Origin of the sequence: Mesorhizobium sp. B2-4-3 (genome assembly GCF_006442815.1) — a bacterium.
Classification (GTDB): domain Bacteria; phylum Pseudomonadota; class Alphaproteobacteria; order Rhizobiales; family Rhizobiaceae; genus Mesorhizobium.
The window spans coordinates 55,364-107,002 of record NZ_VFVL01000021.1 but is presented as its reverse complement, the minus strand read 5'-3'; the positions used below and the strand labels follow the sequence as shown (position 1 = coordinate 107,002).

The following is a 51,639-nucleotide window of genomic DNA, read 5'->3' as shown; positions in this document are numbered from 1 at the left end:
TGGCCGGGGAAGCGGTTGCCGCGACCGAGACCGAGGCGGGTGAATGGGCGCTCCACTTCTATGCCCACCCGCTCGGCTTCATCGACGGCCGACACAAGAAGCTGGTCCGCCGCAGTGCCGTTCAACCCCGACCAGACGGCACCGCAGCGGACTCCAACTCAGGGCGAAAACTGTAACCCATGTATCCGGTTCAAAGTGTTACCCATCTATCGGCTGGACACAGGCCAGAGGGGGGCGCTGTCCCGCCGGCATATCCAGCGTTTTCGAGTCAATCACGCTCACATTTGAAGTCACTGAAGATAGTGGGTCTTCGAAGCTGGCGTTCCTTCGCGCCCCCCTCTGGCCTGCCGGGCATCTCCCCCACAAGGGGTGAGATCAGCAGCTTCCACGTCGGCTCCTAATTGATGCTCGCCGTGTGCGCCGGCTCAGCCTGCTTGATGTCCGTGGGATAAGGCACGCGATAACCGTTCGCCGTCAGCCACTCGATCGCCGCTTTCGGCTCGTCGGTCTGGATGATGGTGGCGCCACGGTCGACCCAAAACCCCCAGGCTTCGCGCGGCAGGCTGGCGGCGACGGCGAGCTCGTCGCCGCGCCCGCCGGCGAGGAAACCGCCCGGTTTGTTGACGATGGCGTAGGTGTCGGCCCAGAGGTGCCAGTCGCCGCGGGCCGCCTCCGCCCGCATATGGTTGCTGAACAGCGGGCCGCCGGTCGACGTCAGCGTCTCGGCGCCGTTGCGCCAGTTGATCAATTCGACGGCGCGCGGCGCGAACGCCTTGTCGACCTCTCCGGCGAAAGCTGCATCGTGGACAGCGTCGTCGGCGAGGATCGGCATGAACTGGAAGCCGCCGCCGGCCTTGGCAAGCGCTGCGCTCGCGGCGTCGATGCGCTGCCGGTTCCAGAGGTTCTCCTTGACGATCACCTGGTCGGCCATGCCGAGATCGCGCGCCTCGGCGATCATGCCCGGGAGGTCGGTCACCTCCAGCTTGTTGTCGAGGTTGATCAGGATCCTGTCCCTGGTCGCAAGCAGCATCTCGCGCAGCGTCGACACCGTCTCGTTGGTGACGGCGCCCGTGCCCTCGACAACGAGCCGGCATTTCTTCAACTCGGCAAGCGTGTATTTCACCACCTCGCCCTTGCACGTGGTCGTGCGGTCGAGCCAGCTGTCATGCATGATGACGAACTCGCCGTCTCTCGCGCGCCGGACGTCGACCTCGACGATCTCGGCCCCGGTCGCGATCGAGCCCTCGACCGCAGCCAGCGAATTCTCGGCGTAGAGCGTCTTGCCGGCCTGCATGCTGCCGGCGCGATGCGCGGCGATCATCACATGGTCACGCCACCGATTGGCATGCTCGAAGCGGTCGAGGATTTGGCTGGCCCGGCTTTCACCGGCTAAGCTTTGCCCCGCGACGGTGGCAAGGGCGGCGGAAAAGGCAAGGCTCAGCCAGAGTGTTCGCATCGGGGAATCGCTCCGTTCCGGGTTGGGACCCGGTTAGGCGATGCCCATGACAGGCCGGTGAACGAAGCCGGCTAGTTGTTTGTTGTTTGGCGCAATTCCGGACGGAAGGGCTACGGCGAAGCCGCCGAGCCTAACCGCTTCACACTTTTCCTGGAATTGCTCGGATCAAATCCGCTTGGAAAGGCGGCGGAACCAGGCGAGCGCGGGCATCTCGCCGAATCGCCAGGTGAACCACGACGCGACAATGACGGCGATCAACATGGCGATCAAAGCCGCGAAGCCGATCCAGGGCGAGCCCGCGCCGAAGCCGGTCGCATGGTCGCCGCGCAGCATCAGGTCGCCGACGATGCCGAACCCGAGCTTGCGCTCGATCAGGCCGCCGGCATTGATCATGCGCGCCTGGACGAAGATGTGGACCATGTAGATCGAATAGGAGAGCGAGCCGAGCAGCAGCATCGGCCTGCTGCGCAGCAGGGCGCTGACCCATCCGCCCTCATGGGCAAAGAGATAAAGCGCCAGCGCGAAGACGACCGGCGCCGCAATACCAAGATCGTTGGTGCCAGCAATGGAGACGAACAGCGCGATCCCAGCGATCATCGCCAGCTCGGCCAGCGTCCAGGCGAGGCGCCCTGCCCCGCCGCTCAAGGCCTGTCGCGCCTCTGCAATGGAATCGTGCTGAAACCAGGCAAGCAACGCACCGAGTGAGAAGCCGTAAAGACAGCGGATGAAGCCGAAATCGAAGGACACGTCCATATGACGCGTCGAGACCGCAAGCAGGAAAAGGGGCGCCGTCACCGCGGCGGCAACGAACCATATCCAGGCGCGCTGCCCGGCGGTGAAGACGACGGCGGCAAACAGCAGATAGGTGAAGAACTCGGCCGATATGCTCCAACTCGGCGCGTTCCAGCTCAGATGATCCTCGACGCCCATGCCCTGCAGGAGGAAAAGGTTGGCGACAAGGCTTTTCAGGTCGAAACCTGCAGTGAAGGGCGCAGACCCCGTTCCGTGAAGCGCCGGCAGCACGAGCCGCAGCGCCTCGAAGCCGGCGAAAGCGGCAAGCATCAAGAGATGCAGCGGATAGATGCGGCCGAAACGCACGAGCGCGAACCGGGCAAGGTCGTCCTGGCCGGCGAGCCGGCCGCCATAGGCGCTGGCGATGACGAAGCCGGAGAGCACGAAGAAGAAGTCGACGAACAGATAGGAGCCGCCGACAAAAGCGCTCTGCGAAATCATCGAGGTCGTCGGGAAGTGGAACAGCGCCACCAGCAGCGCGCAGATGCCGCGCCAGGAATCCAGCACCAGGAAGCGCGCGCCGGCCGCCGTGCCGACACGGGTCGCCGCGGGCGCGGATGCAAGGTTGAGCAGAGCCGTCTCAGCCATAATGATACAGATCCTGTGTTGGCGTGGCACTCGCCGAGCGCCGCTTCCTTTGCGCAAGCTGTGACTGGCATGTTGCGTGCCGGTTCTGTAGTTGTGGCTGCCCCGATGAAAGCCGAGGATCCGTAATGGCGAATAACGAGATCGACCATGCCTTCACCGCCCGCGCCAAGACGGGCGCGTCGTTCGAGCCGACCTATGCCGGCGCGCTGTCTTTCATGCGGCGCAAGTACACAAAGGACGTGAAGGGCGCGGACGCCGTCGTGTGGGGCATTCCCTTCGACGCCGCGGTCACCAACCGGCCGGGCGCGCGCTTCGGGCCGCAGGCGATCCGCCGCGCCTCGGCGATTCTCGACAACGATCCGCAATATCCGTTCTCGCGCGACCTGTTCGAGCACCTCTCGGTGGTCGACTATGGCGATTGCCTGCTCGACAGCGGCAATCACCAGAAGACCCCTGGCACGATCGAGCGCGAGGCGGCCAAGATCCTGAAATCAGGCGCGTTCCTTTTGACGCTGGGCGGCGATCATTTCGTCACCTGGCCGCTGCTCAAGGCGCATGCGGCGATCCACGGGCCGTTGGCGCTCGTTCAATTCGACGCGCATCAGGATACCTGGCCGGATGACGGCAAGCGCATCGATCATGGCTCGTTCGTCGCCCGTGCGGTGAAGGAGGGCATCATCGACCCGGATCGCTCTATCCAGATCGGCATCCGCACCCACGCGCCCGACACGTTCGGCATCAAGATCCTCTACGGCCACGAGGTCGAGGAAATGCGCGCATCCGACATCGCCTATGCGATCGTCGAGCGCACCGGCGGCAGGAAGACCTATCTCACCTTCGACATCGACTGCCTCGATCCGGCCTTCGCGCCGGGCACCGGCACGCCGGTGGCGGGCGGCCCCTCCTCGGCGAAGATGCTGTCGACGCTGCGCCAGCTCGGCCAGATCGACATCGTCGGCGCCGACGTCGTCGAGGTTGCGCCGGCCTATGATCATGCCGATATAACAGCGATCGCCGGATCGATCATCGCCATGCACTATCTCGGCCTGTTGGCGGAGCGAAAGGCGCGGCTCGACGAACTGAGCAACGGCAATCATGCGGCAGTAAATCACGCTCACGGCATATAACATTGGAATCGCAAGGAATTTGGCAAGCGATGAAACCGAAAATCTTCATTGACGGCGAACACGGCACGACGGGCCTGCAGATCAGGGCGTTGCTGGCCGACCGCGGCGACCTGGAGATCATCTCCATCCCGACGGAACGCCGCAAGGAGGCCGCCGCCCGCGCCGAATTCCTCAACGCGGCCGATGTCGCGATCCTTTGCCTGCCGGATGCGGCGGCCAAGGAAAGCGTGTCGCTGATTACGAACGACACCACGAAGGTGATCGACGCGTCGACCGCGCATCGCGTGGCCGAGGGCTGGGAATATGGCTTCGCCGAAATGGACAAGGACCAGGCGAGGAAGATCGGCAGCGCGAAACGCATCGCCAATCCGGGCTGCTGGCCGCAAGGGCCGATCGCGACGCTGCGGCCGCTGGTTGCGGCCGGCCTGCTGCCTGCCGACTTCCCGATCACCGTCAACGGCATCTCCGGCTATTCCGGCGGCGGTCGGCCAATGATCGAGGACTATGTCGAAAAGGGCGAGGACGCGCCCGAGTTCCTGCCCTACGGGCTGACGCTGCAGCACAAGCATGTGCCGGAGCTGCGCACCTATGCGAAGCTGTCGCACGACCCGATCATGCAGCCGGCGGTCGGCAATTTCGCGCAAGGCATGATCACGGTGGTGCCGCTTCAACTCGGCGGTCTCGACCGCGTGCCGACAGGCGCCGAGCTTCACGCGGCGATTGCCGACCACTATGCGTCGATCGATGGCGGCGTGGTCGAGGTCGCGCCCTACACGCATATGGAGCGCGTGCCGGAAATCGATCCGGAGGTCTATAACGGCACCAACCGGATGAAGGTCTACGTCTTCGCCAATGACGAGCGGGCGCAGGCGCTGCTCATGGCCGTCTACGACAATCTCGGCAAGGGCGCGTCGGGTGCCGCGGTGCAGAATCTCGACCTGATGCTCGGCATCAAGCATTAGATCAGGATGACGTTTCGTTGAACCGCCATCCTGATCTAACTCTTTGTTGGAGCATGATCTTCTCCGAAAACCGGTTTCCACTTTTCGGATCATGCTCTAGGGCGACGATGCAGGCATTCCCTGGGCGCTGGAAGGTCAGCGCTCCCGAACTCATTGCAGAGACCTTTTCCAGCCGGATCTGGAAGGTGACGCGCGAGGATGGTTCGCCGGCAATCGTCAAGGACCTGAAACCCTTCGACGACGTCGCGGACGAGTTGCGCGGCGAGCATTACCTCGCCTGGCGACGCGGCGAAGGCGCGGTGCAGCTGATCGGCCGCGACGGCAATCGCATGCTGCTCGAATATGCCGGCGACAGATTGCTTTCCGAGCATCTTGCGGAGCACGGCGACGATGCCGCTACCGCGATTGCAGCCGACGTGATGGCGAAGTTGCTGTCGCCGTCCGAGCACACGTCTCCGCCCGACCTGCAGCCGCTGCGGGAACGGTATGTCAGCTTGTTTCGAGCGGCCAAGGTTGACCGGGCCGCCGGGCGAACCAGCCTCTATGTCCACGCCGCAGACATCGCCGAGCGGCTGCTTGCCTATCCGCACGCAGTCCGCCCGCTGCATGGCGACCTCCACCACGACAACATCCTGCTCGGGCCGCGCGGCTGGCTGGCGATCGACCCCAAGGGCGTGCTTGGCGATCCCGGCTTCGACGCAGCGAATATGTTCTACAACCCGCTCGACCGCGACGATCTCTGCCTCGATCCGCGCCGGATCGCGCATATGGCCGACATATTCGGAAGGACGCTCGGGCAGCCGCCGCGCGCCATCCTCGACCATGCGATCGCCTATGGCTGCCTGTCGGCCGCCTGGCATCGCGAGGACAAGAACGCGGTCGACGAGAACCGCGAGTTGGCCGTGGCCGAAGCCGTTCGAAAGGTTCGGTCGCAATTCTGATCGCCGAGGCAGCACCGGCTGCGGTAACCGCCGATTCACCATGATCGGCTATTGATGGAGTCGGCCCTCCTCAAAGGAATTCCCATGGTCAGCGCGATCTCGAGCTCCGTCCAAGCGGTGCAGTACTCCTCGTCAACATCGTCCGACGACGCTGCTCAGGAGGCAGCGCTCGAAAAGCAGATCCAGGCCCTGGAGGATCAGGCAAAGGCGGCTCAGGATGAAGCCGACGCAGCCAGGTTGCAGCAGCAGGCCGCGGCGCTCCAAGCCAAACTCGACGCGCTCAAGGCCGCCGACGCGAAAAAGGCCGATCAAGGCCAGTCGACGACGTCCGCCGCAGCTGCCCGCCAGGCCGAATTCGACAACGAGCCGAGGACCCAGTCGCACCTGTTCACGATGTGACCGTCAGCTTCTGACGACGGCCGGCAACGGGTAAGCCCCCTTGGTGCCGCGCCAATGCGCGGCGGCGAAGCCGAGCAACACAAGCGCGATCGCCTGATGCGTCAATGCCATGTGCAGCGGCACCTGCATCAGCAATGTGCCGATGCCGATCGAGGCCTGGACGACCACCAGCGCGAACAGAAGCGTAGCCCGGCGGGCATGGGTGGTGCCGGGCTGGCGCCGCCGTGTCGCGATCATGTGCCAGAGCGCCACGACAAAGACCGTATAGGCGCCCAGCCGGTGGACGAACTGCACCGTCTTCGGATTTTCAAAGAAGTTCAGCCAGGCGGGCTTCATGAGAAGCAGATCGGACGGGATCACCTTTCCATCCATCAGCGGCCATGTGTTGTAGGAAAGGCCGGCGTGCAGTCCGGCGACCAGCCCGCCAAGATAGATCTGGATCAGCGCCAAAAGCACGATGAAGCCGGCGAGCCGCTGTGTCGAACGGTCGGCGGCGGGCTCCGAATGTGGCGCCAGCCCGCGCGCGACCACCATTGTCGCCGTGAAGATCAGCGCGGCAAGCGTCAGGTGCGTCGCCAGCCGGTATTGACTGACCGAGACGCGATCGACCAGGCCGGAAGCCACCATCCACCAGCCGATGGCGCCTTGCAGCCCACCAAGCGCCAATATGCCGACGAGCTTCAGCCCAAGGCCGCGTTCGATGCGGCGCGTCGCCCAGAAGAACAGCAACGGCAACGCAAAGACGACGCCGACGCTGCGCGCCAGGATGCGATGCGCCCACTCCCACCAGAAGATCGACTTGAAGTCCTCGACGCTCATGCCCTTGTTGATCTCGGTATACTGCGGGATCTGCTGGTAGCGCTGGAACTCCTCCTGCCACTCGGCGTCGTTGAGCGGCGGGATGACGCCGTGAATCGGCTGCCACTCAGTGATCGACAGCCCCGAGCCGGTGAGCCGAGTGGAGCCGCCGACAAGCACCAGCGCGAACAGCACGAGCAGCACGACGTAAAGCCAGCCACGCACCAGTGCGCGGTTCTGGAGGTCGCGGCCTCGGGCGGCATAGGGGGCCGTGGCGGTGATGGCAGCCATGGGCGTTTTTCCGGTGGTTGAAAGGCTGAAGTGGTGGACCAAGGCCGCCCAACTGGCAAGACCGGACAGCGCGGCACGCCGTCGCGCCGGGCCGCGACGGTTGCGCGCTTTCTTCATTCGGCCTAAGCGGGGCGGGCCAACGGAACCGCGACATGCCCATTCGCCTGAAAAAGCTGATCGGAACCATATTGCTGGTGGCGCTGGTCATCATCTACGCGCTGATCGCGTCGGCCGTCGCGGTCACCAGGCTCGCCGAATACGGGCCGACGGCGCATCTCCTGTTCTTCCTGCTCAGCGGCTTTCTCTGGGTTCTGCCGGCCATGGCCATCATCAAATGGCTGATCATCGAGCCACGCCCGAAGGGCTGATCCTCGCCGGCGCCAGGCAAGCGCGAGGCAGGGCTAGACCGTAACGACCATCTTGCCCGCATTGGCGAGCGGCGTCGTGATGCCGGACAACATCGTGCGGATATGCGCAAGGCTCTGATAGCGGCCATTGACGGAGATGCGCGGCAGCGCGTGCAGGAAGCCGGCATGCTCGGCGCGCAGCACACCATGCCGCGTGGTCACCGCCGAGGCATAGCCTGCGTCGCGGGCAAAGCCCACCTCGCGGCAGCCGACGGCGCTGGCATAGCCATAGGGGTAAGCCAGATGACGCGGCTCCTCGCCAAGCCTTTCGGCGAGGATGCGGCGGACGTCGCCGATCTCATGGCGCGCATCGGCTTCGGACAGCCGCTTCAAGTTCCGATGATTGACGGTGTGCGCGCCGATGGTCACCAGCGGGTGCGCGGCCATGGTGCGAAGCTCATCCCAGCTCATCAGGGTGCCTGAGCGGCCCGAGCCGGTTTCGAACCCGTTCGAACGGGCGAGCTCGCGCAGCGCCGCGCCCTGCTCGTCCTCGGAGACTTCCGACGTCAGCCAGGCGTTCAGCCGCGCGACGGCCTGGATCTTTCGGCCTTGCGTCGAGCAGTCGATCGCCGTCGACTTGCCCCCGATGGTCAGCGTCAGGCGCGAGCTGGTGTCGACGATGTCCTCGATCACATCCCACCAGAGATCGATGGCGCCGTCGATCAAGCCGGGGGCGACATAGATGGCGATCGGCGCGGCGTGCCTTTCCAGGATCGGAAGCGCCTCGGTCATGTTGTCGCGATAGGCGTCGTCGGCGGTGATCGTGGCGAACTGGCCGCCTTTCCCGCCCGTCTTGATGCGTTCGATCGCTTCATCAAGGGAAACAAAGGCATAACCCTGCCCCTTCATGTCCGAGATCAACCTGTTGAGGAAGGTGGGAGCGATGTTCAGATGCCGATTGACGCTGTTCGGCTTCTCCGGCGTCGCGGTGACGCGGTGCAGCATCAGGATAGCGCCGATGCCGCCGACAAACGGCCGTGCCAGGGGCGCGAGGCCGGAGTAGCGGGCAAGGTTCAGCGCCAATTTCCGGATTGCATCGCCCCCGTCGATCATTCCTTCACCTTTTGCGCCTAGGCTTATTCAAGCACGACATTCGCCTATGCGAACCCCAGGTTGCAACCAATACGTCTTAAGGATTGAGGGATGGTTGACGCCACCGCGTCATTTGACGGCAATCGGGTCGCGGCCAACGAGGCTTCCGCGCGCCCGGTGCGAGCCGACCAGGACCGGTGGACTGCGACCGCAAGCGACGGCGCCGGCGTTGCCGACTACGTGCAATTCTGCGCCTCGGCGCTGTTTGCGCCGGCGCAAAGCGCATCCTGGGTGAGCAACTGGGCGGCCTCGACCGGCGCCGACATGGTTGTCGCGACGCTGTCCTGCGATGGCCGCCCGGCGCTGTCGCTGGCCCTGGAGGTCGTGGGACGCGGCCCGTTCAAGGTTGCCCGTTTCGCCGGCGGGCGCCACGCCAACGGCAATTTCGCCGCCGCTGACCCGCGTTTCCTGCCTGCCATCGATGGCCGGGCGATCCGCTCGATGCTCAAGGCAATCGCGCGGGCGCGGCCGGATATCGACCTGGTCTCGCTGGAAAGGCTGCTATCCGACCTCGACGGCGTCGCCAACCCGCTCGCCGCGCTGCCTGGCTTCCCAAGTCCGAATCTCGCGCTCGCGGTCGATCTCGACGGCGGATTCGACGCGCTCTTGTCGCGCGCGAGCGGCAAGCGCAAGCGCAAGAAGCACCGCTCGCAGACGCGCAAGTTCGAGGCTGTCGGCGCCTTCCGCCGCATCGAGGCGCAGACTCGCGAGGAGGTCGACAGGCTGCTCGATGCCTTCCTCGAGATGAAGGAAGTGCGTTTCGCCAAGATGGGCATCGCCAATGTCTTCGGCGACAGACAAGTGCGCGACTTCTTCCGGACGCTGTTTACCGACGCGCTGACGGAGGAAAAGCCGTCCTTCCTGCTGCACGGCCTGGACGTGGCGGGGAAACTGCGTGCGGTCACCGGCTCCAGCCGCTCCGGCAAGCGACTGATCTGCGAGTTTGGCGCCATCACCGAGGACGATCTCGCCTTCACCAGCCCCGGCGACTTCCTGTTCTTCGACAACATCCAGGAAGCTTGCGAGCTCGGCTTCAAGGTCTATGACTTCTCGGTCGGCGACGAGCCTTACAAACGGCTATGGTGCGATCTCGAGATCCAGCATTTCGAGGTGCTTGCGCCGCTGACATTGAAAGGCCGCGCATTGGCGACGACGATGCGGCAAGGCGCGCGCGCCAAGGCCTTCATCAAGAACAACCCGACGGTCTGGAAGCTGACCAAGATGCTGCGCCGCAAGGCTGCCGGTCAGGCAGCACCTGCCGCAGCCGAGGACGACAGCTAGGCTGGCAAGAGTCGCACAATCGCCGTCGCGTTCCGGGGCGATGCGGGCAAACGGGCCGAGACCCAGAGGACCCGACGGAACCTTCCGAGTGCCGAGAGGTTTTCGCACTCGGAAGGAGACATGGCTATGGCTAAGTGCGACCAGTGCGGCAACGACTATGACAAGGCATTCCTGGTGAGCCTGGGCGGGCAAACCTACACGTTTGACAGCTTCGAGTGCGCTGTCCAGAAGCTTGCGCCGACCTGCCCGCATTGCAGGGTACGGATCATGGGGCATGGCGTCGAGCAGGGCGATGTCATCTATTGCTGCGCGCATTGCGCCGGGCAGGAAGGGGCCAACGCCTTGACCGATCGCGCGCCTTGATATGCGCGGTCTCTTTGATCCTTCGCCCGAAGGGCCGTGCGGGAAGCCTTTTCCGGAGGGCAACGGAATCGTCGTGCTCAACGGCAAGATTCTTGGCAGCGCACTTAACTGCGACCCTGACTACGCCGCCTGAACGATCTCGACCAGTTCAACGTCGAACACCAGGTCCTTTCCGGCCAACGGATGATTGCCGTCGAGCTTGACGCTGGCGTCGTCCACGCCGATGACCGTCACTTGCATGGGACGGCCCTCGCGGCTGCGGGCCTGCAATCGGGCGCCAACATCGACGTTGATGTTTGCCGGCACGCTGGCGCGGTCGATGGTTACGACCGCTTCTGGGCGATGGGGGCCATAGGCGGCGTCGGCGGGAACGGTGACCGTGCTTTTCGTGCCGACCTCCATGCCCTCGACATGGGTTTCGAGACCAGGAATTACCTGTCCTTCACCCAGTGTAAACTGCAGCGGTTCACCGCCGGAAGAATCGAATTGGGTGCCGTCGACCAGACGCCCAGTGTAGTTGATGCGTACAGTGTCGCCGTTCTTGGCCTGTGTCATAACAGCCATCCTTTGGGAGTTTTTTGGGGGACCGGCCTAGGGTTCACGGTCCCGCTGTCGATCATCCACGCACGAAGTGCGTAGCGCGAAACATCACAACTAGGTGCTTTGCCGCCGATGTAAAGTGCGGGAGCCGCCGAGATTGTCATGCCCCGCATCGACTAAACCGTGCTCGATACGTCGCGGTCCCGGCCTCTGCTCCCTGTATCTCGGGGCGTTGGTAAGCGTGCAGAACAGCCCTATTGGCCCGCAACTTTATGCCGCCGAGCGACGTCCAGGTAACGGATTTCCCGGTTCATGGCCGACCGGCGTGACCAGTGTCAGGTCCGGATAGCCGTTCTCGATCAGCTTGACCGCGGCCTGCGTCACCTGTTCGTCGGCCTCCAGCATGGACAGGAAGACTTCGGTGCCGTCGCCGACGAGGCGGCCGATACCTTGCGCGTCGGCCGGGCCGCACTCGACCACGACGAGATCATAGGCCGTGGTCAGCGACTGCATGATGATCGGCAGCCGGTCGGCGGCGCGCATGGCGCGGACAGGGTCGGCGGTGCCGACCGGAATGACATGCGCATCCGAATAGAGATCGGGATGGATGACGTCGCTGAACTGCGCTTCGGAAGCGAGCAGATTGGTGATGCCGGGGAAGAGGCTTGTGTCCAGCATCGGCCGCGACGCCGCACCCGATGCGGTAAGATCGAGCAGCAGCACACGCAGGCCGGCATCCGATACTTCGCGCGCCACCAGCACGGCTGACGCGGCTGCCTCGTCGCCTTCCGGCGACACGAAGATCGCCCGCGCGGCGCCGGAAGCGATCAGCTTCTCCGCGGCCTTGTCGACATCGATCTCGCCCAGCCTGGATTGGCTTGGCTGCTCCGGGGCCGATTCGCCGGGCTCGGCCTGCTTGACAGCCGCAGCGCGAACCTCCGCCAGCTCGCGCTCGGCCGGCCTCGGAAGTTCCGATTCCGCAATCGAATGCCCCGTGGCAGCTTCCTCGTAAGGCGCAAAGGCCCGACCTGCGCCATGTGCTTCAGCGACCATCGGTTCCACCCTGGCCGCGGGCATCGCCACCTGCTCGATATCGGCGAAGCGGGCGCCGGCGGCCGGACGCATGGCGCGGCCCGAGAACAGCTCGCCAAGCAGCGTGCCGATCGCCATCAACAGCAGCGAAGCGGCGGCGGCGGCGCCGGTGATCGGCCCGATCTTCGGGAAATAGGGCTGGGACGGCACCTGGGCCTGCGCGATCAGGCTCGCCGCGACAGGCGAGTATCTACGATCCTTGCGCGATGCCACGGCATTGTAACTTGCCATATAGGATTCAAGCTGTTGGCGCTGAACATTCGCGTCGCGCTGCAAGGCATCCAACTGCACCTGCTGCTCGCCGGCCCGCGCCGAGGCGGCTTTCAGCGTGTTGACGTCCGCGATCAGCTGATCCTCGCGGGCCTTGGCCGTCTGGGCCTGGGCCGACAGGCCGCGGATGATCTTTTGCGCCTCATTGCGAATCTGGCCGTCGAGATCGGCCAGCTGCGACCTCAGCGCCCGGATGCGCGGATGGTTGTCGAGCAAGGTCGTGGAAAGATCGGCGATGTTGGCCCTGAGCTCTACCTGGCGCTCGCGCAGGCGCTGGATCAACTCGGAAGACAGGACTTCCGGCACGCTGTCCAGCGAACCGCCATTCTGCAGCGCCCGGCGCACGCTCTCGGCGCTCGCCTCGGCGGCGGCGCGGCTGGCGCGCACGCGCGACAATTCGCTCGACAGTTCAGAGAGCTGCTGAGTCGGAAGCACCGAATTGTTGCCGCCCATCAAGAGGTCGGACTGGGCGCGGAACGCCGCGACTTTGGCCTCGGCATCCCTCACGCGATTCTGCAAATCGGCGATTTCCGGCGCCAGGAAGTCGGTAGCGGCGGCGTTCGATTCGAGCTTGGCGTCGCCCTTCGAGGCGATATAGGCATTGGCGATGCCGTTCGCGATGTCGGCGGCGAGCTTGGGATCCTTCGAGGCGAACTCGATCGCGATCGCACGCGTCTTTTCAACGGCGTAGACATTGAGCTTGTCGTGCATGGCATTCAGCACGCGCTCGTCCGGCGGGATGTCGAAGGGATCGCTTTTCAAGCCGACGAGCACAAGCACGCGCCCGAGCGACGACATTTTCAGCGTTTCGTCGAACTCCGGCAACTTGTCCAGGTTGAGCTTGGTCGCCACCTGCTTGAGGATGTCGGGCGAGGAAATGATCTGGACCTGAGTCGCAACGCCCTGCTCGTCGAGAATCGGCTTGTCGTCATCGTTGGTGCCCGGTGGCCGGGTGTATTCCGATTCGCGCGAGCCGATCTCCAGCTTGGCTGTCGCCTTATAGTAGGGCGTCGCTAGCCAGGCGAAGGCGAAGGCCAGCCCGGTGACCAGAAGCGTCACAAAGACAATGCGCAGCCAGTTCCTCGCCAGGCTGGCGAAGAGCTGTCTCAGATCGACATCGACGTCTGCGGCCGCGGACTGAACGGACATGCATCCTGCTCCGAACTTTGAGTCGAGGATGGACCGTAAACAACTATGGTAACTCACCCGTTAAGATCAGAATGAGCGCTTATTAGAGAGCACTCAAAGAATATTGCGCGAAAGCAATAGAACAATTGAGCTTTTTGCCGATCTCCGGCCTCCCGAACCGCGCTCCTTTACCGCCCATTAACCCTAACAGGATGATAACGGTCGCACTCTCCTGGGGTTGTGCCGCGGCTTGCGGCAAGAGCGATGAAGGTTCCTGACCGGTCATGAAAAGCACTGCTTCCCTCTTTCGCGCTTTGCTTGCCCTGTCGCTGCTTACCGGCTGTTCAAGCTACCGCCCGACGCCCGCCGCCTTCCATGAAGTGCTCGATCAGCCCTACCGACTCGGCGCCGGCGACCGCGTCCGCGTCACGGTGTTCGAGCAGGATGGGTTGACCAACACCTACAGCGTCGACCAGTCCGGCTATCTCTCCTTCCCGCTGGTCGGCGCGGTGCCGGCGCGCGGCCACACCGCGCAGCAGTTGGAAAAGGCGATCGCCGACAAGCTGCGCCAAGGCTATTTGCGCGATCCCGACGTTTCGGTCGAAATCGACCGCTACCGGCCGATCTTCGTCATGGGCGAGGTGGGCGCTGCCGGCCAGTATTCCTATGTGCCGGGACTCACGGTGCAGAAGGCGGTCGCCATCGCCGGCGGCTTCACGCCGCGCGCCAATCAGGGGAGCGTCGACATCACCCGCGATATCAACGGCAAGGTGATGACCGGGCGGGTTCTGACATCCGATCCGCTCCTGCCCGGCGACACCGTCTACGTTCGCGAACGGCTGTTCTGAAAAACCCGTCGTGGCGGTGAACCTCAGGATCGTCCACTGTTTTCGCTCACCTGTCGGAGGGATATTCCGGCACGTGCGCGACCTGACCGAGGCGCAGGTCGCCGCCGGCCATGCGGTGGGAATCGTCTGCGACTCGACCACCGGCGGCGACTATGAGGAACGCTTGTTCGAAGCGATGAAAGGCAGCCTCGCGCTCGGTATCCATCGCACGCCGATGCAGCGCCATGTCGGGCCGGGCGACCTCGCCTCGGCCTGGCGCACCTATCGAATCATCCAGGAATTGCGGCCGGACGTGCTGCACGGGCACGGCGCCAAGGGTGGCGCCTATGCCCGGCTGTTCGGCTCACTGTTGCGGGTATCAAGGTTTCGCGTTGCCCGCCTCTATTCGCCGCATGGCGGCTCCCTCCACTATGACGAAACGACAGCGACGGGAAAGCTGTTCTTCGGCCTGGAGCGCGTCATGGCGCGCTTCACCGACTGCCTGCTGTTCGTTTCCGACTACGAGCGGAAAACCTATCGCCGCAAGGTCGGCGAGCCGCCGATACCCAACACGCTTGTCTATAACGGCCTGCGCGCCGCCGAATTCGAAGCGGTGGCGACGGCGGCGAATGCCGCCGATTTCCTGTACATCGGCATGATGCGCGACCTGAAGGGCCCCGATATCTTCATCGATGCGCTGGCCCTGGCCGGCAACGAGCTCGGACGCCCCTTAAGCGCCGTGATGGTCGGCGACGGCGACGACCTGCCGCGCTACCACGCGCAGGTCGAGCGGCTCGGCCTGGAGAGCCACGTCCGTTTCCTGCCGCCTATGCCGGCGAGGGACGCTTTCGCGCTGGCCGAGACGATCGTCGTGCCGTCCCGCGCGGAGGCGATGCCCTACATCGTGCTCGAGGCCTTGGCCGCCGGCATGCCGATGATTGCGACCGCAGTCGGCGGCATTCCGGAAATCTTCGGCGAAAACTCCCCTGCCCTGATCCGGCCCGATCCATCGCAACTCGCCGCCAAAATGGGGACGGCGCTCAGCGACTTCGACGGTTATCGAAAACTGATGCCGCAAGCCGATGAGCTGAAGGCCCGATTCGGCGCGGACGTCATGGCCGCCGATATCGAGAAGGCCTATTTCGCGGCACTGCACAAATAGGCCCGCAGGCTGCAACAACTCCAAAACCACCGGTTGTTTCAAGGCTTTCTTAGCTCTCTTTTGCTATGCAGTTGCGCGAAGCTCGCGGACAGTTCCCATGAATGAGATCGACCCCGCGCACCGCTTTTCCATGGATGCGGTGCGCAACCACGACGCTCCCGCCGGGGGCGAAGAGCCTGGCGGCATCAACGATGTGGCGCGCCAGGTCGCCTCACAATACCGGCGCGATACCATGTCGCCGATCATGGTCAGCGGCGTGCTGCGCATGGTCGAGTTCGCCATGCTGTTCCTGTCTGGGCTCTGCGTCTATTTCTACTATGTCGGCTTCTTCAGCTATCTGGCCTGGCAGTATCCGCTGGCGATCGCGGCGACGTCGTTCCTGGCCGTGGTGCTGCTCGACGTGACCGACTGCTACCAGATCGTGGCTTTGATGCGCCCGCTGGCCAATTTCGGCCGCGTGCTGCTGGTTTGGGCCGGCAGCTTCGCGCTGATGGCGCTCACCGCCTTCGCCATCAAGGCGTCGGAAGACTATTCGCGCCTGCTGTTCGGCACCTGGTTCGTGGTCGGCTTCGTGCTGATCTTCGGCCTGAGACTGGTGATGTCCAGCCTCATCCGGCGCTGGGCGCGCGACGGCCGCATGGAGCGCCGCGCGCTCATCGTCGGCGGCGGCAAGGCGGCCGAGCAGCTGATCCGCTCGGTCGAGAAGCAGCCCTACAACGACATCCGCATCTGCGGCATCTTCGACGATCGCAACGACAAGCGCTCGCCGCCGATCGTCGCCGGCTATCCGAAGCTCGGCACCATCTCCGAGCTCATCGAATTCGCCCGCATCGCGCGCATCGACATGCTGATCGTGTCGCTGCCGCTGACCGCCGAATCGCGCGTCTTGCAGCTTCTGAAGAAACTCTGGGTGCTGCCGGTCGACATCCGGCTCTCGGCGCATTCCAACGCGCTGCAGTTCCGGCCGCGTGCCTACTCCTATATCGGCTCGGTGCCGATGCTCGACATCTTCGACAAGCCGATCAACGACTGGGATTCGGTTGCCAAGCGCGCCTTCGACATCGTCTTCTCGCTTGTCGGCATCATCCTTTTTTCGCCGGTGATGCTCGCCACCGCGATTGCCATCAAGCTCGACAGCAAGGGCCCGGTGCTGTTCAAGCAGAAGCGGCACGGCTTCAACAACGAGATCATCGAAGTCTACAAGTTCCGCTCGATGTACACCGACCGCTCCGATCCGACCGCCAAGCAGACGGTGACCAAGAACGATCCGCGCGTCACCCGCGTCGGCCGCTTCATCCGCAAGACCTCGATCGACGAGCTGCCGCAGTTCTTCAACTCGATGTTCGGCTCGCTGTCGCTAGTCGGGCCGCGCCCGCATGCCATCGCCGCGCAGTCGCACAACCTTCTCTACAACGAGGTGGTCGATGGCTACTTCGCCCGCCACAAGGTCAAGCCCGGCGTCACCGGCTGGGCGCAGATCAACGGCTGGCGCGGCGAGATGGACACCAACGAAAAGATCCGCATGCGCACCGAATACGACCTCTATTACATCGAGAACTGGTCGATGCTGTTCGACCTGCGCATCCTGTTCCTGACGCCGATCCGCCTGCTCAACACGGAAAACGCCTATTGAGCGCCATCGCCCATCCGTTGCAGCCGCAGGCTGTCAACCAGTTGCAGCCGCAGGCTGTCAACGCCAAGCTGATCTCGCTGATCGCGTCGGCAGCGATCGGCGTCGGCATCCTGCTCTCCGGCTTCGTCATCAGCGAGCCGGCGCCCTATGAAATCTACATGGCCGGGCTGATCGCGGTCTGGGCGCTGTTCGGCCTCAGGATCTCGCGCGCGATCGTACCCCTGCTGGTGCTGCTGGTGGCAATGAACATCGGCGGCATGATCGCGATGACGCAGATGGCGGACCTCGCCAACACGCCGCTCTATCTCGCCGTCTCGCTGTTTTTGGCCTTCAGCGCGGTGTTCTTCGCCTCGGTGACCTCGGTCCAGCCCAGCCTCTACCGGCTTGTCTTCATCGCCTATGTCGTCTCGGCAGTGGCAACGTCGCTGCTCGGCATCGCCGGTTATTTCCATGCCTTTCCCGGCGCGGAGATGTTCACCAAATACGACCGCGCCGCCGGCGCCTTCCAGGATCCGAACGTGTTCGGGCCGTTCCTGGTGCTGCCCGGCACCTATCTGCTCTATCTGCTCCTGACCGGCCCGGTGTCACGCATGCCGCTTCTGGCGGTGCCGCTGCTCATCGTCACCGCCGGCATCTTCTTCTCCTTCTCGCGGGGCGCCTGGGGCATGTTCGCCGTGTCGGCGGTGCTGCTCACCGCCTGCCTCTTCCTGCAGAGCGCCAGCGGCAAGTTCCGGCTGCGGGTCGTGGTGATGACGATCGCGGCCGTGGCGCTGCTGGTCATCACCTTCCTGGTCATCCTGCAGTTGCCCGGCGTATCGGACATGTTCACGCAGCGCGCGCAGCTCGAGCAGAGCTACGACTCGGCGCGGCTTGGCCGCTTCGCCCGCTATTCGATCGGCTTCCAGCTGGCGATGGAGCATCCGTTCGGCATCGGCCCGCTGGTCTTCGGCACGATCTATGGCGAGGACACGCACGACATCTGGCTGAAGGCGCTGATGGATTACGGCTGGCTGGGCTTCGTCTCGTTCCTGACGCTGACGCTATGGACGATCGGGGCCGGCTTCCGCATCCTTCTGCGCGACCGGCCGTGGCAGCCCTATCTGCTTTGCGCCTATGTCGCCTATCTCGGCAATATCGGGCTCGGCACCTTCATCGACATCGACCACTGGCGCCATCTCTACCTGCTGTTGGGCTTGATCTGGGGCGCGATCGCGCTGGAATACCGGCATCAGCGGGAATTGCGGCTGGGAAGGCCGAATGCGCCTCGGCGCGAAATGGCTGCGATCTAGCAAGAACGCTTAATGGCCATTTTTTGGGGGCAAGGCCAGCTAGTAAAATGGTCGGAGTGGCCGGATTCGAACCGACGACCCCTTGACCCCCAGTCAAGTGCGCTACCGGGCTGCGCTACACTCCGGACCGGGTCGCGATGTATCGTGATAAGGCGGTGCGGGTCAACCGAATTCAGCGGCTATATCACGATGATACTGCCTAGTTCGTCCCATGCGCCGCCAGCATGCGGCGCGCGCTTTCCTCGTCGGTGATCAGGATGGTCGGCGCGATCAGGCTCATGGCGCCGAGCAGCGCCTCGGTCTTTTCCGCACCGCCGGAGGTGAGGATGCGGATCGGCGCCTTGCGCAGGCGGTCGACATCCACCGACATCACGTGGCTGTTGACGGGATGGTCGACCAGATCGCCATTGCGGTCATAGAAATGGAACAGAAGGTCGCCGACGGCGCCGCGCGCCAGCAGGGCCTCGCGGTCCGCTTCCTTGAGAAAGCCGCCGCGCGAGAAGGTGGTGGCGGAAGCGATGCCGCCGACGCTGAGCAGAACGGCATCGAGCGCATCGGCCATCTCGAAAATCTCCTGCAGGCCGCAGCGCTCGACCAGCGCGATCTTGGTCTCGACGCTGTCGACGACGGCCGGCGTCGGCATCAGATAGCCGTCGCCCTGGAAGATCTGGGCGAAGCGCCAGGCGAACTCGGCCGGGTTGACCCGGCGCGCGACGCCGACGCCGCCAAGCAGCGAGATCACGCTGAAATCGGCCAGCGATTTGGCGCTGATGAAGGGCAAGGTGTGGAACAGCGTCACGCCCCAGCCGACGCCGACCCGCATGCCGGATTTCATCGCGTCGGACAGGAACATGCCCGTCTTGGCGGCGATTGCCGGGATTGGATCGGCGTTGGGGTCTGTGAGCGGCGCGACCAGCGCCTGCTGCAGGCCGAAAGTCCTTTCCAATGCGCGCTCCAGCCGCACGATCTCCAAAAGCTCGCTCTCGATGGTGATCTTCACCTCGTTGCGCGCCCTCGCCTCCGCCAGCATGCGCACGATGGTGACGCGGCCGACGCCGAGCACGTCGGCGATCTCGTTTTGCGTCATCTGCTCGACGAAATACATCCAGGCGGCGCGGATCCTGAGGCGGTCGGTCCGGCTTTCGCTAACGACCTGCTCGGATGCCTCAGCTGCCACCCTGCCGCTTTCGGATTCGCCCTGCCGCCGCCTGCCCAATTTCCCCTCCAAGCCCGGCGATGACGCTGCCTCGCCGATTCTGCATGCTGGTTAAATATCGCCTATTGATCTACCAATCGAGACGAACAATCTAGAGAGGGCGACTGGCGCCCCAAGCCGTGACCGGCTTCAGCGTTTTGAGGCAATTGGCGATGCTGCGACAAATTTCCGAGGACGTCCGCGCCAACCTGAAGGACCGGCTTCGGGAGTTGCGCGACGCGATCCGCCAGAACCGCCACGACAGCGCCGGCGAAGCCTCGCACGATATCGCCGGCAATTTGCCGCCCTTCCCGGGCCGCAGCCTGCTTGGCCATGCCGCGAGCGCCGTCGACGAGGCGCTGACGATCGCCGAATCCTTCGTTCCGCATTCCCGGCCGCTCAAGGTCGACGGCACGACCGTCAAAAGCCTGCGGACCTATTTCCCGCAAGGCGACGAAGACCGGCAGATCGGCGGCGAACGTCAATTCAGGCGTGACATGTATTATCTGACCCGCGCCGTTCTCGCCGGCTACGGCATCGACAATCCGCGCGTTCACGAGGCGAGCTTTTCCGCCGTACACGCAGCGATGCGCAAGCGCCATGCGGATCTCCTGGCTGGCGCGACGGCGGAAACGGCCTCGACGGACCAAGTCGCGGCGGCCTGCGCGGCTCTCCTCGTCGAATGCCTCAACCACCGTCCTGTTCAGCCTGGTGAGATCGGCACAGGCCCGGCGACAGCCGGCGACCGGTCTCTCGACATCAGATGCCTTGCGCCGGTGGTGCTTGCCTGCGGACTGGCGACCAAGGCGGACGGCACGCCCGAGCCCGACATTCTCGAGATCGCGGTGTTGGCGGCCGAAGTGCGAGAGGATCGCATCCGGCAGGCCTGTGCCCAGACCAATGCCGTCCAGGAACTGACACCGGTTCTCGCCACGCTGCTCGCGCATCTGACGTAACCGCCGCGAATTATCCGCTACCGTTCGCCATGGCCGCGATGGTCTTCTTGGCGCGCTGGATCGAGGCCGGGCTCATGCTGAGCTCGGTCAGGCCCATCCCGATGAAGCCCGGGATCAGATCCGGCCGGCCGGCGGCCTCGCCGCACATGCCAACCATGATGCCGGCGGCGACACCCGCCTTGGCCGTCAGCTCGATCGCCGACATCACTGCCGGATTGGTGACGTCATTGAGCTTGGCGACCGTCGGATTGAGGCGGTCGGCGGCCATGATGTACTGGGTCAGGTCGTTGGTGCCGATCGAGAAGAATGCCACTTCCTTTGCCAGGGCCGGCGCGATCAGCACGGCGGCGGGCGTCTCGATCATCACGCCGAGATCGAAGCCCGCATGCGGCACGCCTTCGGCCTTCAGTTCGTCGGCGCATTGCGCAACCAGCGCACGGGTGCGCGTCACCTCGGCGATCTCCGAGACCATCGGCAGCATGACCTTGATGTTGCCGTGGACGGCGGCGCGCAACAGCGCCCGCAGCTGCTTCTTGAAGATGTCGGGGCGGTCCAGGCACATGCGGATGCCGCGCCAGCCGAGGAAGGGATTTTCCTCGTCGGGAAATTCGATGCCGGCGATCGGCTTGTCGCCGCCGATGTCGAGCGTGCGCACGATGACCGGATGCGGCGCAAAGGCCTTGGCCAGCGCGCTGTAGGTCTCGGCCTGCATGTCCTCCGACGGCAGATGCATGTGGCGCATGAAGAGCAGCTCGGTGCGGAACAGCCCGACGCCCATGGCGCCGGCGTCCTGCGCCGCCTCGATCTCCTCCAGCGAGCCGATATTGGCCGCGACCTCGATCACCGTGCCGTCGGCGCGGGTAGGCGTCACGCTCTTGAACACTGTTAGCCCGGCGCGCTCCTGCGCGGCAGCCTCGACACGCCGGGTAAAGCCGGCCCGCGCGGCCTCGTCCGGATCGACCACCACATGCCCGGCATTGCCGTCGATCGCCACCTCTTTGGCGGTACGCAACTCGTTGACCTTGTCGCCGAGACCGAGCACCGCCGGGATGCCGTGCGAGCGGGCGATGATGGCGATGTGCGAGGTGGCGCCGCCATGGCCGCAGACCACGCCGCCGATGCGCTTCAGCGGCGCGCGCGCCAGGTCCCAGGCGCCGATGTCGTCGGCAATCAGGATCGCGCCTTGCGGTATGGTTTCCAGGCTGACGTCGTCCTGGCCGAGCAGCACCAGGCAGATCTGCCGGCCGACGGCATGGACATCGTCGGCCCGGGCGTTGAGATAGTGGTCGTCTACCGCGCTGAAATCGGCGGCGATGGTGGCCGCCGCGCCGATGACGGCAGACACGGCGTCATCGCCTTCCCTGATGAGCTTTTCGGCCTCACCGGTCAGGCCGTCGTCGGCGGCGATGTCGCGTAAGGCCGCGACGATGCCGCGGTCGCCGGCGGAGAGGTTGTTCTCGGCGAGCGTGCGGTCCATGCGCGCCTGAACTGCCGCGACGGCGTCGCGAAACCGGTCGAGCTCGCCGTCGATCTCGTCGGCTCGCAAGCGCCTCCCGGGGCCTTCGATCTCTGCCGGGAAATGCGCGAAGGCCGGTCCGATGGCCACGCCTTCGCTAGCGGCGACGCCTTGGAGTTTGGGTGTTCCATCCGCCGGCGCGGCAGCCGACGGCGTCGCCTCCGGGGCAGGCGCGGCTGCTTCCGAGCCACCCTCGCCCGCCTCGCCCTCGTCGTCGAGGCCGGCGCGCGGGTTCTCCAGATAGCCTATCAGCGCCTCGATAGCCTCGATCGCGTCGGCGCCGTTGGCGCGCACGGTGACTTCCTGGTTTTCCTTGACCGCCAGCAGCATCAGCTTGACCGAGCTCTTGGCGCTGACCGCCTTGCCGTCCTTGACCAGCTCGACATCGGATTCGAAACCCTTGGCGAGCTTCACGAACCGCGTGGCGGGACGGGCGTGCAAACCTTCGTGCACTCTGACGATGGTCGAGCGTTCCATGGCAATACTCTAGGTTTGGGCGCCGTCGACAGACAGCGCGGATATTATCAGGCGGCGATGGTGATGACAGCGCCCGGTGTCAGGGCGGCCACGAGCGCTCCGGAGTCGACCTCGGATGCGCAAACCTCGCCCGGCCTTTCGGCCTCGGTTGCTCCGTTGAAGGAGATCACGACATGGCCCATCTCGCGCACCTTGCTCCAGGCCGTGGAGCCGACCGCCGTTATCACTGCCGAAACCGGTCCGAGCGTGATCGACGCGCCTTTCGCTGGCGCGTCGTCGCTCGGGCCTTCTTCCGTCTTGTGCAACACGGAAACTTCGGCCAGTTCGGGGGGCGAGCCATCCGCGAACAGGATGACCACGCCGCCTTCGGCGAGGTCCGCCACTTCGGGCCCGATAGCCGTGACCCGTGTCTTGAGAAGAACCGACATATGGCGAACCTCGATATTGTTGCTAACTTAGAACACGATCAGGGAGACGACCCATGCGATCAGCACGGAGACCGGACCCATGATCTGGCGGCTGATGAGCACCGCCGGCACGCCGATCTCGATCGTCTTCGGCTTGGCCTCACCGAGCGCCAGACCGACGGGAACGAAGTCGCAGCCCACCTGGGTATTGTAGGCAAACAGCGCCGGCAGAGCCATCGCGGGCGAGATGGTGCCGTTGGCGATCTGCGGGCCGATGATGGCGACGCCGATGACCTGTGCGATGACCGCGCCTGGGCCCAGGATGGGCGACAGGAACGGCAGGCCGCAGATGGCCGAAATCACCAGCAGGCCGACGATGTTGTTGGCCAAGGGCCCCATCGGCTGCGCCAGCACGTCGCCGATGCCGGTATAGAGGATCAGGCCGATCAGCATGGTCACGAAGGCCATGAAGGGCAGCACGTTGCGGATAACCTGATCGATGGTGCGGCGGCCGGCGTTGAAGAAGATGCCGACGACACGGCCCATGACGCGGCCGATCGAGCTGATCAGGCCGATAAGCCCGCCTTCGCTCGGCAGCGGCTCGGCCGCCCTGGCCGTAGTGTTGTTGCCTGAACTCATCGATGCTGCTCCCCCCGCAGTGGTGACCGCTTCGGATCCGTCCGCCATCGTGACATTGGCCGGCTTCACGCCCGAAACGTAGATGTCTTCCGTGATGAACTGGGCGAGCGGACCCGCCTGGCCGACCGGCGTCAGATTGACGGTCGGGATACGCTTGCGCGGATAGACGCCGCAGCGCGCGGTGCCGCCGCAGTCGACGACGACGACCGCCATCTCGCTTTCGATCGGCGGCGCCTTGAAACCGTCGACCGCCTCGGCGCCGGTCATGTCGGCGATGAGCTGAGCGACCGGATGAATGCCGCCACCGGTTACCGACACGACCTTGCTGCGCTGTTCGGTCGGCTCGATGACCAGCGGACCACCCCAACCGGTGGACCCCCTCGAGATCTTTACTGCCTTGTATGTCTTGGCCATGGTGTCCTCCCGCCCTTAGAGCTCGACGCCCTGGCGGCGTGCCATGATGGCCGTGATGCGCTCGGTCAGCATGCCCTTGAGCAGGATGACGACGAGGCCGACGATGGCGTACCAGATGGCCACCTTGACGTGGTAGCCGTTGGCGATGACGCCCCGCTTCTCGAGGTCGAGCAGCGCGACCAGCATGCCGCCCCAAACGAAATATTCGCCGGGGTTGATATGCGGGAACAGGCCAAGCGGCGGATGCACGTAGGACACGGCCGCGTCGTAGAAGGCGGGCTTGTGCTTTTCTTCCAGGAACGAGCCGAAGGTGTAAGCCATCGGGTTGGTGAGGAAGAACACCGACAAGACCGGCAGCACTGTATAACGGGTCAGGGCGATGCGGCCGGCGCCGCGCGCCAGGCCGTGAACGCGCTCTTCGCCGACCAGCTCGGTGACGGCGTAGAAGGCGGTCATCAGAACCACCAGCGTCGGGATGATGCCGGTGACAAAGCCGGCGAACACTTCGCCGCCCTTCTGGAAGATGCCGATGAAATACTTGCCGATCGCGGTCAGCCAGCCGAGCTGCTCTTCCTGCTGCACGTTCTTCAGCTGTTCCTTCAGCTGATCGGCGGTGACCGGCGCGTTGTCGGTCGTCGCCTGCGCCAGGACAACAAGATGATCGGTGGCATGCTCGACGCCGAGCTTGCCGTGCCAGGCAGCGTCCGAGACCATGGTGCCTGCGACATGCAGGTTGTGCACCACCAGGTCGGCATGCTGCGCCAATAACGAAATTACAGACATTTCTCCTCCTTATGACCCCCGCCGGTCATTCCCAGCCGGCTGCCGGCGTCGCTTAAGCCCTTGCTACGTTCAAACCGGACAGGCCCGGCTTCTTCCCCGGCTCCGACCGCGCGCGGTCGATCTGCTCGATCGCCCGTTTCACGGCCTCGGCCACACCGGGTTCCCCCTCCCCCATGATCGCAGGGTTGGACCGGAGTCGATCGAGGGGGACGCCCTCGAATTCTTCATGTCGCTTGAACTTGGTGAGCACCGAGCGGCCGCTCATGACCATCATGCGGCGCACGATGAGATCGGGCGTCACGACGACGAGCGCAATGGTGCCCTTGGCGAGCCGGCCGCGGAAATTGCCCGCGCCGACGAAGCCGTCCTTGAACTCTCCGGTGACGCCTTTGAAGACGTCCGAATAATGCCGCATCTGCAGCCAGACGCCGAGCGATTGCAGCGCCCAGACAACAAACAGCAGAAGCAGCGCCCACTGCCAGATCGCCATTTCGGTTTCCTCCCGACTCTCGTTCCTCCGACGCATATTGGACGGAGGTGAGATGACCCGAAAGTGAGAACATTTGTTTCCTCGAATGTCAACATGTATTATATTAGCCGTCATAACGCTCCACAGGCGGCTGGCCGATTTCGGCATCGGCAGCGCCTGTGCTAGCCTGTCGTCAAACGGGAATTGAGACATGGACCTGCCTTTCAGGCACGAACTGGCGCTGATGCCAGACCTGCGTCACCGGCTGCGGCAACTGCGCTGGTTCCGCGCCACCTTCCGCAGCAGCGCGAAGGTGGTGTCCGAAACGTTCGGCGTGCGCTTCGAGATCGACGAGGCCAAGTTGACGCGCGCTTTCCTCGACTGGATCGAAGTCATGGAAGCGCAGAAGCGATTCGCTGCCGTCGACCGCGCGGACTTCATCGTCTTCGCCGCCGGGCTTGTGCTGCGCGAGCTGATCCGGCAGGCGCCGGCGCGGGAGATTTCCGGCCTCACCGACATGATCGAGACCGAGGCCAATGCCGGCACGGCGGAAATCGTGCGCTTCTGGCCGGAAGGCTTCCTCTATACCAACTACTGCGTATCGGCGATCCTGGCCGTGCACGAGCAGGAGTTCGGCACGGCGCCCAGCATCGACAAATGCGCCGACGACCTGCGAACCTGGTGGTCTTATCGCGAGAACGCAACGGAAATGCCCGCCTATGCCGTGGCCTTCCTCGACCGCTTCCTCGGCGCCGAGCCCAACTGGATCACACCCGACCGCGCGCAGTCGCGCCAGGCCATGCAGCGCGCGCTTGGATCCACGCCGGTCAGCGAGGCGCTGCGCCAGCTTTGAAGTGTTGGGGACGCAGCTGCCCGCTATTGAACATCTGACTTTTTATCGATAGCGATGTGCGCATTGGCACAGCAGCCGGGAGAAGCGCGTGGTGCGACCTAGACTGATGATTTTCGATTGCGACGGCGTTCTCGTCGACAGCGAGCCGCTGGCCGCCAAAGCCTATGAGCGCGTCTACGAGAAACACGGCATGCCCGGCGTGCATGGCGGCATCATCGCCCAATGCATCGGCATGAAGCAGTCCGACATCATCGTCAAAATCAAGGAACTGACCGGCCATCAGTTCCCTTTAGCCGCCGACGGCGATATCTGGGCCGAGACCAAGCTGCTGTTTTCCGAGGAGCTGAAGCCGACGCCGGGGATCGTGCCTTTCCTCGAAGCGCTTGCCGGCGACCGCTGCGTCGCCTCATCGTCGTCGGTCGAACGCATCAACCACAGCCTGTCGGTGACCGGACTGTCGCGCTTCTTCGGCGAGGCGATCTTTTCCTCCTCGATGGTGAAGAACGGCAAGCCGGCGCCCGATATCTTCCTCCATGCCGCCGAGAAAATGGGCGCGAACCCCGCGGACTGCATCGTCGTCGAGGATTCGCCGTTCGGCGTCCAGGGCGCGGTCGCGGCCGGCATGACCGCGATCGGCTATACCGGCGGCGGGCATACCTATCCCGGGCACAGCGCCCGACTGAGGGCTGCCGGCGCCGATTTCGTCTGCGCCGACTGGCACGAGGTTGCCCGGCAGTTGGTCGAGCTCGGCGTGCCGGCCTGAGCTAGCGGAGGCTGGGGAAGCGACGACGGGTCCACTCACCGGGCGGCACCAATCCCCCCACGCGGAAGTTGAAGGACAGGACCCTCGTCGCATCGGCGTCGACCTCGCAGCGGAAGCTCAGATCGAACCATTGGGTTGTCGTGCTGAAGGCGGCTTGCGTGGGGTTGAGAACATTGCCCTGCTTCAGGGGAATGGTCGGCAGCCATTTCGGCGAATAGTCAGCACTTTGCAGTTCCTGATTCAGGACGTTGGCGCACAGATTGGCGACGCGCTGATCGCGCGGCACGTTCTCCATCGAGCTCGTGGCCAGCGCATTGCCGGTCGCACCCGGCGAGTAAAGCTTTCTGACACCCGGCAGGCCGGAATAGATCGGCGATCCAGCAACCTCGCTGTCGGCGGAGTTCGACCTTCCCGGGTTCACGCTTGGCGCTCTCAAGGCTCTTGCGGATTTGAACTTCATCGCCTTGGAGGGTTTAGGCTTTGCCTTTCCGGCTGAGGATCGAGCCGCGGGCTTGTCGCCGGACTCCGCAGTCAGTGGCTTTGGCGGCACGACCGCTTGCTGTTCGGTGGTTTGCGGCGGCGTCTCCTGTTTGTCGGGCTCCTGCTTATCGGCATCCTCAGTGGCCTGCTTCTCCTCGCTTTGCGCGGGTTTTTCGTCCGGCGCTGCGGTTGCCGGCTTCTCTTGAGGCTTGCTGGAATCCGCCTGCTGCTCGGACGTTGCAGGCGAAGCGGGCTGGCTGGGCACGGGCTTCGGCGCGACCGGCGGCTTCGCGGGCTCATTCTGGGCTGGCGACGGCGCGTTGGCTGGAGCGCTGCCTCCGTCGGCTGATTTCTCCGGGCCGGTATCCTTTTTGCCATATTCGAAAACGCGCTTCAGAACCTGATCGTCCGGCAGCTTCGGCTTCGGTGGTTCCGGAGGCGGTTTTTGTTCAGGTGGCTTTTCAGCCTTCTTTTCAGGCTTCGGCTCCGGCGGCTTGGGAGCGGGCTTCGGCTTGGGCTGCTCGGGCGGCGGCACGATCGCGACGTTGACCGGCTGTTCCTGCCGATCCGGCTGTTGGTCGGGTCTCGGCAAGCCAAAGAACAGGAACGCGGCGATCAAGGCATGCAGGAATAGCGATGCGGCCAAGGCCCACCGCCAATTCCGAAACCATTCCCGCATCTTGCCGTTCATTGCGCCCGATGTGGAACGAAATAGCGGCGGCTTCAAGCACTTGCCGGGATTCGCGCGAGCTGCCGCCCTGACAAGTCGGTGATCAAGGTGGATTCAGGCCTACAGGGATTTGCCTACACCAGCATGCCCATCGGGTTCTCGATCAAGCGCTTGAAGGCGCCGAGCAGTTCGGCGCCGAGCGCGCCGTCGACGGCACGGTGATCGGTCGACAAGGTCACCGACATCACCGTCGCTATTTTGATCTCGCCCTTCTTGACCACCGCACGCTCCTCGCCGGCGCCGACCGCAAGGATCGTCGCATGCGGCGGGTTGATGACCGCGGCAAAGTCCTTGATGCCGAACATGCCGAGATTGGACACAGCAGTGGTGCCGCCCTGATACTCTTCGGGCTTCAGCTTGCGGCTCCTGGCGCGGCTCGCCAGGTCCTTCATCTCGTTGGAGATGACCGACAGCGTCTTTTCATCCGCATGGCGGATGATCGGCGTGATCAGGCCGCCGGGGATCGACACGGCGACGCCGACATCGGCGTGCTTGTGCTTGACCATGGCGCTCTCGGTCCAGGAGGCGTTGGCGTCCGGCACCGCCATCAGCGCCATGGCCATCGCCTTGATCACCATGTCGTTGACCGAGAGCTTGTAGGCGGGAACCTCGCCCTTGTCGGTCCTCTTCATCGGTGCTGCCGCATTCAACTGCGTGCGCAGCGCCAGCAGCGCATCGAGCTCGCAATCCAGCGTCAGATAGAAATGCGGGATGGTGGACTTCGCCTCGACCAGGCGGCGCGCGATCGTCTTGCGCATATTGTCATGCGGGACGAGCTCGTAGGAGCCTTCGGCGAACAGCTTCAGCACCTGGTCGTCCGACATCGGCTTGGCTGCGGGTGCCGGAGCGGATGGGGCTTCGACCGGAATCTCGGCGGCCGGCTGAGCAGGGGTGACTGCGCCTTTCGCTGCGACTGCGGCCTCAACGTCGGCGCGCACGACACGGCCGCGCGGACCGCTGCCTGTTATAGCCGATAGGTCTAGATTTGCCTCGCGTGCCAAGCGACGAGCAAGCGGCGTCGCGCGCGCGGCCGAAGGCGATTGGCTAATCTCCCCCCCTGTGGGGGAGATGGCCGGCAGGCCAGAGGGGGGCGCGACAGAATGAGAGGTCGGAGGGACAGCGCCCCTCTCTGTCGGCTTCGCCGACATCTCCCCCACGAGGGGGGAGATTGGCGCGTAGACTTCGTCATCAGCATAAATCCACGCCACCGGCTCGCCGACGAGAATGTCGACGCGCTCCTTGCCGGTGACGTTGCGCAGCGTGCCGCTGGCCGGCGCATCGATCTCCATCGCCGCCTTGTCGGTCTCGATCTCGAAGAGCACGTCGCCCTTCTTGACCTTGGCGCCCTCCTCGGCGAACCAGCGCGAGATCTGTCCGGTCGCCATGTCCATGTCGACCTTGGGAAGAATGACTTCGGTCGGCATCGTTCAGCGGACCCCTTTCACGAGGTCGCGGGCAGCAGTGATGATGTCGGGAACCTGCGGCACCGTCGCCTTTTCCAGGTCCGGATTGTAGGGGATCGGCGTCTCGGCGCCGCCGAGCCGCACGATCGGCGCGTCGAGATAGTCGAACGCCTCGCTCTCGGCGACGAGCGCGCTCACTTCCGCGCCGATGCCGAGCGTCTTCACGGCCTCGTAAACGCAGAGCAGGCGCGATGTCTTCTTCACGCTGTCGATGACGGCCTGCCTGTCGAGCGGCCGGATCGTGCGCAGATCGATCACTTCGATGTCGATGCCCTCGCCTTCCAGCACGGCCGCGGCGTCGAGCGCCTTCTGCACCATGATCGAGGTGGCGACGATGGTGAGATCGCGGCCTTCGCGGCGGATCTCGGCCTTGCCGATCGGAACGGTGTAGTGGCCTTCCGGCACATGGCCCTTCATCTTGTAGAGCAGCTTGTGCTCGAAGATCATGACCGGGTCCGGATCGGCGACCGCGGCAAGCAGCATGCCCTTGGCATCGTGCGGCGTCGCCGGCTGTATCACCTTCAGGCCGGGTACATGGCCGAGCCAGGCCTCGAGGCTCTGGCTGTGCTGGGCGGCGGCGCCCGTGCCGGAGCCGGCCGGGAAGCGCATCACCAGGGGCACCGAGACCTCGCCGCCGAGCATGAAGCGCATCTTGGCCGCCTGGTTGACGATCTGCTCCATGCCGAGCGTGGCGAAATCCGAGAACTGGAATTCGAAGATCGGCCGCATGCCGGTGACGGCGGCGCCCACCGCGACGCCGGCGCCGCCCAGTTCAGAGATCGGCGTGTCGATGACGCGGTCGCTGCCGTAGCGCTCGACAAGATCGCCCGTCACCTGGAAGGCGCCGCCATAGACGCCGATGTCCTCGCCCATCAGGAAGACGCGCTCGTCCATGTCCATGGCGATAGCCATGGCTTCCTGGATCGCCTGGGCGTAGCTCAATTCACGCACCACGGCGTCCATCACGCATGCTCCGTGTAAACGTAGTCCGCAAGGGCGGCGATGTCCGGTGCCGGGCTCGCCTTGGCGAACTCGATGCCGTCGGCGATCTCCTTGGCGACCGCGTCGCGGATCGCCTGGATGCCCTGGTCGTCGATGAAGCCGAAGTCACGCAGCTCGGTCTCGAACAGCGCGATCGGATCGCGGTTCGCCATCCAATCCTCAATCTCTTCCTTGGTGCGGTAGCGGTTGCGGTCGCTCTTGGAATGGCCGCGATGGCGGTAGGTCTTGGATTCAATCAGCGTCGGCCCCTCGCCCGCGCGCGCCCGCTCCACGGCCTTGAAGGACGCCTCGGCCACCTCGGAGAAGATATTGCCGTTGACGATGACGCCGGGCATCGAATAGGCGGCCGCACGCTCGGCGATGTTCTTCACCGCGGTCGAGCGCGCCGTCGAGGTCGACATGCCGTAGCCGTTGTTCTCGCACACGAAGATCACCGGCAGCTTCCAGATCGCCGCCATGTTCAGCGCCTCGTGGAAGGCGCCCTCATTGTTGGCGCCGTCGCCGAAGAAGGAAACCACGACCTTGCCGGTCTTCATCCTCTTGGCGGAAAGTGCGGCACCCACCGCGATCGGAATGCCGCCGGCGACGATGCCGTTGGCGCCGAGATTGCCCTTGGCGACGTCGGCGATATGCATGGAGCCGCCGCGGCCCTTGCAATAACCGGTGGTCTTGCCGAAGAATTCCGCGAACATCCGGCTGACCTCGGCGCCCTTGGCGATGCAATGGCCGTGGCCGCGATGCGTCGAGGTGATCTGGTCGTCCTCGGCGAGCGGCATGCAGATGCCCATGGCGCTGGCTTCCTGGCCGATCGACAGGTGCATGGTGCCGTGGATGAGGCCGCGCATGTAGCACTCTTCGGCGCCCTCTTCGAAGCGGCGGATAAGGTACATCTTATGAAGCACCTCCCTGAGCTGCTCCGGACTGTACTGGCGATAGACGAAAGGCAGGTTGGCCCGGCTATCCATGACGGCCTTGCTGGCTCCAGCCATGATCACGCCTCCACAGCGCCGTAAACGAGCTTGTCCTGGCGGGCGCGCAGCTCGGCGATCTTCGAGCCCGGCGCGGGCGCCGCGTTGGCATAGGTGATGAGCTCGCCCTTCTTGATGGGCTGGGTGACGGAGCCGCCCTGCAGCAGGCCGCAGGGAACGGCGCGCGCCGCATGGGCCTCCGGGGCCGTCATGATCCAGGCGCGATAGCAATACTCACCGATGGCATCGAGCTTGTCGCCGGGCTTCAGATCCTTCTTGGCGACCGCGCAGACCTCGGCCACGGGCCTGGCCAGCGGCACCATGTCGGCCTTGCCGTAAAGCACGACCCGGGCGCAGGTCAGCGGCACTTCCAGCGAGGTCAGGTGATAGGGGCGATGGAAGGTGAAATACGGGCCCTTGCCCATCTTCAGGTCTTCCATGCGCTCCGAGATGCGCGGATGCGACATGTCGGCGACGACGAAGACGCCGGGCGCGACACCCTTGCCGATCGAGTAGTCGACGACGCCGACCTTCGACAGCACGCCGCCGTCCTTCTGCGGCACCAGCACCTTCGACAATTCGCCAAGCGTCGCCGCCGGACCGTGCATGCCGGGCTTGTCGGGGACCAGCCCGGTCGCGTTGGCGATCGCCGCCATCTCGACCATGGTCTTCGAACCGTCGACGAATTCGACCAGCATGCGCACATTCATATGCCGGCGCTTCGCCTCCTCCTCATAGTCCGGAGGCGTGGCGTCAATGTTGAGCGGGTTGTTCTTGCCCTTGCCCGCGGCAACGATCGGATGCCCCATGGCGGAGACGAACTCGATCAGTTCCATGCAGGAAGACGGCTCGTCGCCGGCGCCCAGCGAATAGGTGACGCCGAGGCGGTCGGCTTCACTCTTGAGATAGGCGCCAATGGTGACGTCTGCCTCGACATTCATCATCACCAGATGCTTGCCATGCTCCATGGCGTGCAGGCCGATCTCGGCGCCGACAGCCGGAACGCCGGTCGCGTCGATGACGACGTCGATCAGGTCGTTGCCGATGACAAGACTGGAATCGTTGGTGACGGCGATCTTGCCGGCCTCCATGGCCGATGTCATCGCCGAAGCGGTCGACACTTCCCGCGCGTGTCCGGTTTCCTGGAAAGCGATATCGACGGCCTTGCTGGCCGCCGGCAGGTTGAGTTCCGAAATGGCGCCGATCTCGATGCCGGACATGTGGGCGACGCGGGTGACGATGTCGGTGCCCATTTCGCCAGAACCGATCAGGCCGATGCGGATGGGCTTGCCGGACTTGGCTCGTTCCTCAAGATCGCGGGCAAGGCCCGTCAATGAAATATTGGATGCCATACCGTGTATTCCTCCCATATCGCATGCTGTTCGGTTGCTTGACCGGTATTGAACATATGTATTTCTGTCAAGACTAATGTCCAGAATTTGGCCATTGGTCGACGCTTTTCCAATGATCGAGGCGCAACGGCTAAGGCACGAGCAGCGGGCGCCCGTACCAAACCAGATGGAAGCGGGCGGCCGCAGCCGAATGTCGGTCAAAACCGCACTACGGCCCCCGACGAACCATGAAAAGATATCTGTCTCTTGTTTGACGCAATTCCGGCCGGAAAACCGCTACGCACTTTTCCTGGAATTGCTTCGGGCGGCAATTGTTACTGGCAAACGTCGACCCATACGGCGCCGACCAGATCGGCCATGCGCTGCGGCGTGATGCGCACCGCGGCATTGGTGGCGCCAGCTGCCGGAACGACCTCGCCGAAGGCTTTGAGCGACAGATCGCAATAAACGGGCAGCGGCGCCGGCAGGCCGAACGGACAGACGCCGCCCGGCGGATGGCTGGTGACTGCCAGCACCTCTTCGCCGCCCAGCATGCGCGGCTTGCCGCCCATCCTGTCCTTGAATTTGCGGTTGTCGAGCCTGGCGATGCCGCTGGTCACGACCAGCATGGTCTGGTCAGCGACGCGCAGGCAGATCGTCTTGGCGATCTGCGCCGGCGTGACGCCATGCGCCTCCGCCGCAAGCGCCACTGTTGCGGAACTTGCTTCGGTGACTATGACTTCGACATCGGGCGCGTGCTCGGCAAGAAAGGCGCGGACCGATTCCAAGCTCATGGTGAATCCCTCGTCAGGTCTGTCGAACAGCAGCGCTCGGCGAATCGCATGGCATGGCGGTTATTGGCAAGCGCCTGCGCCTCGCAGGCACTAAAAAGCCCGCCGGGCAATCCTCGGCGGGCTCCTGGATGGACGCTTCTGGCGTCTCTATTGCTGTGTGGGCCGATTCTCTGCGGACGGCACCGTGATCAATTCCTCTTCCGGCACTTGCAGCGCGGAAGCGATGCGCCGGAGCTTGGCGGGGTCGACGTCCTTGCCGTCCTCGATGTCGACGATCTCGCCCACGGCCAGGCCGCAGGTCAAAGAGAGTTCCTCGATCGTGTATCCCCTCGTTTCGCGAGCGGCTTTCAACGGATTGAGGCCGGGCGCGGCAATGATGTCGTTTGAAACAACGTTTCGTGCGGTGTTGGGCATGGCAACTCCTTAAAGATGAAACAGGTCGGATGAAAAGCGGCGTTGCCTGAGACGGCGGGAGAATGCTCGTTAACAAATGATTTGCCAAGAGCACCGATGCGGCGTCACGCCATCGTGAAAAGCGTTTTGGCCGAATGCCTCGGGCTTCGTACATGTAAGGCCGCCCGGCGCTCAATCAAGTTCTTTTGAAGGTCGGCGGCCGGATTCGCCGGCATTTTCGACGCCTCGATTCGTTAGCTTACCGTCACCGGCAGCCAAACCCGCACGCCGGGCGTTTCACGGAAGGATCGAATGCCATGAATTTGAAATCGTTCGCAATTGTGCTTGGTGCCATCTCAAGCGTCGCCGGCGCGACGGAAGCGCAGGCGGCGGACGCCACACGCGTTCGAGGCACCGTCGTCAGCGTTGCCGGATCGACGCTGACGGTGAAGGACCGCGACGGCAAGACTGATGCGATCACGCTTGCCGACGGCTGGAAGATTTCGGGCGTCGCCAAGGCGTCGGCAGCCGATATCAGGCAAGGCGATTTTCTCGGCATCGCCTCGATATCCAAGGCCGAGGGCGGCAGCGGCGCGCTGGAAGTCGTGATCTTTCCGGCCGCTTTGAAGGGGACCGGAGAAGGCGATCGCGACTGGGATCTGCAGCCCAACAGCCGCATGACCAACGGCACCGTCGCCGATGTCACCGAGATCGAAGGCCGCACGGTCACGCTCACCTATGACAACGGCCAGAAGAAGCAGATCGCGATTCCGCAGACGACACCGATCGTGACATTCGCCACCGCCACGCCGGCAGATCTCACGCCGGGCATCGCGGTGTTCGTCAACGCCGAGCGCGGCGGCGACGGCAAGCTCGTGGCCAACCGGGTCGTGGTCGGGAATCACGGCATCGCGCCACCCATGTGAGGTCGGGCGGCCGCCTCCTTGGATTTCCAAGGAGCGCGCAATCCTCGTCGGTCAGGGCGGGCGCGCAGCGCAAGAGGACTCCAGAAACAATCCAGAAACAAAAATCTACATTCGGGAAAAATTGTCGAAAAAAACCAGGAGGATAGTCCCTATCGCGAGGCTTGGGTCACCGATTTGCTCCGGTGAATCTCGGAAGGCCCGCGTAAAAAGGAAACGAAGTCATGAAGAAGTCCCTCCTCTCCGCGCTCGGGCTGGCTCTGGCCCTGGCGTTCACCATGCCGATCCTCGGCGCCACCAGCGCCGACGCGGCTCCGATGAAGAAGCATCATCATCATCGTCATCACCACAGGCATCATCACCGCCATCATCAGCATCACCACCACCATCATCACCACACGAAGATGGCTCCGAAGAAGGCCTGATCCTTCCCTTCTGCCGATGGGAAGGCAGGCCTTCGCCACCAGGGCGGACCGGTCTTCCCATCGGACTTTTCGGCTTAAACATCCGGTGATGTCGAACCGCACTTCGGACTAGGCCTAATCGAGGCCTGCGCTGATCTTTCGGCCAGACACCACCGCCTGTACTGGCGGTCGCCGGTGTCGTCCTCACGCTTCGCCATCCGGCTCTCGTTGCCCGCTTCGCCATGAAGCTCGGCTATTGGCCAAATCCAGCCGCCCTGACGCGCTACAACGAACTGATGCTGCGGCGGAAGATCGTCGACCGCAACCCGCGGTTCGTGACGCTGACCGACAAGCTGGCGGCCGTGAGCCGGTTCCATGCCGAGGCGCTGGGTGCCGGATGCGTGACGCGCCGCCGAGGAGAGCCGCGCCGGGGCTTTCAATCCGCTATATCGCCGACCAAACGAAAAAAATCGCGCGGCATATGAACCTTTCCATTGGAGGCGGCACTAACCGGTCATGGGCGCCGGGAAGGCGCTCCTCAACCCAACGGGACGCCAGGACGGCGATCCCAACACCCAATGGAAGGAAATGCTCAAATGACCAACTTCAAGCGTATCACCCTCGCCGCGGCTCTCGTCTTTTCGGCTTTCGGCTCGGTCTCGGCTCCGGCTTTTGCGGGCACACATCCGACCGGCGACGGCGGCGCGGTCTGTAAGGGCCATGGCTCGTGCCTGGTGCTGCAGCTGGATTGCAAAGGCACCTATACCGATGCCACCGACAAAAACGGCACCGTCTACGGCAAGTGCAGCCAGGTCATGAAGGTCGATCCGAAGACGCGGCTCAAGCTCGCGAACTGATCGCCTGTAGCGGTATGGAAATGGCGGCCGTCGAGGACGGCCGCCATTTCTGTTTCAATCCCGTCGATCGATCAGCGCCGGCTGATAAGAAGGCCGGCAAGCAATCCGACCACGACCAGCCCGACGGCGGCGGCCGTCGCCGGATGATCGCGCGCCGTACGCTCGATCGCCTTGCCCCTGCGCCTTATTGCCGGCAGCGCCTCGTGGAGGCGATCGGCAAGTTGCGAATAGTAGTCGGACCCCGCGTCGCGGCCATCCTCGTAATGGGCGTCACCACGCCTGGCCAAAACCTTCTTGAGATCGTGCAATTGTCGCGAAAGCGCAGCGACCTGCCTGTCGATATCAAGGTCGGAGAGGGTCGAAAACGATGCCATGCTTGTTGTCCTTCTCTTCGAGAAGGCCTAACGCGCGGACGACGAGCCAGTTCCGGCAGGCCGAGCGCGCGGCATCAAGTCGATTGCGACCGTTCAACGAACCTGGTCGAGCAGGCGCTTGCATTCCAGCAAGTCGAACAGCGCCTCCTGCAGCAAGGCGCGATTGTCACGCGACAATTTTGAGGCGTCTGGTTGTACCGGACCTTCGTCGTCGCCCTTGCCGAGGCCGAAGAAACGCCGGCTGGGCTTCACCTTCGGCTGGCCGACCAGCGCGTCTTCGTCGCCACGCGGCTGCGCGGCCGCCGTCAGCGGCACCTGCTCGGCCTGACGGCGCTGGGCGATCGCCTCCACGGCGGCCATGTCGCCATTGCCGATGGCGACCAGGAAATGGTTGCCATTCTCGCGCAACAGCTTCTGCACGCCTTTGATCGTATAGCCCTGATCGTAGAGCATGTGCCTGATGCCCTTGATCAGCTCGACATCCTGCGGCCGGTAGTAGCGCCGGCCGCCGCCACGCTTCATCGGCTTGATCTGGGTGAAGCGCGTCTCCCAGAACCGCAGCACATGCTGCGGCAGATCGAGATCTTCCGCGACTTCGCTGATGGTGCGGAAAGCGTCGGGGCTCTTGTCCATGGGCCAATCCTCCACACTGGACCGCGATCCGGCTCATGATGCCGAATCGTGCCTTATTTCAGCGATTTATGAAACGATATTCAAGCCCGACGTCAAAATGGCCGGCGGTTTTCAACCGCATTCGCCAGCAAACTATTTGCCGCCCTTGCCCTTGCTGTTCTGATGCGAGCGCAGGATCCGGCTCTTGAGCACATTCGACGATTTGAATGTCATCACCCGGCGCGGCAGGATCGGCACTTCCTCGCCCGTCTTGGGGTTGCGGCCGATGCGCTCGTTCTTGGAACGGACATGGAAGGTGGCGAAGGACGACAGCTTCACCGTCTCGCCGCGGACGATTGCCTCGCAGATCTCATCGAGGACGGCCTCGACCAGCTCCGCCGATTCAGTTCGGGACAAGCCAACCTTCCGGTAAACGGCTTCAGCAAGGTCGGCACGCGTAAGTGTCTTTCCCCCCATGCGACCGTCCCATCTGCGAACAAAAACGTAAATCGATACAGGTAAAGGCAGAGCCTAAGTAATTGATCCGGCAAGGTCAAGAACCGAACCGGCGAGTTCGGCACTTACCAGCGGAGCAATACCGCGCCCCAGGTGAAACCTCCACCCATCGCCTCGAGAAGCACAAGGTCGCCCTTCTTGATGCGGCCGTCGGCGACCGCCACCGACAAAGCGAGCGGCACCGAGGCAGCCGAGGTGTTACCGTGTAAATCGACGGTGACCACCACTTTCTGCTCGGCAATCCCGAGCTTCTTGGCGGAAGCGTCAATAATCCGTTTATTGGCCTGATGCGGCACGAACCAGTCGAGGTCCTCGGCTGTTATGCCGGCCTCGCCGAAGGTCGCCTCGATGACATCGGTGATCATGCCGACGGCATGCTTGAACACTTCACGGCCTTCCATCCTCAGATGACCGACGGTTCCCGTGGTAGAAGGACCGCCGTCGACGAAGAGCTTGTCCTTGTGCACGCCATCGGAACGCAGGCTCGCCGCCAGCACGCCGCGATCGGTAATCGCGCCGGCTCCGCCTTCCGCTTCCAGAACCAGCGCGCCGGCGCCGTCGCCGAACAGCACGCAGGTCGAGCGGTCGTTCCAGTCGAGAATGCGCGAGAATGTTTCCGAACCGATCACCAGGACGCGTTTGGCCAGGCCGCCACGGATATAAAGGTCGGCGGTGGCGACCGCATAAACGAAACCCGAGCACACCGCCTGCATGTCGAAGGCAAAGCCGTGATGCATGCCGAGCTGGTTCTGGATTTCGACAGCGGTCGCCGGGAACGTGTTGTTGGGCGTCGAGGTCGCCAGGATGATGAGGTCGATATCGGCGGACGTCATGCCGGCGCTGTCCAGCGCCGCGCGCGCAGCCGCCTCGCCAAGCGAGGCTGTCGTCTCGTCGTCGGCCGCGACGTGGCGTTGGCGAATGCCGGTACGCTGGACGATCCACTCGTCCGAGGTTTCGACCATGCCTTCGAAGTCGGCATTCTTCATGATGCGGCGGGGCAGCGCGGCACCGTTGCCGCGCACGACTGATCTGATCAAGGCTCGTTCCTATTCCTCGGCGTCGGCGACGCCGGATTTCCTGTTTGCCTGCGCGGTCGGGTTGCGCGCATGGAACAGATCGAGGTCGGCCTCGATCCGGTCAAGCAGATTGTTGCGCACCATGTCGTAGCCGAGTTCGATGGCGGCCGCGAAGCCGTCCGAATCGGCGCCGCCATGGCTCTTCACCACGATGCCGTTCAATCCCAGGAAGACGCCGCCGTTGGAGCGCCCGACATCCATCTTCTCGCGCAGCCTGTCGAAGGCGCCCTTGGCGAAGACGTAGCCGATCTTGGCCATGAGCGTACGGCTCATAGCGGCGCGCAGATAGCCGGCGATCTGCCTTGCGGTGCCCTCGGCGGTCTTGAGCGCGATGTTGCCGGCAAAACCCTCGGTAACCACCACGTCGACCGTGCCCTTGCCGATATCGTCGCCCTCGACGAAGCCGCGATAATTCATCGAAGCCATGTTGGCCTCGCGCAGCATGCGGCCGGCTTCCTTGACCTCTTCCTGGCCCTTGATCTCCTCGACGCCGACATTGAGCAGGCCGACGCTCGGCCGCTCGATGCCGAACACCGAGCGCGCCATGCCGGTGCCCAGAATGGCGAAATCGATAAGCTGGTGCGCATCCGCGCCGATGGTGGCGCCGACATCGAGCACCACGCTTTCGCCGCGCGTCGTCGGCCAGAGCGCCGCGATCGCCGGGCGGTCGATGGTGGCCATGGTGCGCAGGCAGAATTTCGACATCGCCATCAGCGCGCCGGTGTTGCCGGCCGAGATGCAGGCCTGCGCGCCGCCGTTCTTGACCGCTTCGACAGCCTTCCACATCGACGACTTCCAGCGGCCATGGCGCAGCGCCTGGCTCGGCTTGTCGTCCATGCGCACCGCGATCTCGCAATGGACGAACTCGCTTATCTCGGCGAGTTTCGGGAACTTGGCGAGTTCGGGACGCACCACGTCCTCGCGGCCATAGATGACGAAGCGGATGTCAGGGCGGCGGATGGCGACCGTCATCAGCGCCGGGATGACCACGCTCGGTCCGTGATCGCCGCCCATGGCATCGATGGAAATCCTGATCACGTAGTGCTTTTCTCACGGGTTGCCTGGCTTGCGGCGGGCGCCTGCCAAGGTAAGGGGGCTCGCGAAGGTTCGGCGAAAATAGCGGTTTTGCGCCTGCGCACAACCAACTTTTCCAAAATCCGGACCACTCTCAGGATTTTCCGAGCAGCGAACGCAGCTTTTTCTGGAATTCGCTTTCTTCGGATTGATCGTCGCCGGCGACGTCGAGCGAGGCTCCCGGCTTGCGCGGATAGGGGTCGATCGCCAGGCCGAAAAACTGTTCGGCCAGCGCGCCGACATCGATGGTGTCGCCGGAAAATGTTTCCGGACTGTCCGGTCCGTCGGCGTCGAGGATCATCTCGCCGCCGCCCTCGAAACCCTCGCGCCCAAGCTTCGACTGCTCGGGCAGAAAGAGCGCCTCGACGGGCCCGTCGATATGCGCGGTCACCGGATCGAGCGTGACGATGCAGGCCTGCGTGATGTCGGCCTCGACGCGACCGGTGACCTTGACGCCATTGCGCCTCCAGGGGGCCACAAGCAGCTCCGCGCGATAGCTTTCGACCGAAAGCAGTTCGTATTCGGCGGCAAGCGCCTCACGCTGGCGCTCATCGGCCTCGACCAGGACAGGCAGGCCCTTTTGCGGCAGCCGCGCGACATTGGCGACAAAGGATACAGGACTGCGCAGTTCGGCGTCTTTCATCGCTGCCTCCTTCACGCGGCCCCGCCGGCCGGGAACGCGGCGGTGCCGGCGACGATCGATTCGGTCGGCTGCGCGGCAAGCTTCTGGCTAGCCTCGCAGACATAGTCCGCCAGCAATGGCGCCTGCGGCCAGGAACCGGCGTCCGGCCTGACGTTACGGGCGAGCGCCGCCGCAAGCGCCACCCGATCGTTTTCCCGGAGCGCGTCGTCATAAGCGGCTGTACGGCCGTAAAACATCTTTGCCAGCTTCTTCATGCGTTTGGGCACGCCGACATCGCTGATGCCAAGTTCGCGCAGCGAATGCTCGACATCGAGGAAGAACTCGTCGATCAGCACTTGTGCGACCTCGGCGGCCACACCTTGCTCGCCACGCAGCCGGTGCTGGACGAGATACATGTGCAGCGACAGCATCTCGAAGCGGCCGAGCGGCGTATCGGGCACATTCCAGTCGGAATAAAACACCGTTTGCCGCGCCGCCGCCACGATTTGTGCGTAGAGCGCGTCGGTGATAGCGCGGTTGGCATTGCGTTCGCGGCCAAAAAGGCGCTGGAACATTGAGGGCGGTCTCCCGGGGACCTGTTGTTTGATTTGGCCTTGTTGCATCGGCATGCAAGCTGGTTTACCGGTTTTGCGGCCCAGCGCAAGTTGCGGGGATGTGATGGAGAATTGTTGTTGGGTGCGCTGAAATTCAAGTCGTTCTTTGCGCCCGCCCCGGTGGGCGTGGCTTCGCTGCTGGTAGTGGTGTCAGCGCTTTCCGCCTGCAATTCGTCCAAGATGTTCGGCGATCTCCATCCGAGCGAGACGCTGACGAAAGGCTACGTCATCGACCAGCAGGCGATCGATTCGGTGCCGGTCGGGTCGAGCCGCGAGCAGGTGCTTTTGGCGCTGGGCACGCCGTCGACGACGGCGACCTTCGACAACGAGGCCTTCTACTACATCTCGCAAACGCGCAAGCGCTATGTCGCCTTCGACAATCCCCGCATCATCGACCAGCATGTGCTGGCGGTCTATTTCGGCGCCGACGGCCGCGTCACCCAGATCGCCAACTACGGCCTCAAGGACGGTAAGATCTTCGACTTCATCTCGAGGACGACGCCGACCGGCGGCAAGGACCAGAACTTCCTCAGCCAGATCATCAGCGGCGCCAGCAAGCTGGCGCCCGGCCTCCCTGGCGGCGGCAGCGGCGGTACGCCCTGAGTTCGCTCGCCCGGCAACCTGACTGAACGAAAGACCTCGATCGACGGTCTTTCATTGCCCACCGGCGACCGGCTGACTGCGCTTGCCTGTGCCCGCATAGCCACGTATGACGCTTCGGCGATTTCCGGGGGTGGGCTGGCTATGAGTAACAACGATCGTACCGTACCGCAGGGCTGGATGGCGACGGGCGCGCCTGACCGACAGACGGTGACGCCGGACTGGCTCGCCGTCGATGCGCCGCCGATCGAGGGCGTCGCATTCAAGGAAATCAGATCCGTCGCGACGTCCAACGGCTACCTGACCGAGATCTTTCGCGAGGAATGGGCTCTCGATCAATCGCCGGTCGGGCAAGTGTTTCAGCGCACCATGTATCCGGGCGCGGTGACGGGCTGGCATGCGCATGCAGCGACCCTCGACCGCCTGTTCTGTTGCGTCGGCAGCGTGCGGATATCGCTTTTCGACGGGCGCAAGGCCTCGCCCAGTTTCGGCACGGTCTGGCACAAGATCGTCGGCGCCTCGCGACCGGCAATCGTCACCATTCCGCCCGGTGTCTGGCACGGTGTCGTCGCCCTCGGACCGGAGACGGCGTTGCTGCTCAACCTCGTCGACAAGGCTTACGCCTATGATGCGCCCGACCATTGGCGCCTGCCGCCCGATACGGAACAAATCCCCTACAAGCTGGTGTAGTGTGGAACAGGCCGGTCTAGGCGCGCCAATCGGACCGATCGAACCGCTGGTCTCGATCGTAATAGCGACGCACAATCGTCCGGCGGTGCTGCATCAGGCGCTGAAGAGCCTCATTGGTCAGACTCTGCAGGACTGGGAAGCCATCGTCATTGGCGACGCGTGCCGCCCTGACACCGCGGCCACGATCGCCGCTTTCGGCGACGCCCGCATCTCCTATATCGATCTTCCGGTGAACTTCGGCGAGCAATCAGGGCCCAACAATATCGGCTTTGCCCGGGCCCGCGGCCGCTTCGTCGCCATCTTGAACCATGACGATCTGTGGTTTCCCGACCATCTGGCGTCCATGTGCGGCTGGATCGACGCCACCAACGCCGACGTGGTGATCGCCCGAGGTGCAGTCATCGAGTCGTCCGCGAGCAAAGGCTCCAGACATATGATCCTCGGGATGGGCCGGGACGGCTTCTATGACCCAGTCACCACAGTCGGATTCGGTTCCGCACAAATGATCCGGCGAGCGTCGCTGCCAAGGCTTGGGCCATGGCGCCCGGCCAGCCAGTGCGTTTGCGAGAGTTCCCAGGACTGGCTGTTCCGTGCCTGGCGCAAGGGTGCGGTGATTGCGACAATGCCTCATCTAACGGTGCTGATGCTGCATTCGGGCAAGCGCGAAGGCAGCTATGCGCGAGATACGGCGCGGGAGCAGGAAGAACTGATGGACGCGATGGATGCGCCAGACGCGTTGCGCGTCAGGATTCTCGGTAACGCCGAGGAACCTGCTCCCCTCAAGCGCTCCCGCTATCTCAAACGCTGGCTTCTGGCTGCGCTCGGCATGCATCCGCGGGCGCGTTCCTTCCGTCGCCAATATCGCCGCGGCGCGTTCATTGCCATGCTGCGCCGGACACGCGGCTTGCCGCCGATGCCCGAGCGAGAACCAGACGCCGACGAATTGATGGCCCGCTATCGCCGTAGCAGCGAAAGGCCGGAAGCCAGTTGAGTGCCCGGAATGCATGATGTCATGCCGAAACAGAAAGCCCGCAGGATCGCTCCCGCGGGCTTTGTACTGGAATAGCTGCAATCAGCCGTGCGCGAGCACGGCGAGCAGAAGCAGCGCGACGATGTTGGTGATCTTGATCGCCGGGTTGACGGCCGGGCCGGCGGTGTCCTTGTAGGGATCGCCGACGGTGTCGCCGGTGACCGATGCCTTGTGCGCCTCGGAGCCCTTCAGGTGCTTGACGCCGTCCTTGTCGGTGAAGCCGTCCTCGAACGACTTCTTGGCGTTGTCCCAGGCGCCGCCGCCTGAGGTCATCGAGATGGCGACGAAGAGGCCGTTGACGATGACGCCGAGCAGCGAGGCGCCGAGCGCCGCGAAGGCCGAGGCCTTGGAGCCCGAGATCAGCAGCACGCCGAAATAGACGACGAGCGGCGCCAGCACCGGCAGCAGCGACGGGATGATCATTTCCCGGATCGCCGCCCTGGTCAGGATGTCGACGGCGCGCGCGTAGTTCGGCTTCGAGGTGCCGGCCATGATGCCCTTGTCCTCGCGGAACTGCTTGCGCACTTCCTCGACGATGGAGCCCGCGGCGCGGCCGACGGCGGTCATCGCGATGCCGCCGAAGAGGTAGGGGATCAGGCCGCCGAAGATGAGGCCGGCGACGACATACGGATTGGAGAGGTCGAAGGAGACCTCGCCCATGCCCTGGAAGTAAGGATACTTGTCGCCATTGGCGGCAAAGAACTTCAGGTCGTTCGAATAGGCCGCGAACAGCACCAGCGCGCCGAGGCCGGCGGAGCCGATGGCATAGCCCTTGGTGACGGCCTTGGTGGTGTTGCCGACAGCATCGAGCGCGTCGGTGGAGTGGCGCACCTCCTTGGGCAGGCCGGCCATTTCGGCAATGCCGCCGGCGTTGTCGGTGACAGGGCCGAAGGCGTCGAGCGCCACGATCATGCCGGCAAGGCCGAGCATGGTGGTGACGGCGATCGCGGTGCCGAAGAGGCCGCCGAGCTGGTAGGTGGCGATGATGCCGCCGACGATGACGATGGCCGGCAGCGCGGTCGATTCCAGCGAGACCGCGAGGCCCTGGATGACGTTGGTGCCATGGCCGGTCACGGAAGCCTGGGCGATCGAGTTCACCGGGCGCTTGTTGGTGCCGGTATAGTATTCGGTGATCACCACGATGAGGCCGGTCACAGCCAAGCCGATCAGGCCGCAGATGAACAGGTTCTTGCCGGTGATGGCGATGCCGGCGACATTGCCGACCTCGCCCCAGCCGACGGTTACCGAAGTGGCGATGGCGAGACCGACGATCGACAACAGCCCGGTGACGATCAGGCCCTTGTAGAGGGCGCCCATGATCGAGCCGTTGGAACCCAGCTTGACGAAGAAGGTGCCGACGATCGAGGTCAGGATGCAGGCGCCGCAGATGGCGAGCGGATAGAGCATCGACGCACCCAGCACGGCGGTACCACCGAAGAAGATGGCGGCGAGCACCATGGTGGCGACGACGGTCACCGCATAGGTCTCGAACAGGTCGGCGGCCATGCCGGCACAGTCGCCGACATTGTCGCCGACATTGTCGGCGATGGTGGCCGGGTTGCGCGGATCGTCTTCCGGAATGCCGGCCTCGACCTTGCCGACGAGGTCGCCGCCTACGTCCGCACCCTTGGTGAAGATGCCGCCGCCGAGGCGGGCGAAGATCGAGATCAGCGAAGCGCCGAAGCCGAGCGAAACCAGCGAGTCGATGACGACGCGGTCATTCGGCTGCAGGCCCATCGGGCCGGTCAATATGGCGTAGTAGATCGAGACGCCGAGCAGCGCCAGACCCGCCACCAGCATGCCGGTGATGGCGCCCGACTTGAAGGCAATGTCGAGGCCGGCGGCAAGGCTGTTCGAAGCGGCTTGCGCAGTCCGCACATTGGCGCGCACCGAAACATGCATGCCGATGAAGCCGGCGGCGCCCGAGAGCACCGCGCCGATCAGGAAGCCGATAGCGGCGGTGATCGAAAGCAGCCACCAGGCAAGCAGGAGAACGACGATACCGACGACCGCGATGGTCGTGTACTGGCGCGCCAGATAGGCCTGGGCGCCTTCGCGGATGGCGGCGGAGATTTCCTGCATGCGCTGATTGCCCTGATCGGACGCAAGGACCGAACGTGTCGCCCAGATGGCGTACAGAACTGACAGCAAGCCGCAGGCGATGACGGCGGTAATGATGGTCATTGCCGGATTTTCCTCGATTGTTGGCCCAAAAGAACCCCTCCCTGGGCCGTTGGAACGGAGATGGACCCCGCGCACGGAATCCACCCCTTGGCTGGGGTGTATGCGAAACAAGGCTTGGAACGTCAAGATATTGTTCGGTTTTTGCCCGGCTTTCGCCCAAAAGAAGAGGGCAGGAATTGTTGTGCCAGTGCGGGCTTGGAATTAGATCGATTGAAATGACGCAGGGGCACATTCGCCAATCCGCAGACGTAGCGTTTATTCCGCCCCCTGCCCCATGCGCCGCGCGGCGTAGCGCTCAACCGCCGACAGGCCGTCATAGATCAGGACCGCAAGCGCGGCGACGATCAGGCCGCCCTGCAGCACGAAGGCAAGGTTGTTCGAGATCAGGCCGGCGATGATCACCTCGCCGAGCGTCTTGGCGGCAACGGTCGAGCCGATGGTCGCGGTGGCGAGGCTGATGACGACCGAGAGCCGGATGCCGCCGAGGATCACCGGGGCGCTCAGCGGCAGCTCGACCTTCATCAGCCTTTGCCAACCGGTCATGCCGGCGCCACGCGCCGCTTCCATGACGTTGCCGGGCAACGTGGTAAGCGCCGTCAGCGCGTTTTCGAAGATCGGCAGCAATCCGTAGAGGAAGAGCGCGATCAGCGTCGGCTTCTCGCCGAAACCGACGGCCGGCACGGCAAGCGCGAGCACCGCAACCGGCGGAAAGGTCTGGCCGATATTGACCAGGCTGCGCGACAAGGGCAGGAACTCGGCGCCGGCCGGCCTGGTGACCAGGATGGCGAGCGCCACCGCGACGACCGTCGCGGCCACCGTCGCGACCAGGACGATCCGCAGATGCTGCAGGGTCAGCGTCAGCAGGCTACCCTGGTTGTAGATCGCCGGCGCGCCATTCTCGGTCAGGGGCTTCAGCAGCGGCTCGAACCAGTTGGGGCTGGTGATGAAGACCACCAGTAGCAACAGGACGGCCAGCCTCAGCATCGCGGGCAGCCAGGCTTTCATTGCGGCCTCGCCGCGCGTTTCACCAAGCCTTCGACGGTGACGCGACCAATGAGCCTGCCGTCGGCGTCCTTCACCGGCAGCGCGGGGCGGCCCGACCACAACAGCTCGGCCAGCGCGTCGCGCTGCGTGGCCTCGCCTGGGATCGCCTCGCCTTCGGCGCCGCCCGGCTCCACGGCATCGCGCACAGGTCCCAGCGACAGCAGCCGGAACGGCCTTTCGCTGGCGCCGACCAGTGTCTCGACGAAATCGCTAGCTGGCCTCGCCAGGATTTCAGCCGGCTTGGCGTATTGCACCAGCTTGCCAGCATCCATCACGGCAATCTTGTCGCCCAGATGCACAGCCTCTTCCATGTCGTGGGTAACGAGGATGATGGTGGTGCCGAAACGCTTCTGGATCGCAAGCAAATCCTCTTGCGCCTTGGTGCGGATGATCGGGTCGAGCGCGCCGAAGGGCTCATCCATCAAAAGCACGTTGGGCTCGGCGGCTAAAGCGCGGGCGACGCCGACGCGCTGCTGCTGGCCGCCGGAAAGCTCGTGCGGGTAGCGCGGTCCATAGGCCTGGGGGTCGAGCTGGTAGAGTGTCATCAGCTCGTCGACACGCGCCTTGATGCGATCCCTGTCCCAGCCGAGCAGCAGCGGCACGGTGGCGATGTTCTGCGCCACCGTGCGATGCGGAAACAGGCCGTGCCCCTGGATGGCGTAGCCGATGCTGCGGCGCAGCTGATAACCGGGCACGGAGCGGTTGTCGGCGCCGTCGAGCTTGATGACGCCCGAGGTCGGCTCGACCAGCCGGTTGATCATCCTGAGCAGCGTCGTCTTGCCGGACCCTGATGTGCCGACAATGGTGGCGATGGTTCGGGGTTCGACGATCATCGAAACATTGTCGACCACCGTCGTCTGGTCATAGCGCTTGGTGATGCCTTCGATCTCGATCATGCCGTTTCAACTGCCCTGCGCCTGGTGGCGGCCATTTCGATGACCGCGTCGAGGATGATGGCCGCGGCAAAGGCCAGCGCCACGGTCGGCAGCGCGCCGAGCAGCACGAGGTCCATCGCCGTCTGGCCGACACCCTGGAAAACAAACACGCCGAAGCCGCCGCCGCCGATCAGCGCGGCGATGGTGGCGAGGCCGATATTCTGCACCAGCACGATACGAATGCCGGTCAGGATCACCGGAAAGGCGAGCGGGAACTCGACATCGAACAGGCGCTGGCGATCGGTCATGCCCATGCCGCGCGCGGCGTCGTTGGCGGCGCGTGGCACGCCGGCGAGTCCGACCACGGTGTTGGCCACCACCGGCAGCAGCGAATAGAGGAAGAGGGCGACAAAAGCCGGCGCGGTACCGATGCCCCTGATGCCGACCGCGGCGGCACCCGGCACGTGCAGGGCGACCCAGCCGAGCGGCGCGATCAGAAGGCCAAAGAGCGCGATCGACGGAATGGTCTGGATGATGTTGAGCACATTGAGGACGCCTGCCCGCAGTTTGTCGACGCGGTGGCAAAGGATGCCGAGCGGTATCCCGACCACTACCGCACCGGCCAGCGAGCCAAGCGCCAGCGTGACGTGCTTGGAAGCCTCGGCCCAGAAACTGTCGGCGCGGCCGGCGTATTCCTTGAGGATGGAAAGGCTGTCCCAGCTTCCCGAGATGAGCAGCACGGCGATGGCTAAAGCGGCAATGATCAGAACCCCTACGCGTGACCAGGGCGAAAGGTTCAGCCTGGTCAGCACATCGGCGAGGAGCAGAGTGAAGGCAAAGATCAGCAGCCAGAAACCGGACGCTGGGGCGACGCGGGCGAAGGTGTTGCCGGCCGGTGTCAGGAAACTGCCGGCGACACCGATGAGGACCGCGAGTGCGGCCAGCGCCACGATGCTGGCGGCCAGCCTGAGGATCAGCGGCGTCCTGAGCAAGGCAATGATGCCACCAACAATGACGATGGCGAGCAACAACATACCAAGCGTCGGCGGCAGCGCTTCGAGGATCGGGCGCGCCTGTCCGGGCACGATGCGGTTGGCGCGAAAGGTGGCGAACGGTGCGAGGAACGCGGCATAGGCCACGATCGCCGCGATCACGACGCCGAGCTTGTCGAAACGGAGGGTCATGAGGAGCGTTTGCGCGAGGCGCCCCCCTCTGTCCTGCCGGACATCTCCCCCACTTGGGGGGAGATCAGATGTCGCCCAGGCTTTCGCCAATCCCCAACGTGGCAAGAAGAGCGCCGGCGACGAAGCTGCCAATCTCCCCCCTTGTGGGGGAGATGTCCGGCAGGACAGAGGGGGGCGCCTCGCACCGGCGTCGCGTTTCTTCGACGCGCCTGCTGCTACTTCAGAAACCCGTTCTTCTTCAAAAAGTCCTCCGCCACGCCCTTGGCGGGCTCACCGCCCAGCTGCACGCGGCCGTTGAGCTCCTGCAGCGTGACGAGATCGAGCTTGGCGAAAACCGGCTTCAGCAGCGCCTCGATTTCGGGGTGTTGCTTCAGGACCTCCTCGCGGATGATGGGCGCGGGCTGATAGACGGGCTGCACAGCCTTGTCGTCCTCGAGCACGACGAGGCCTGAAGGCTGGATGCCGCCATCGGTACCATAGACCATGGCGGCGTTGGCGCCGTTGGTCTGGTTGGCGGCGGCTGCGATGGTCGCCGCGGTATCGCCACCGGAGAGCGTGATCAGCTGATCGGGCTTCAACGTGAAGCCGTAGGTCGTCTGGAAGGCCGGAAGCGCGGCGGCCGAATTGACGAACTCGGACGAAGCCGCGAGCACCACCTTGCCGCCGCCCGCGACGTATTTGCCGAAGTCCGAAAGCGTGACGAGCTTGTTCTCGTCGGCCACTTCCTTGCGCAGCGCGATCGCCCAGGTGTTGTTGGCCGGCGACGGCGACAGCCAGACGATCTTGTTGGCATCGTAGTCCAGCTTCTTGGCGGTTTCGTAAGCCTTGGCGGCGTCCTTCCAGACCGGATCATCGGCCTTCTGGAAGAAGAAGGCGGCATTGCCGGTGTATTCGGGATAGATGTCGATCTCGCCGGCGGTGATCGCCTTGCGCACCACCGGCGTCGCACCAAGCTGGATGCGGTCGGTCGTCTTGATGTTGTTGGCGTTGAGCACGAGCTGGATGATGTTGCCCAGCACCCCGCCTTCCGTGTCGATCTTCGAGGAGACGACCACCTGGGCGTTGGCCGAGGCGGTGGCAAGGCCGAGCGCGATGGCCGCTACGGCGAGCTTTCCGATTGAAAACATTGTGAAAATCCCTTGCTATGAACCGAGAACCCGGTGACCGCATATGAACACGGCTATAACGGCCAGTCGGGGTATACGGTTTCATAACTGGGGGGATCAGCGCAATATTTTTGTTCCCCGCGCGAGGCCGATCTCCGGCCAGGTCCCGACAGCGTAATGTCAGTTGGCGGCACGCAAGCCCCGCAGCTTGAGCGTGCCAAGCGCCAGGAAGCAGAGCGCGACGACCGGGAAGACGATCCAGTTCAGCATGGTCCAACCCCACGCATTGTAGATCGCACCCGACATCAGCGAGGAAAAGGCAACGGAGCCGAACAGAACAAAGTCGTGGAAACCCTGGACCTTGCTCTTCTCGGAAGGCCGATAGCTGGCGGCGACCATCGACGTGGCGCCGATGAAACCGAAATTCCAGCCCAGCCCGAGCAGGATCAGCGCCGTCCAGAACTGCCACAGCGCCAAGCCGGAAAGCGCCACGGCGCCGCAGCCGATCAGAAGGACAAGGCCAGTGGCGACGATGCGCTCGGCGCCGAAGCGATGGATCAGCGAACCGGTGAAGAAGCTCGGCCCGAACATGGCCATGACGTGCCAGGAAATGCCAAGCGTGGCATTGTCTTCCGACAGGCCGCAGCCGACCATGGCGAGCGGCGCGCCGGTCATGACGAAGCTCATCAGCGCGTAGCTGCCGACGGTGCAGAACAACGCGGCGACGAAACGCGGCTGGGTGACGATTTCGATCAGTGGGCGGGCATCGCTTGCGGTGGTTTCAGTGACGGCGTCCGTGCGGGAGGAAACCCGCAGGAACGACAAGACGAGCGCACCAACCGCCGCCAAGGGCAGGATCGAGACGAAGGACCCGGCAAACATCACCGGAGCCAGCAACTCGCGTGTGTAGATGACGATCTGCGGCCCGAGCACGGCGGTGATGATGCCGCCCGCCAGCACAAAGGAGATGGCGCGCGCCTTGAATTCGGGCGGCGCGTTGTCCGCGGCGGCGAAGCGGAACTGCTGGACGAAGGCGCCGCCGACACCGATGACGCAAAGGCCGAAGGCGAACAGCCAGAAGCTCGCCTGATAGAGCGCGAGCGTTGCGATCAGGCCGCCGAGCGCGGTGACGATCGTGCCGATCATGAAGCCGCCGCGATGGCCGAGGCGGCGGATGATGGCGGCGGCCGGCAAGGCGCCGAGCGCCACCCCAAGATTGAAGCCGGTGACCGGCGCCGTCGCCAGCGACTTGTCCGGGCCGAGCAAATATTGACCGGCAAGCGCGCCGAGCGAAATGGCGATCGGCGCGGCCGAACCGACGATCGCCTGCGCGGCGGCAAGCAGCACCGCGGTGCGACGTCCTTCCCTGCCGGTCTCGGCGACCGCGGCCGTTGCGGCTGTCACGAAGCGTCCTTGCCGCGCCCCTCGCCGCGTACCCGGCGCGAGACGCGATCGAGGACGGCGTTGACCAGCTTCGGCTCGTCTTCCTCGTAGAACGCCTTGGCGATGTCGACATATTCGGAGACGATGACGGCCACCGGCACATCCTCGCGCTTCATCAATTCATAGACGCCGGCGCGCAGAATGGCGCGCAGCGTCGAATCCAGCCGCGACAGCGGCCAATCCTCGGTCAGTGCCTGGCGGATGACGGGATCGATGGTCTTCTGGTTCTCGACGACGCCGGTCAGGATGGCGCGGAACCATTGCGCGTCGGCCTCGCGATAGAGCGCGCCATCGACCTCCTTGCCGAGGCGGAAGGTTTCGTATTCGGCCGTGATCTCGA

At 64.2% G+C, this 51,639-nt stretch carries 54 protein-coding genes and 1 tRNA gene (1 of these 55 running past the window's edge); 21 read left to right on the top strand and 34 right to left on the bottom strand.

From position 1 onward, the window contains the following. Positions 1-397: 397 nt before the first annotated feature. Together FJ956_RS19895 and FJ956_RS19890 are read right to left on the bottom strand one after the other, a co-directional pair. On the bottom strand, positions 398-1,456 hold the full coding sequence (locus FJ956_RS19895; RefSeq protein WP_140682651.1) for a glycerophosphodiester phosphodiesterase family protein: 1,059 nt from the start codon (positions 1,454-1,456) through the stop codon (positions 398-400). A 165-nt stretch (positions 1,457-1,621) separates the two neighbouring features. Beyond that, the gene (locus FJ956_RS19890; protein ID WP_140682648.1) at positions 1,622-2,836 is read right to left on the bottom strand and encodes an acyltransferase; all 1,215 of its coding nucleotides are present in this window, start codon (positions 2,834-2,836) and stop codon (positions 1,622-1,624) included. Positions 2,837-2,961: 125 nt separating this feature from the next. On the opposite strand from FJ956_RS19890, the gene speB reads away from it, so the two are divergent. The 4 genes from speB (at position 2,962) to FJ956_RS19870 (ending at position 6,265) form a co-directional block, all read left to right on the top strand. After that, positions 2,962-3,963 carry an agmatinase gene (speB, locus tag FJ956_RS19885; protein ID WP_140682645.1) on the top strand — a complete coding sequence of 334 codons (1,002 nt, stop codon included), beginning with the start codon at positions 2,962-2,964 and terminating at the stop codon, positions 3,961-3,963. Between the two features lie 29 nt (positions 3,964-3,992). After that, entirely contained in the window at positions 3,993-4,925 is a 933-nt protein-coding gene (argC, locus tag FJ956_RS19880; protein ID WP_140682642.1) for an N-acetyl-gamma-glutamyl-phosphate reductase, read from the top strand. A gap of 107 nt (positions 4,926-5,032) precedes the next feature. Next, complete coding sequence (locus FJ956_RS19875; RefSeq protein WP_140682639.1) at positions 5,033-5,866, top strand: aminoglycoside phosphotransferase family protein; 834 nt, start codon at positions 5,033-5,035, stop codon at positions 5,864-5,866. An 84-nt stretch (positions 5,867-5,950) separates the two neighbouring features. Next, positions 5,951-6,265, top strand: coding sequence for a hypothetical protein (locus FJ956_RS19870; RefSeq protein ID WP_140682636.1), 315 nt, complete (start codon positions 5,951-5,953; stop codon positions 6,263-6,265). A gap of 3 nt (positions 6,266-6,268) precedes the next feature. On the opposite strand, the gene FJ956_RS19865 is transcribed toward FJ956_RS19870, so the two are convergent. Continuing rightward, a complete protein-coding gene (locus FJ956_RS19865) occupies positions 6,269-7,354 on the bottom strand; it encodes a COX15/CtaA family protein (protein WP_140682633.1) in 1,086 nt (361 codons plus the stop codon). 152 nt (positions 7,355-7,506) lie between these two features. Here FJ956_RS19865 and FJ956_RS19860 point away from each other — a divergent pair, with 152 nt between their 5' ends. Further along, the gene (locus tag FJ956_RS19860) at positions 7,507-7,722 is read left to right on the top strand and encodes a DUF2842 domain-containing protein (protein WP_042643947.1); all 216 of its coding nucleotides are present in this window, start codon (positions 7,507-7,509) and stop codon (positions 7,720-7,722) included. 33 nt (positions 7,723-7,755) lie between these two features. Here FJ956_RS19860 and FJ956_RS19855 read toward each other — a convergent pair whose 3' ends face one another. Beyond that, complete coding sequence (locus tag FJ956_RS19855) at positions 7,756-8,814, bottom strand: polysaccharide deacetylase family protein (protein WP_140682630.1); 1,059 nt, start codon at positions 8,812-8,814, stop codon at positions 7,756-7,758. 90 nt (positions 8,815-8,904) lie between these two features. On the opposite strand from FJ956_RS19855, the gene FJ956_RS19850 reads away from it, so the two are divergent. Both FJ956_RS19850 and FJ956_RS19845 read left to right on the top strand, forming a co-directional pair. Then, complete coding sequence (locus FJ956_RS19850) at positions 8,905-10,134, top strand: GNAT family N-acetyltransferase (protein ID WP_140682627.1); 1,230 nt, start codon at positions 8,905-8,907, stop codon at positions 10,132-10,134. Positions 10,135-10,254: 120 nt separating this feature from the next. Further along, the gene (locus FJ956_RS19845) at positions 10,255-10,497 is read left to right on the top strand and encodes a hypothetical protein (protein ID WP_246672195.1); all 243 of its coding nucleotides are present in this window, start codon (positions 10,255-10,257) and stop codon (positions 10,495-10,497) included. Positions 10,498-10,617: 120 nt separating this feature from the next. Here the strand turns inward: FJ956_RS19845 and FJ956_RS19840 are convergent, their stop codons facing one another. Together FJ956_RS19840 and FJ956_RS19835 are read right to left on the bottom strand one after the other, a co-directional pair. Next, entirely contained in the window at positions 10,618-11,052 is a 435-nt protein-coding gene (locus tag FJ956_RS19840) for a peptidylprolyl isomerase (RefSeq protein WP_140682624.1), read from the bottom strand. A 255-nt stretch (positions 11,053-11,307) separates the two neighbouring features. Beyond that, on the bottom strand, positions 11,308-13,548 hold the full coding sequence (locus FJ956_RS19835; RefSeq protein ID WP_140682621.1) for an exopolysaccharide transport family protein: 2,241 nt from the start codon (positions 13,546-13,548) through the stop codon (positions 11,308-11,310). A gap of 263 nt (positions 13,549-13,811) precedes the next feature. Between FJ956_RS19835 and FJ956_RS19830 the strand changes: the two genes are divergently transcribed. The 4 genes from FJ956_RS19830 to FJ956_RS19815 all read left to right on the top strand — a co-directional run bounded on the left by FJ956_RS19830 (position 13,812) and on the right by FJ956_RS19815 (position 18,438). Beyond that, the gene (locus tag FJ956_RS19830; protein ID WP_140541319.1) at positions 13,812-14,375 is read left to right on the top strand and encodes a polysaccharide biosynthesis/export family protein; all 564 of its coding nucleotides are present in this window, start codon (positions 13,812-13,814) and stop codon (positions 14,373-14,375) included. Positions 14,376-14,385: 10 nt separating this feature from the next. After that, on the top strand, positions 14,386-15,516 hold the full coding sequence (locus FJ956_RS19825; protein WP_140682618.1) for a glycosyltransferase: 1,131 nt from the start codon (positions 14,386-14,388) through the stop codon (positions 15,514-15,516). A gap of 97 nt (positions 15,517-15,613) precedes the next feature. Next, positions 15,614-17,149 carry an undecaprenyl-phosphate glucose phosphotransferase gene (locus tag FJ956_RS19820; RefSeq protein WP_140682615.1) on the top strand — a complete coding sequence of 512 codons (1,536 nt, stop codon included), beginning with the start codon at positions 15,614-15,616 and terminating at the stop codon, positions 17,147-17,149. Next, a complete protein-coding gene (locus FJ956_RS19815; RefSeq protein WP_140682612.1) occupies positions 17,146-18,438 on the top strand; it encodes an O-antigen ligase family protein in 1,293 nt (430 codons plus the stop codon). Before FJ956_RS19820 ends, FJ956_RS19815 begins: the two co-directional genes overlap by 4 nt. A 48-nt stretch (positions 18,439-18,486) precedes the next feature. Here FJ956_RS19815 and FJ956_RS19810 read toward each other — a convergent pair. Together FJ956_RS19810 and FJ956_RS19805 are read right to left on the bottom strand one after the other, a co-directional pair. Next, positions 18,487-18,563: transfer RNA gene (locus tag FJ956_RS19810), tRNA-Pro, on the bottom strand. A gap of 74 nt (positions 18,564-18,637) precedes the next feature. After that, positions 18,638-19,615 carry a sugar-binding transcriptional regulator gene (locus FJ956_RS19805; RefSeq protein WP_246672194.1) on the bottom strand — a complete coding sequence of 326 codons (978 nt, stop codon included), beginning with the start codon at positions 19,613-19,615 and terminating at the stop codon, positions 18,638-18,640. 191 nt (positions 19,616-19,806) lie between these two features. On the opposite strand from FJ956_RS19805, the gene FJ956_RS19800 reads away from it, so the two are divergent. After that, the gene (locus FJ956_RS19800) at positions 19,807-20,589 is read left to right on the top strand and encodes a hypothetical protein (RefSeq protein ID WP_140682606.1); all 783 of its coding nucleotides are present in this window, start codon (positions 19,807-19,809) and stop codon (positions 20,587-20,589) included. Positions 20,590-20,599: 10 nt separating this feature from the next. On the opposite strand, the gene ptsP is transcribed toward FJ956_RS19800, so the two are convergent. The 5 genes from ptsP to FJ956_RS19775 are packed head-to-tail and all read right to left on the bottom strand — an operon-like array spanning position 20,600 to position 25,315. Then, the gene (ptsP, locus tag FJ956_RS19795) at positions 20,600-22,582 is read right to left on the bottom strand and encodes a phosphoenolpyruvate--protein phosphotransferase (RefSeq protein WP_140682603.1); all 1,983 of its coding nucleotides are present in this window, start codon (positions 22,580-22,582) and stop codon (positions 20,600-20,602) included. Positions 22,583-22,629: 47 nt separating this feature from the next. Next, positions 22,630-23,010, bottom strand: coding sequence for a PTS glucitol/sorbitol transporter subunit IIA (locus FJ956_RS19790; RefSeq protein WP_140682600.1), 381 nt, complete (start codon positions 23,008-23,010; stop codon positions 22,630-22,632). 27 nt (positions 23,011-23,037) lie between these two features. Beyond that, complete coding sequence (locus FJ956_RS19785; protein ID WP_140682597.1) at positions 23,038-24,042, bottom strand: PTS glucitol/sorbitol transporter subunit IIB; 1,005 nt, start codon at positions 24,040-24,042, stop codon at positions 23,038-23,040. A 15-nt stretch (positions 24,043-24,057) separates the two neighbouring features. Further along, complete coding sequence (locus FJ956_RS19780) at positions 24,058-24,825, bottom strand: PTS glucitol/sorbitol transporter subunit IIC (RefSeq protein ID WP_140682594.1); 768 nt, start codon at positions 24,823-24,825, stop codon at positions 24,058-24,060. Positions 24,826-24,877: 52 nt separating this feature from the next. Then, positions 24,878-25,315, bottom strand: coding sequence for a transcriptional regulator GutM (locus FJ956_RS19775; protein WP_140682591.1), 438 nt, complete (start codon positions 25,313-25,315; stop codon positions 24,878-24,880). Between the two features lie 190 nt (positions 25,316-25,505). Between FJ956_RS19775 and FJ956_RS19770 the strand changes: the two genes are divergently transcribed. Both FJ956_RS19770 and FJ956_RS19765 read left to right on the top strand, forming a co-directional pair. Further along, entirely contained in the window at positions 25,506-26,147 is a 642-nt protein-coding gene (locus tag FJ956_RS19770; protein ID WP_140658570.1) for a hypothetical protein, read from the top strand. A gap of 88 nt (positions 26,148-26,235) precedes the next feature. Further along, positions 26,236-26,910 carry an HAD family phosphatase gene (locus tag FJ956_RS19765; protein WP_140658572.1) on the top strand — a complete coding sequence of 225 codons (675 nt, stop codon included), beginning with the start codon at positions 26,236-26,238 and terminating at the stop codon, positions 26,908-26,910. A gap of 1 nt (position 26,911) precedes the next feature. On the opposite strand, the gene FJ956_RS19760 is transcribed toward FJ956_RS19765, so the two are convergent. The 7 genes from FJ956_RS19760 to FJ956_RS19730 all read right to left on the bottom strand — a co-directional run bounded on the left by FJ956_RS19760 (position 26,912) and on the right by FJ956_RS19730 (position 34,092). Continuing rightward, the gene (locus tag FJ956_RS19760) at positions 26,912-28,081 is read right to left on the bottom strand and encodes a DUF930 domain-containing protein (RefSeq protein WP_140682660.1); all 1,170 of its coding nucleotides are present in this window, start codon (positions 28,079-28,081) and stop codon (positions 26,912-26,914) included. A gap of 113 nt (positions 28,082-28,194) precedes the next feature. Then, entirely contained in the window at positions 28,195-29,544 is a 1,350-nt protein-coding gene (locus FJ956_RS19755) for a pyruvate dehydrogenase complex dihydrolipoamide acetyltransferase (RefSeq protein ID WP_140682587.1), read from the bottom strand. A 3-nt stretch (positions 29,545-29,547) separates the two neighbouring features. After that, positions 29,548-30,546: an alpha-ketoacid dehydrogenase subunit beta gene (locus tag FJ956_RS19750; protein WP_140682584.1), complete on the bottom strand. Its 999-nt coding sequence runs from the start codon at positions 30,544-30,546 to the stop codon at positions 29,548-29,550. Next, positions 30,546-31,574 (bottom strand): thiamine pyrophosphate-dependent dehydrogenase E1 component subunit alpha, encoded by a 1,029-nt coding sequence (locus FJ956_RS19745; protein WP_140682581.1) that lies wholly within the window; start codon positions 31,572-31,574, stop codon positions 30,546-30,548. The genes FJ956_RS19750 and FJ956_RS19745 overlap by 1 nt, the downstream gene beginning before the upstream one ends. A 2-nt stretch (positions 31,575-31,576) precedes the next feature. Continuing rightward, positions 31,577-32,905 (bottom strand): NAD(P)H-dependent oxidoreductase, encoded by a 1,329-nt coding sequence (locus FJ956_RS19740; RefSeq protein ID WP_140682577.1) that lies wholly within the window; start codon positions 32,903-32,905, stop codon positions 31,577-31,579. A 314-nt stretch (positions 32,906-33,219) separates the two neighbouring features. After that, positions 33,220-33,678: a YbaK/EbsC family protein gene (locus FJ956_RS19735; RefSeq protein ID WP_140682574.1), complete on the bottom strand. Its 459-nt coding sequence runs from the start codon at positions 33,676-33,678 to the stop codon at positions 33,220-33,222. Between the two features lie 147 nt (positions 33,679-33,825). Next, complete coding sequence (locus FJ956_RS19730) at positions 33,826-34,092, bottom strand: helix-turn-helix transcriptional regulator (RefSeq protein WP_140682571.1); 267 nt, start codon at positions 34,090-34,092, stop codon at positions 33,826-33,828. A 296-nt stretch (positions 34,093-34,388) separates the two neighbouring features. On the opposite strand from FJ956_RS19730, the gene FJ956_RS19725 reads away from it, so the two are divergent. The 4 genes from FJ956_RS19725 (at position 34,389) to FJ956_RS19710 (ending at position 36,255) form a co-directional block, all read left to right on the top strand. Beyond that, a complete protein-coding gene (locus FJ956_RS19725) occupies positions 34,389-34,997 on the top strand; it encodes a hypothetical protein (RefSeq protein WP_140682568.1) in 609 nt (202 codons plus the stop codon). A gap of 221 nt (positions 34,998-35,218) precedes the next feature. Beyond that, positions 35,219-35,419 (top strand): hypothetical protein, encoded by a 201-nt coding sequence (locus FJ956_RS19720; protein ID WP_140682565.1) that lies wholly within the window; start codon positions 35,219-35,221, stop codon positions 35,417-35,419. A gap of 221 nt (positions 35,420-35,640) precedes the next feature. Next, positions 35,641-35,883: a hypothetical protein gene (locus tag FJ956_RS19715; RefSeq protein ID WP_140682562.1), complete on the top strand. Its 243-nt coding sequence runs from the start codon at positions 35,641-35,643 to the stop codon at positions 35,881-35,883. A gap of 111 nt (positions 35,884-35,994) precedes the next feature. Then, positions 35,995-36,255 (top strand): hypothetical protein, encoded by a 261-nt coding sequence (locus FJ956_RS19710; RefSeq protein ID WP_140682559.1) that lies wholly within the window; start codon positions 35,995-35,997, stop codon positions 36,253-36,255. 71 nt (positions 36,256-36,326) lie between these two features. Here FJ956_RS19710 and FJ956_RS19705 read toward each other — a convergent pair whose 3' ends face one another. The 7 genes from FJ956_RS19705 to FJ956_RS19675 form a co-directional block, all read right to left on the bottom strand. Continuing rightward, on the bottom strand, positions 36,327-36,629 hold the full coding sequence (locus FJ956_RS19705) for a DUF883 family protein (RefSeq protein ID WP_140682556.1): 303 nt from the start codon (positions 36,627-36,629) through the stop codon (positions 36,327-36,329). Between the two features lie 93 nt (positions 36,630-36,722). Further along, positions 36,723-37,262: a MerR family transcriptional regulator gene (locus FJ956_RS19700; RefSeq protein WP_140682553.1), complete on the bottom strand. Its 540-nt coding sequence runs from the start codon at positions 37,260-37,262 to the stop codon at positions 36,723-36,725. A gap of 132 nt (positions 37,263-37,394) precedes the next feature. Continuing rightward, positions 37,395-37,718 (bottom strand): integration host factor subunit alpha, encoded by a 324-nt coding sequence (locus FJ956_RS19695; protein ID WP_023815657.1) that lies wholly within the window; start codon positions 37,716-37,718, stop codon positions 37,395-37,397. A gap of 104 nt (positions 37,719-37,822) precedes the next feature. Beyond that, entirely contained in the window at positions 37,823-38,794 is a 972-nt protein-coding gene (locus FJ956_RS19690) for a beta-ketoacyl-ACP synthase III (RefSeq protein WP_140682550.1), read from the bottom strand. A 9-nt stretch (positions 38,795-38,803) separates the two neighbouring features. After that, entirely contained in the window at positions 38,804-39,871 is a 1,068-nt protein-coding gene (gene plsX / locus FJ956_RS19685; protein ID WP_140682547.1) for a phosphate acyltransferase PlsX, read from the bottom strand. 130 nt (positions 39,872-40,001) lie between these two features. Next, on the bottom strand, positions 40,002-40,550 hold the full coding sequence (locus tag FJ956_RS19680; RefSeq protein WP_140682544.1) for a DUF177 domain-containing protein: 549 nt from the start codon (positions 40,548-40,550) through the stop codon (positions 40,002-40,004). Between the two features lie 11 nt (positions 40,551-40,561). Then, positions 40,562-41,104: a ubiquinol-cytochrome C chaperone family protein gene (locus tag FJ956_RS19675; protein WP_140682541.1), complete on the bottom strand. Its 543-nt coding sequence runs from the start codon at positions 41,102-41,104 to the stop codon at positions 40,562-40,564. Positions 41,105-41,221: 117 nt separating this feature from the next. On the opposite strand from FJ956_RS19675, the gene FJ956_RS19670 reads away from it, so the two are divergent. The 3 genes from FJ956_RS19670 to FJ956_RS19660 all read left to right on the top strand — a co-directional run bounded on the left by FJ956_RS19670 (position 41,222) and on the right by FJ956_RS19660 (position 43,424). Further along, a complete protein-coding gene (locus FJ956_RS19670; RefSeq protein ID WP_140682538.1) occupies positions 41,222-41,746 on the top strand; it encodes an outer membrane protein assembly factor BamE in 525 nt (174 codons plus the stop codon). A gap of 141 nt (positions 41,747-41,887) precedes the next feature. Beyond that, entirely contained in the window at positions 41,888-42,433 is a 546-nt protein-coding gene (locus FJ956_RS19665) for a dTDP-4-dehydrorhamnose 3,5-epimerase family protein (RefSeq protein WP_246672193.1), read from the top strand. A gap of 1 nt (position 42,434) precedes the next feature. Continuing rightward, complete coding sequence (locus FJ956_RS19660) at positions 42,435-43,424, top strand: glycosyltransferase family 2 protein (protein ID WP_246672192.1); 990 nt, start codon at positions 42,435-42,437, stop codon at positions 43,422-43,424. A gap of 81 nt (positions 43,425-43,505) precedes the next feature. Here FJ956_RS19660 and FJ956_RS19655 read toward each other — a convergent pair whose 3' ends face one another. From FJ956_RS19655 to nusB, 7 genes are all read right to left on the bottom strand, one after another. Next, positions 43,506-45,647 carry a sodium-translocating pyrophosphatase gene (locus tag FJ956_RS19655; RefSeq protein WP_140682535.1) on the bottom strand — a complete coding sequence of 714 codons (2,142 nt, stop codon included), beginning with the start codon at positions 45,645-45,647 and terminating at the stop codon, positions 43,506-43,508. A gap of 255 nt (positions 45,648-45,902) precedes the next feature. Next, positions 45,903-46,652: an ABC transporter permease gene (locus FJ956_RS19650; protein WP_140682532.1), complete on the bottom strand. Its 750-nt coding sequence runs from the start codon at positions 46,650-46,652 to the stop codon at positions 45,903-45,905. Continuing rightward, positions 46,649-47,587 (bottom strand): ABC transporter ATP-binding protein, encoded by a 939-nt coding sequence (locus FJ956_RS19645; protein WP_140682529.1) that lies wholly within the window; start codon positions 47,585-47,587, stop codon positions 46,649-46,651. The genes FJ956_RS19650 and FJ956_RS19645 overlap by 4 nt, the downstream gene beginning before the upstream one ends. After that, the gene (locus FJ956_RS19640) at positions 47,584-48,750 is read right to left on the bottom strand and encodes an ABC transporter permease (protein ID WP_140682526.1); all 1,167 of its coding nucleotides are present in this window, start codon (positions 48,748-48,750) and stop codon (positions 47,584-47,586) included. Before FJ956_RS19640 ends, FJ956_RS19645 begins: the two co-directional genes overlap by 4 nt. A 215-nt stretch (positions 48,751-48,965) precedes the next feature. Beyond that, complete coding sequence (locus FJ956_RS19630) at positions 48,966-49,877, bottom strand: ABC transporter substrate-binding protein (RefSeq protein ID WP_140681983.1); 912 nt, start codon at positions 49,875-49,877, stop codon at positions 48,966-48,968. A gap of 159 nt (positions 49,878-50,036) precedes the next feature. Further along, positions 50,037-51,260 (bottom strand): MFS transporter, encoded by a 1,224-nt coding sequence (locus FJ956_RS19625; protein WP_140681981.1) that lies wholly within the window; start codon positions 51,258-51,260, stop codon positions 50,037-50,039. After that, positions 51,257-51,639, bottom strand: partial view of a transcription antitermination factor NusB gene (gene nusB / locus FJ956_RS19620; protein ID WP_140681979.1) — the 3' portion only. Its footprint extends 112 nt past the window's final position; 383 of the gene's 495 nt are visible here — the last part of the coding sequence; its start codon lies off the right edge, out of view; it ends in the stop codon at positions 51,257-51,259. The genes FJ956_RS19625 and nusB overlap by 4 nt, the downstream gene beginning before the upstream one ends.

Excerpts from the sequence above, each read along its gene's own strand:
- FJ956_RS19680 (WP_140682544.1), bottom strand. The coding sequence starts at position 40,550 with ATGAAAGACGCCGAACTGCGCAGTCCTGTATCCTTTGTCGCCAATGTC.
- FJ956_RS19760 (WP_140682660.1), bottom strand. The coding sequence starts at position 28,081 with ATGAACGGCAAGATGCGGGAATGGTTTCGGAATTGGCGGTGGGCCTTG.
- FJ956_RS19705 (WP_140682556.1), bottom strand. The coding sequence starts at position 36,629 with ATGGCATCGTTTTCGACCCTCTCCGACCTTGATATCGACAGGCAGGTC.
- FJ956_RS19715 (WP_140682562.1), top strand. The coding sequence starts at position 35,641 with ATGAAGCTCGGCTATTGGCCAAATCCAGCCGCCCTGACGCGCTACAAC.
- FJ956_RS19890 (WP_140682648.1), bottom strand. The coding sequence starts at position 2,836 with ATGGCTGAGACGGCTCTGCTCAACCTTGCATCCGCGCCCGCGGCGACC.
- FJ956_RS19850 (WP_140682627.1), top strand. The coding sequence starts at position 8,905 with ATGGTTGACGCCACCGCGTCATTTGACGGCAATCGGGTCGCGGCCAAC.
- FJ956_RS19775 (WP_140682591.1), bottom strand. The coding sequence starts at position 25,315 with ATGGCGATCTGGCAGTGGGCGCTGCTTCTGCTGTTTGTTGTCTGGGCG.
- ptsP (WP_140682603.1), bottom strand. The coding sequence starts at position 22,582 with ATGGAACGCTCGACCATCGTCAGAGTGCACGAAGGTTTGCACGCCCGT.
- FJ956_RS19820 (WP_140682615.1), top strand. The coding sequence starts at position 15,614 with ATGAATGAGATCGACCCCGCGCACCGCTTTTCCATGGATGCGGTGCGC.
- FJ956_RS19770 (WP_140658570.1), top strand. The coding sequence starts at position 25,506 with ATGGACCTGCCTTTCAGGCACGAACTGGCGCTGATGCCAGACCTGCGT.
- FJ956_RS19785 (WP_140682597.1), bottom strand. The coding sequence starts at position 24,042 with ATGGCCAAGACATACAAGGCAGTAAAGATCTCGAGGGGGTCCACCGGT.
- FJ956_RS19700 (WP_140682553.1), bottom strand. The coding sequence starts at position 37,262 with ATGGACAAGAGCCCCGACGCTTTCCGCACCATCAGCGAAGTCGCGGAA.
- FJ956_RS19730 (WP_140682571.1), bottom strand. The coding sequence starts at position 34,092 with ATGCCCAACACCGCACGAAACGTTGTTTCAAACGACATCATTGCCGCG.
- FJ956_RS19695 (WP_023815657.1), bottom strand. The coding sequence starts at position 37,718 with ATGGGGGGAAAGACACTTACGCGTGCCGACCTTGCTGAAGCCGTTTAC.
- FJ956_RS19740 (WP_140682577.1), bottom strand. The coding sequence starts at position 32,905 with ATGGCATCCAATATTTCATTGACGGGCCTTGCCCGCGATCTTGAGGAA.
- FJ956_RS19725 (WP_140682568.1), top strand. The coding sequence starts at position 34,389 with ATGAATTTGAAATCGTTCGCAATTGTGCTTGGTGCCATCTCAAGCGTC.
- FJ956_RS19860 (WP_042643947.1), top strand. The coding sequence starts at position 7,507 with ATGCCCATTCGCCTGAAAAAGCTGATCGGAACCATATTGCTGGTGGCG.
- FJ956_RS19645 (WP_140682529.1), bottom strand. The coding sequence starts at position 47,587 with ATGATCGAGATCGAAGGCATCACCAAGCGCTATGACCAGACGACGGTG.
- FJ956_RS19655 (WP_140682535.1), bottom strand. The coding sequence starts at position 45,647 with ATGACCATCATTACCGCCGTCATCGCCTGCGGCTTGCTGTCAGTTCTG.
- FJ956_RS19720 (WP_140682565.1), top strand. The coding sequence starts at position 35,219 with ATGAAGAAGTCCCTCCTCTCCGCGCTCGGGCTGGCTCTGGCCCTGGCG.
- FJ956_RS19800 (WP_140682606.1), top strand. The coding sequence starts at position 19,807 with ATGCTGCGACAAATTTCCGAGGACGTCCGCGCCAACCTGAAGGACCGG.
- FJ956_RS19830 (WP_140541319.1), top strand. The coding sequence starts at position 13,812 with ATGAAAAGCACTGCTTCCCTCTTTCGCGCTTTGCTTGCCCTGTCGCTG.
- FJ956_RS19745 (WP_140682581.1), bottom strand. The coding sequence starts at position 31,574 with ATGGCTGGAGCCAGCAAGGCCGTCATGGATAGCCGGGCCAACCTGCCT.
- FJ956_RS19870 (WP_140682636.1), top strand. The coding sequence starts at position 5,951 with ATGGTCAGCGCGATCTCGAGCTCCGTCCAAGCGGTGCAGTACTCCTCG.
- FJ956_RS19675 (WP_140682541.1), bottom strand. The coding sequence starts at position 41,104 with ATGTTCCAGCGCCTTTTTGGCCGCGAACGCAATGCCAACCGCGCTATC.
- FJ956_RS19835 (WP_140682621.1), bottom strand. The coding sequence starts at position 13,548 with ATGTCCGTTCAGTCCGCGGCCGCAGACGTCGATGTCGATCTGAGACAG.
- FJ956_RS19630 (WP_140681983.1), bottom strand. The coding sequence starts at position 49,877 with ATGTTTTCAATCGGAAAGCTCGCCGTAGCGGCCATCGCGCTCGGCCTT.
- FJ956_RS19840 (WP_140682624.1), bottom strand. The coding sequence starts at position 11,052 with ATGACACAGGCCAAGAACGGCGACACTGTACGCATCAACTACACTGGG.
- argC (WP_140682642.1), top strand. The coding sequence starts at position 3,993 with ATGAAACCGAAAATCTTCATTGACGGCGAACACGGCACGACGGGCCTG.
- FJ956_RS19640 (WP_140682526.1), bottom strand. The coding sequence starts at position 48,750 with ATGACCCTCCGTTTCGACAAGCTCGGCGTCGTGATCGCGGCGATCGTG.
- FJ956_RS19895 (WP_140682651.1), bottom strand. The coding sequence starts at position 1,456 with ATGCGAACACTCTGGCTGAGCCTTGCCTTTTCCGCCGCCCTTGCCACC.
- FJ956_RS19855 (WP_140682630.1), bottom strand. The coding sequence starts at position 8,814 with ATGATCGACGGGGGCGATGCAATCCGGAAATTGGCGCTGAACCTTGCC.
- FJ956_RS19650 (WP_140682532.1), bottom strand. The coding sequence starts at position 46,652 with ATGAAAGCCTGGCTGCCCGCGATGCTGAGGCTGGCCGTCCTGTTGCTA.
- FJ956_RS19875 (WP_140682639.1), top strand. The coding sequence starts at position 5,033 with ATGCAGGCATTCCCTGGGCGCTGGAAGGTCAGCGCTCCCGAACTCATT.
- FJ956_RS19750 (WP_140682584.1), bottom strand. The coding sequence starts at position 30,546 with ATGGACGCCGTGGTGCGTGAATTGAGCTACGCCCAGGCGATCCAGGAA.
- speB (WP_140682645.1), top strand. The coding sequence starts at position 2,962 with ATGGCGAATAACGAGATCGACCATGCCTTCACCGCCCGCGCCAAGACG.
- FJ956_RS19710 (WP_140682559.1), top strand. The coding sequence starts at position 35,995 with ATGACCAACTTCAAGCGTATCACCCTCGCCGCGGCTCTCGTCTTTTCG.
- FJ956_RS19845 (WP_246672195.1), top strand. The coding sequence starts at position 10,255 with ATGGCTATGGCTAAGTGCGACCAGTGCGGCAACGACTATGACAAGGCA.
- FJ956_RS19780 (WP_140682594.1), bottom strand. The coding sequence starts at position 24,825 with ATGTCTGTAATTTCGTTATTGGCGCAGCATGCCGACCTGGTGGTGCAC.
- FJ956_RS19735 (WP_140682574.1), bottom strand. The coding sequence starts at position 33,678 with ATGAGCTTGGAATCGGTCCGCGCCTTTCTTGCCGAGCACGCGCCCGAT.
- FJ956_RS19755 (WP_140682587.1), bottom strand. The coding sequence starts at position 29,544 with ATGCCGACCGAAGTCATTCTTCCCAAGGTCGACATGGACATGGCGACC.
- FJ956_RS19790 (WP_140682600.1), bottom strand. The coding sequence starts at position 23,010 with ATGTCGGTTCTTCTCAAGACACGGGTCACGGCTATCGGGCCCGAAGTG.
- FJ956_RS19665 (WP_246672193.1), top strand. The coding sequence starts at position 41,888 with ATGAGTAACAACGATCGTACCGTACCGCAGGGCTGGATGGCGACGGGC.
- FJ956_RS19865 (WP_140682633.1), bottom strand. The coding sequence starts at position 7,354 with ATGGCTGCCATCACCGCCACGGCCCCCTATGCCGCCCGAGGCCGCGAC.